Source organism: Hyphomonas oceanitis (assembly GCF_036964545.1).
GTDB lineage: Bacteria > Pseudomonadota > Alphaproteobacteria > Caulobacterales > Hyphomonadaceae > Hyphomonas > Hyphomonas oceanitis.
This window is the reverse complement of the sequence record NZ_JBALTL010000001.1, coordinates 502367-560037: the sequence shown is the minus strand read 5'-3', so window position 1 is coordinate 560037 and position 57671 is coordinate 502367. Positions and strand designations below refer to the sequence as shown.

Sequence of the window (57671 nt, the reverse complement as noted above, 5' to 3'; positions counted from 1 at the left end):
CGCGCGCGGCATTACCTGCCTGCTCGTACCGGCAGATGATCCGGGCATCGAGATCATCGAGTACATGTGGACGTTCAACATGCCGACCGATCACCCGCGCCTTACCATCAAGGATGTGTGGGTGCCCGAAAGCGCGGTGTTCGGCCCGCCGGAAGGCGGCCTCGCGCTGGCCCAGCACTTCGTGCACGAGAACCGTATTCGCCAGGCAGCCAGCTCGGTTGGTGCGGCGATGTTCTGTATCGACAGTTCAATCGATTACGCCAACACGCGCGCACCGTTCGGCAAGAAACTGTCGACCAATCAGGCGATCCAGTTTCCGATTGTGGAACTCATGTCGGAAGCCGAGATGCTGCGTCTGCTGATCTTCAAGACGGCGTGGGAAATGGACCAGATGTCCAAGCCCGAAGTCGCGATCAAGCTCTCGGACAAGGTGTCGATGTGCAACTACCGGGCAAACCGGCTCTGCTGCAACGCGGCCGACCGCGCGATGCAGATCCATGGCGGCATGGGTTATTCGCGCCACACACCGTTCGAGCATATCTATCGCCACCACCGCCGCTATCGCATCACCGAGGGCTCAGAAGAAATCCAGATGCGCAAGGTTGCCGGACACATCTTCGGCTTCATGGGCGCGCAAAAGCACGGCCAGCCCAAGGGCGAAAAAGATGCCAAGGGCAAGAGCACCGAACCGACGGATTTTGCCGTTCGGTAGCACCGTAGTATGATCCCGCGCAGGCTCCAGCTCGCGCGGGAACTTACACACCATGTTCAAACGGCTTAAGCAGACGGCGCTTGTGCTGGCAGTGTTTGTCGGTGCGATGTTAATCGTTGGGGTCCTGGTCGACGCGGTTCTTCCAAGGCACTGGCAGCCCGTGCAGGCCTCTGTCCAGTCGGCAAATATCGCATCCGTCCGGAAGGGTACGCCAGAATGGGCCATTCAGGCGGATGCGCGTTATGAATTCCATGGCCGTGTTTATGAAACGCGGCGTGACGTGTTTGTTTATGCTGACAGGGACGTTGCCCTTGATGCGCTGGACGACTGGCCGCCAGGTCGCGAATTCACGCTTTACGTCAATATGGACGCGCCGGAATCGGTATCGGTTTACCCGGATGGCGGGCGGAGCGGGGCGATCGCGGCTGCCGTCATTCTGACGCCTGCCTTGGTCGTCATGATCGGCTTCATTATCTTTCTTATCCGTTGCAGGCGCGATGCAGTAAGCACTTGAGAGGGTGCTTTCCTGCCCGGAGCACTCTGCGGTTAATCCGGCGGTAACCCTAAAAGGTAAATGGTTCAGTTGATTTTATTAACTGACTGGAGGCATGGCATGTCCCTGCTGGAACGGGTTATCCGGGCGCACCGTTGTACGTCGACACATCACCATATTGCGTTCAATGCGCTGGACCTGATCGAGGGCGACGAGGCCGAGCGCTGGAAGTCGCTGTTCCTTGTGCATCACGAGCACTTGCTGAAAGGTGCCAAGGCGCCGGACACGACCTTCAAGGATTTCCGCAATCACGTCCTGCACATTTCCGAGGGGGAATGGGGCGGGGCGCGTGACAAGGCGACAGAGTGGTATGCCAAAGCCGTCGACTTGCTGGCGCGCAAGAAGTGGAGCGAAGCCGCCTATGCGCTCGGCGTGCTGAGCCACTATTATGCTGACCCGCTGCAGCCCTTCCACACCGGCCAAACCGAGGAAGAAGGCGCCATCCATCGCGCTGTGGAGTGGAGTATTGCCAAGTCTCAGGTCGAGATCGCGTTTAGGATCGATACGCTTGGGTACCCCGAGATAGCGGTGCCGGAGGGCGTGGGCTTTGTGTCAGACATGGTGCGCGCCGGGGCCGAGCGCTCGCACCCGCACTACCACACATTTATCGACCATTATGACCTTGATGTCGGCGTGAAGGATCCGCCGGCTGGCCTCGACGAAACCATGCTGGAAATCGTGGCTGACCTTGTGGCCTATGCGACGGCGGGCATGGCCGTACTCATGTCGCGGGCGATCGCAGAGGCGGCTGTGGCGCCCCCGAAGGTGAACCTCACCATTCAAGGCTATATCGAGACGCTTGATATTCCGCTTCGCGTAATCTCGAAGAAGCTGGCCGATGCGGGTGACCGCCGCCAGGTTGAGCGCATGTATGCCGAATTCCAGAAGACCGGGAAGGTAGTGAAGACCCTGCCGGACGATGACAAGGCTATTCGCAAACTTCACGCGAAACAGGTGTTGCGCGTACCGCTGAAACAGCTCGATGCGCAGGAACTGGCGCCGCTGGGCAGCGCACTGAAGAAGGCGCCTGTCGAGGCACCGAAGGCGGAAGCTCCGACGCCGAAACCAGTTGCCAAGGCTGAGCCCAAGCCCGCCCCGGCGCCTATTGCGAAAGTAGAGCCGAAGCCAGCGCCCCAACCGGAAGCCGTGAAGGAAATACCCAAGCCAGCGCCAAAGCCCCAGCCCGCGCCGGAACCAGTCGCCGAGGCTGCACCTGAACCTGCAGATGTTACGGAGATTGGTGGACGTGGGCGCCTGACGCGTGAGTCGCCTGTCGTGGATGCCCCTTCGATCGGCCGGAAAACGGCCAAGCGGCTGGGCCGTGCCGGCATTACAACGGTCGGCGATCTGATGGACTGCGATCCAGAGGAAACCGCCAGCCTGCTCGCCGTGCAGCATATTGATGCCGATACGCTGATCGACTGGCAGGACCAGACCCGGCTAATGATGGATGTGCCAGGCCTGCGCGTGCATGATGCGCAAATCCTTGTCGGAGCGGGCATCCGGACGGCGGCTGAACTGGCAGCGGCCTCGGCGCGCGATGTATTCCTCGCGTCCATGGACTTCCTGACATCGCCTCAGGGCGAGCGGGTGCTGTGGGAAGATGCCAATTTCGAGGAAGACGAGGTTGAAGGCTGGATTAGCATGGCGCAGGCCAGCGCCGCCTGATCAGAAGCCGCGTGGATTCAGCCCGGCGGCGCGGTAGATTGCGTCGATGGCCGTCATGTTGCCAACGGCATCCTTGCCACCTGTCAGCGGCGCAGTGCGCCCGGCCATTACATCCATCACATGGGCTAGCTGGTGGTCATAGGTAGCCTCTCCGTCGACCGTGAAGGTCTCGGTGTTGCCCTTTATCGTGGTCGCGATGCTGTGGCCGCGATGGGGATGGATGGGGTTGGTGATCTCTAGGTGGCCGTCCGATCCTACGACCCTGATCCAGGCATTGAAGGGCGTGTCAGGCGCCATGCTGGTATGGATTGATGCCGTCTCCCCGCCGGGGAAGGTGACTTCAGCGACCGTTTTCAGGTCAACACCGGGGTGTTCGCACTGCGCTGTGGCGGAAACCACGGTCGGTTCCGCGCCGATCAGGGTGCGCACGGCGTGCAGGGGGTAGCAGCCAAGGTCCATCAACGCGCCGCCGCCCACGGTCAGTGTGTGGCGCAGTTCGCCGGGGCGGTATGGGATAGTGACGTCAAAGGCCGCCTCGATGCGGTGCACGACGCCGAGCTGGCCGCTGCGCACAATATCGAACACCCGCTGGAAGGCTGGGTGGAAGCGATAATGGAAGGCTTCGATGAGGGGCTTGCCGGTGCGGGTCGAGGCCTCGACCATCTGCGCGGCTTCGACTGCATTCATCGCAAAGGGCTTCTCGCACAGCACGGCCTTTCCGGCCTCAAGTGCAGCGATTGTCAGGTCAGCATGGCGATGCGGGGGTAGGGCATTGTAGATAAGGTCGATGTCGTCGCGGGCGAGCAGGTCTTCGTAGGAGTCGGGGACGTGCGGGATGCCATGTTCATCGGCATAGGCCCGCGCGCGATCGGCATCGCGTGCGGCCATGGCGATCACTTCGCAGTCGGTCCGCGCGCTGGCCGGAGCGATGACTGCTTTGGGTGCAATTTTCGCTGCGCCGAGAATGCCGATCCTGATCATGTGAGATGCCTTGTTTTCATGAGACCTTCGCTTGGCCTGTGGACAGGACGTAAACAAAAACGAGCCCGTTGTTTACCCCGTCCTAACAGCGCTTAACGGAGTGTGGCAAATGAGTTGGAATCTGCGGGGCCGTGTAAAGGAAGCGGAAAGCATGTGGGAGGTTAATGGGGGTTCCGGAGCCATTAATCCTAGGAGTGCCACGCTAATGCTGAATGTTCTCATTGCGCACATCGCTACAATCAATGGACTCTCGGAACCTACCGCTACTAAGGCGCTGGGGATTGTATTGAATTCAGCTGAGCGACAGGCTTCTCCCTTCGCACCGGCGATGTTCAAGGCCATCCCCGGCGCTCGTGCGCTCGCCGCTCGCACAGGGTCGGAGTTCGGCGCAGCCACCGGCATTATTGCTCGCCTGATCGAGCAGACGCCCGGCGGCAAGCGCGTTGTCGCGCAGACCATGATCGGATCGCTTCACAAGATCGGGCTGGACCACAAGGCCATTGGCCATCTTCTGCCGTCGATTTCGACATTCATGGAAGAGCATTGCGAGATGACAGGCTTCGGACATCTGGGCGACCTGATCGGCCATGATCTGGATGCCGAACTCAAGGCCGCAAAAGCCGCCTGATCTCTGCAGGATCAATCGATGCTTCCAAACAAGGCCGCCCCAAAAGGGCGGTTTTTTTGATTCCAGCTGATCCGCTTGGCGATCCATCACGTAACAAGAACAGGCTGCGATGACTGATACTTGGAGCCCTCCCGCTCGGTCTTGCGCCGGAAGAGCCAGCCCGCTGCCCCTTTCCAGGCGGGACTGGCTCTTTTCTTTCGCCAGATGTGTCGTTACAGCGTGACCAGCCCTGCTGATCGAGGAACAGACATGCGAACACTGAACGGACTGCGCGCGGACGAGCGGTTTGCGCTCGACCTGATGGCTGCCATCCGCGCCGATGCAGAGACTGTCTGTGCACCAGACGCCGTGGAACTCGTCTCGGTCACTATCGACGTGACCGGCGCCGACGTGACTGGCGAGCCAGTGTTCAAGGCCCGCGTTGACCGCAAGACACGCACCGTGCTGTTCACAGGCGGTGCGGCATCCTGCGGCGACACGGTCGTGATGACGGCGACAGCAGTTTACAGGATTGTGTCGGCCTAAGCCTACATCGGCGTATCGCGCAGTTTGAGAAGGTCCGGATAGTCCGGATCGCGCTTTTCTGCGCGGGCGGCAAAGGCTTCCTGCATATGCGACGGCGGCAGCATGGCGGCGTTCCAGACGCCGATATAGTCCAGCGTATCGGCCGTGTTGTGGTCGCGGGCGTAATTGATCAGGGTCTTGCAGCCTGTGACCGTCAGCGGGTCTTTCGACGCGATTTCCCTGGCTGTTGCGAGCGCGTGGGCAACGCAGGCTTCGTGCGTCTCGAAGACATCATTGACCAGGCCTATATCCTTGGCTGTGGCGGAATCGATGCGGCGGCCGGTATAGGCCATTTCCTTGACCCAGCCTTCCGGGATGTAGCGTTGCAGGCGCGGGAAGGTGCCAACATCTGCCGTCATGGCGATATTGGTTTCCATGATCGTGAAGAAAGCATCCTTTGTGCACCAGCGGATGTCGCCGGCGGAGATCATGTCGATGGCACCGCCGATGACGCCGCCATGGAGGGCGAAGAGAACGGGGACGCGCGCCTCTTCCAGCACGTTGAAGCTGGACTGGATCTGGCGGATATTGGAGCGGAACGCCTCAGCCGCGACATAGCGATCAACCTTGCCGCCGCCTTCGCCCGAGCCGAATACGGCGAGGTCCATTCCGGCGGAGAAATGCTTGCCTGTCGATGAGATCACGATGCAGCGCGCGCGCACGTTCATGTCGATATCACGAATGATGGCAGGCAATTCGTTCCAGAACGCCTTGTTCATCGTGTTCATCGCCTCGGGGCGGCTCATCTGGATATGCGCGACCTTGTCCTCGATCGTGACGGTGAAGGCTTCATAGGTTTTCTGCAACATGGGGCGTCTCCTCGATTTCGCGAGAGACTAGCACGGGTCAGCTAGCTGGCCAGATGTGACCTCGCGAGAGGCTCAGGCCAACACGCTTTCGGCCTTGTTGGGGCGCATGAGCAGGGTTGTGATGGCATCATCCACGCTGATCTCGCCTTCAATGACGGCGGCAACGGCGTCGCAGATGGGCATGTCGACGCCGTGTTCGCTGGCCAGACGGCGTAGCACGGGGGCGGTGGCGACCCCTTCCGTGACCGCGTTGCGGGCGCCCATGATGCTTTCAAGGCTTTCGCCGCGCCCGAGGGCGAGGCCGCAGCTCATGTTGCGGCTGGTTTCCGAACTGCAGGTCAGGACGAGATCGCCGAGGCCCGAGAGGCCCGACATGGTCTCGCGGTCTGCGCCCAGTGCGAGGGCAAGACGGGTCATTTCGGCGCTTCCCCGGGCAATGAGGGCGGCATGGGCAGACCGTCCAAGGCCCTTTCCGAGGGCAATGCCGCAGGCAAGGGCGAGCACGTTCTTGACCGCGCCGCCAATCTCGGCGCCGAGCAGGTCGGTGGCGAGGTAGGGCCTGAAGGTTGGCGTGGAGATAGCCTGGATGAGTTCGCTGCCGATGGATTCATCTTCCACAGCGAGCGTCACGGCAGTTGGCAAGCCCTTGGCGACGTCGATGGCAAAGCTGGGGCCGGACATGACGGCAGGGCTCGCTTCAGGCAAGGCGTCGGCGAGCACCTGTGTCATGAACTTTCCCGAGGAAAGCTCGATGCCTTTCGAACAGAGGACGACGGGCGTTCCGGGCGCGATATGGCCCTTCAGGGCGGCCAGTGTGCTTCGGGTATGCTGGGCGGGGGCGACTGCGAACAGGGCATCGAGATTGTAGAGATCGGCCAGATTGGTGGTGGCCCGCAGGGCGGGTTTCAGCGGCACGCCGGAGAGGAAAACCGTGTTCTCGTGAACAGTGTTGATGGCGTCCGCGACTTCAGCCTCAAGGCACCAGAGGGTCACGTCCTGCCCGTCGCGGCATAGCATCTGCGCAATGGCTGTGCCCCATGCGCCGCCGCCGATTACACCGAATGTCTTGAAAGCCTGGGTCATGGCCGGAGACTTATCGAAGTTGCGGGCGGGAGCAAGCTCAAGACTGCGGTTGCGCGCTGGTTGTTCGGGCCTCATAGGCGGCTTCCACGAGGCGCGCGAATATCCTGCGAAACTTGGCCCGATAGGTCATGAATTCTGGATGGAACTGAACGCCGAGATAGAAGGTCTTGCTGGGGTCTTCGATAGCCTGCACGACCCCATTGGCCTCTTGCGCGGTGATGACAAGGTTCTTGCCGATCTTTGCGATGGCCTGCTTGTGGATCGAGTTGACCCTTACTGTCGCCTTGCCAAGAATATCGCGGATGAGACTGCCGTCCGTGGTGTCGATTTCCTTTCGATACAGGATATGGCCCGGAAGGGTGGAGGGATAATCCACGTCCTCGAACACGCCTTCCAGTTCCTGATGCAATGTGCCGCCGCCAGCCACGTTCATGACCTGTGCGCCGCGGCATATGGCGAGGGTGGGCAGGTCCGTATTGCGTGCGGTGCGGGCCCAGTACATTTCCATTTCGTCGCGGCCGCGATCATAATGGGCGTCTTCGATGGCTTCCTGATCATAGTGCGGCGGGAACACATCCGAGCCGCCGCCAATGACCAGCGCATCAATCGGCGCCTCGCGCCATGACATGCCAGTGGTGAGTGTTTCGGGCGTTCCGCCCGCCAGCCGCACGGCCAGCGCGATGGCGGCATAGGCGAGATTATCGCCATGTTCGGGCTTCGTGATGCCGACGATGGGCCTGTCCGTCATACCGTCTAGTCCGTCACTTCCGGCGGGAGTTTGCCGTGGCGGGCGAGGGAGCTGAGGATGAAAAAGATGCCGAGGGAGGTCATGGGATCGTCATCGAACATCAGTTCTGATTTGGCGCTTTTTGCATTACGTGCCTGCTTGCGCAGGAGTGCGATGCCTTCCTCGAGATTGGTGGCCTTGCCGAACGCTGTCTTCAGGGCGCTGAACGCACTGCGAAGCTCGCCCTTTTCCACATGATCCATCATGTCGCGAACGGCCGCCTTGGCACCTTCGGTGTCTATATCCGCCGACAGCGCATCCTTGATGGCGCCCGCTGCCCATGCGACGGGGATGCGGGTTTTAGTGCCGATAACAGCGTCCCTGGATTCCTCCACGGTTCCGTTTGCGAACAGCTGATAGAGAAGCCAGGGGAAATCGACGCCGGATTCGACGCTCTGGAAGAGGCCCGCCCAAAAACGAGGGTTTACCTCGATTATGACCGGTTCGTCTTCCGGCTTCCCGCTCCACATGAAGTCGATCTCGGCGACACCGTTCCAGCCGACAGCTCTCATGAGCGTGTTGGCGGCGCGTATGAAGGGCGCGTCGTCGATGGTCTCGCGCATGGCGCCAGCGCCGCCTTCGGAGGGCATGTTCTGAAGGTTGTGATAGGCCATGTGGGCGCGCAGTTCGCCGTTCTCGTAGAGCACGCCGAGGCAATAGTCCTCTCCATCGGCAGCTTGCTGAATCAGGGGCGGCGGATTTTCCTTCGCAACGCGTTCGATGGCGCGCTTGAGGAGCTTGTCCTTGTCCTGAAAGAACTCGATGCCCCGCCCGCCAACTTCATCGACGGCCTTGATGAGGGCCGGCATGGAAAGCTCGGCCACCGCCGATTTAACCTCTTCCTCTGTGGTGGGCGTGAAGGTTTTCGGTGCGGCGATATCCAAGGGCTTCAGTGTTTCGACGAGATGCTGCTTTGGGTCGACCTGGTCGATGGATGCGAAATCGGCCGCGGCGAGCGTGATCAGGCCCTCAAATTTCTCGCGGTGCTCGGACAGGAATTTCCCATCCCTGAATGTCGGGATCAGGATATAGGGCCGGTTGTCCTTGGGCTTCAGTTCACGGACATGAGCGACCATGTCGGCAAGATAGCGGCGCGGATCATCTGCCTGATCGGCATGTACGAAATTGCCTTCGGTGAAGCGCGAGAATGAGGCCGCCGTCATGCCGACGCTGTCACAAGTAATGACTTCAATACCCTGTTTTGAAAGCGAATGTGCGATCACGACGGCCATCAGGCTGCGGCCATAGGTGACGATCGCGCGCCCTTTGAACTCTGTCATGGAATCTCCCGAATGCCCTGCTGCTACTGCACGAACGCATCTGTCAGGGCTTCGTTCCTGTCAGATGACTGAGGACCGATAGGCACTGTTGGAAACCATGTCAAAGCCATCGCGGTCCCATGCGAAACCCGATCAGACCTTGAAAAACCAAAGAGGAGTCCAGGCGGTCGTGTCGCCTAGGCGAAGTCGAATGTCCCGACTTCGTCTTCGACGGTGATCTTCACCTTGCGGCCGACGGGGCTGGCCTCTTCGCGCAGAACAGCGAGGGCGGCCGGGCTGGCCTTTGCAATCGTGCGGCGGCCGTCGGCGAGACGGGCAAAAATGATGCCGGTCTCTGGGCCTGCCTTGCCGTGGGTGACGGTGAAGGTTTCGAGCGTGCCTTCGCCGTCTGCCTGATGGATTTCCACTTCTGTCTTCGCCTTGGCAGCAGGGGCGACCGGACGGAACGCCTTCGGCTTCTCTGTCGAGTAGACGCCGGCTGCTTCCTTGGTCATCCAGCCACCATTGGCGAGGACAAGGCCGAGGTCACCGGGCGCCGCGCGGAGCGTGTGCGCCATCTCGGCAATGCCGTGGAGGGAGTAATTGTTTCCGGGGCCGCCGAAGAAGGGCAGGCCGCCCGTCAGTGTGAGGGGGCGGGGATCGGTTTTCCAATCCATGCCCATAGCGGCGGTTGATGAGAAGACCGCGCAGGGGAAGCAAGAATAAAGGTCGAAATGATCAATGTCGTCCGCGGTGACGCCTGCCTGTGTCAGCGCACGTGACGTCGCCTGTTCCATCGCCCATGAACCATCGAGCTTCGGCCGCACGGAGATATGGTTGTCGCCTGCCTCGCCACCGCCGTGGAGATAGACGCGCTTGTCCTTGGGAACGCCGAGTTCATCAGCCTTGCTCTCGCTCATCAGGATGGCCGCAGCGCCCTGGTTCACAGCGTCCTGTGCGATGAACCATTTCAGAAACGGGTCGGCATATTCGTAATTCTCGCGCGACGGCGTCGAGAGGAAGTCGACGCTGTGTTCGACCGGGAATTGTGAATATTCGTTCTTGGCGGCAACCGCAGAGAAGGGCTGGAAGAGCTCGGCCATGGCGCGGCGATGCTCGCTGCGCGTGCGGCCTTCGCGGGCGGCGATGGCGTTCTCGAACAGGCCGTAGAAATAGGCCGGGGCGATCAAGCCGTGCTTGATCTCTTCGCGGGTCAGCATCATCGGGCCCATGCCGCGATCTTCGTAGGCGGCGTCATCGCCATCGGCCCAGTTGATCTCGACATTGTGGCGCCGGGCGCCCTTGGAGGCGCGGTTGGCTTCCGAACCGGAAATGAGGGCGACTTCGGCTTCGCCAGCGAAAATGCGGGCGGCCATCTCGTTGACCAGCGCCTGCGCGCTCTGACCGCCGACGGTCTCATAGATGAGGTTGGCAGGCTTGGCGCCGATATCGCGGGCGAGCGTGCCGGGCAGGTTTGTGTTGTGGCCGTGAGGGTGCGGCGCGCGACCGACCGAGTCCTCGAAGATACGGACGACGGCGAGCGTATCTATCGCGCCGGCAATACCAGCCGCGCCGGCATCGGCAAGGGCGGCCTTCGAGGCATCAACCATGAGAGATAGGGGCGAAGGTGCGCCGTCAGGACCGTTTGTGCCGTCCCACTGGCTGAGGCTTTGTCCCACACCGACGAGGACGGGCATGTCTCCCTTGGCCATATTAGTCTCCCTGATATCTCAAAATATGCTCTGCGGACGGGCTTAGCGCGCCCGCAGAGCGATTTCGAGATGGGACGTTGGGGAAACCCGGTATTGCGCCTAGTGCGAGAGGAAACCCTTTTCCTTGAGGTAGTCCAGGATCGTTTCGGCGGCATCTTCAGGGGATTGTCCGACCGTGTTGATCCGCAGTTCCGGGGTGAGCGGAGCCTCGTAGGGGCTGTCGATGCCGGTGAAGTTCTTGATTTCGCCTGCACGGGCCTTCTTGTAGAGACCCTTTACGTCGCGCTGCTCTGCGACATTGAGCGGCGTATCGACGTGGATCTCCACGAACTCGCCATCGGCCATAAGATTACGGGCCATTTGGCGCTCGTCTCGGAATGGCGAGATGAACGAGACGAGCGTGATCAGGCCGGCATCACTCATAAGGCGTGCAACGTTCGAGACGCGGCGCACGTTCTCGACGCGGTCGACATCGGTGAAGCCGAGGTCACGGTTGAGGCCGTGGCGGACATTGTCACCATCAAGGATGAACGTGTGCTTGCCGAGCGCGAACAGGCGCTTCTGCAGGGCGTTGGCGATGGTCGACTTGCCCGAACCCGAGAGGCCCGTGAACCAGAGCACGGCCGGTTTCTGGCCTTTCTGCTCGGCCAGCGTGGCGCGGTCGATATCGATGGCCTGCCAGTGGATATTGGAGGCGCGGCGCAGGGCAAAGTCGATCATGCCGAGACCGACCGTGTCATTGGTCTGGCGGTCAATCAGGATGAAGCCACCCATTTCGCGATTTTCGTCATAGGGGTCGAACGCGATGGCCTGGTCGAGCGACAGGGTGGTGACGCCGATCTGGTTCAGTTCCAGCGTCTTGGCCGGCATGTCGTTCAGCGTGTTGATGTCGATGCCGTATTTCGGTGCATTGATCGTGGCCGTCACGGTCTTGGCGCCGATCTTCAAGAGGTAGCGCCGGCCGGGCAGGAGGGGCGTATCGCTCATCCAGAGAACGCGAACCTGGAACTGGTCGGACACTTCAGCCGGGCTGTCGGCTGAAACGATAACGTCGCCGCGCGAGCTGTCGACTTCATCGGCGAGCGTCAGCGTTATCGACTGGCCAGCGACGGCCTCGTCCAGATCGCCCGTGGCGGTGACGATGCGGGTGATGGTGGACTGGCGCCCCGAAGGCAGCGTCTTGATCCGGTCGCCAGGCTTGACGGTTCCGGCCGCGATCTGGCCTGAGAAGCCGCGAAAGTCGAGGTTCGGACGGTTGACCCACTGCACCGGCATGCGGAACGGGGCATTGAGGCGCTTGTCGCCGATCGGCACGGTTTCCAGATAGTCCATGAGGCTCGGGCCGTCATACCAGTCCGTTTCGCGCGAATTCTCGGTAATGTTGATCCCGGCGAGGGCTGACATCGGGATGGGCTGGATTTCGAGGTCGGTCGCCAGCTCGTCTGCAAAATCATAGAAGTCTTCGACAATGTCGTTGAAGACCTGCTCGCTGTAATCGACGAGGTCCATCTTGTTCACGGCGAGCACGAGGCGACGGATGCCGAGCAACGTTGTGATGAAGCTGTGGCGGCGGGTCTGGGTCAGGATGCCCTTGCGCGCGTCGATCATCAGGATGGCGACATCGGCGGTGGAGGCGCCGGTTGCCATGTTGCGGGTATATTGTTCGTGGCCGGGCGTGTCGGCGACGATGAACTTGCGCTTGTCAGTCGCAAAGAAGCGATAGGCGACATCGATCGTGATGCCTTGTTCGCGCTCGGCGGCGAGGCCGTCGACGAGCAGCGCGAAGTCGATATTCTCGCCCTGCGTACCAACGCGTTTGGAGTCTGCCTCCAGCGACGCCAGTTGGTCCTCGAAGATCATCTTGGAATCATAGAGCAGGCGGCCGATGAGGGTCGACTTGCCATCATCCACGCTGCCGCATGTGATGAAGCGCAAGAGAGACTTATGCTCGTGCTTTTGCAGGTAGGCGCCGATGTCTGAGGCGATTAGGTCGTCGGTGAGGCGCATCAGAAATAGCCTTCCTGTTTCTTCTTCTCCATGGACGCGGCCTGGTCGGCGTCGATGACGCGGCCCTGGCGCTCTGACGTCGTGGTCAGCAGCATTTCCTGGATGATATCTTCAAGCGTGGACGCGGTGCTTTCGACAGCGCCGGTCAGCGGGTAGCAGCCGAGCGTGCGGAAGCGGACGGACTTCATCACGGCGGTCTTGGCGAGTTCTTCCGGCATCCGGTCGTCATCGACCATGATATCGACGCCGTTCCATGTGACGACCGGGCGTTCAGCAGCAAAATAGAGCGGCACGATCTCGATCTGCTCGCGGCGGATATATTGCCAGATATCCAGCTCGGTCCAGTTGGAGAGCGGGAAGACGCGGATACTTTCGCCCGGATGAATGCGGGTATTGTAGAGGTTCCAGGGCTCGGGCCGCTGTTTCTTGGGATCCCAGCGATGCTCGGCCGAGCGGAACGAAAAGACGCGTTCCTTGGCGCGGGATTTCTCTTCGTCGCGCCGTGCGCCGCCAAAGGCTGCATCGAACTTGTACTTGTCGAGCGCCTGTTTCAGGGCCGCCGTCTTCATGATGTCGGTATGCATGGCCGAGCCATGCGTGAACGGGCCGACGCCATCGCGCACGCCGTCTTCATTGATGTGTACGAGCAGGTCCATGCCCATTTCGGCGGCCTTGCGGTCGCGGAAGGCGATCATCTCCTTGAACTTCCAGGTCGTATCGACATGCATCAGGGGGAAAGGCGGGCGCGATGGATAGAAAGCCTTCATCGCCAGGTGGAGCATCACGGCGGAATCCTTGCCCACCGAATAGAGCATGACAGGGTTTTCGCACTCCGAAGCCACTTCCCGCATGATATGCAGGCTCTCAGCTTCAAGCCGGTCGAGATGGGTCATCTTGGCCAAGGTTCGTAACATCCTTCAGTCTGTTTTGTGTCGTCCTAGTCGCCTTATAATGGGTAGGGAAGGGCGCCATTTACAGGAAACGCACTTGTAAGCAGTTCTATACAGTCAGGCTGACCGGCAGGATCGCCCGTTAACGCTGGGAATACCCCTAGATTGTCGCAATTTCCAACAATCTGTCATTATTCAGACTGAATGGTCGGGTCTATCTACGCTCTCTGATTCCCTGGAGGTAGATTATGTGTGGCATTGTAGCGATTACGGGCTCTGAACCTGTTGCGAACCGTCTGATCGACGGGCTGAAGCGGCTGGAATACCGTGGCTATGACAGTGCAGGCATTGCCATCTCATCGCGCGGCAAGGTCGAGCGACGCCGCGCCAAGGGCAAGATCGTCAACCTGCAGGCCCGCCTTGAAGAAGAGCCGATGGACGGCCTGACCGGCATTGCCCACACGCGCTGGGCGACCCACGGCAAGCCCAATGAAACGAATGCCCACCCCCACATGTCGGGCAATGTGGCTATCGTGCATAATGGCATCATCGAGAATTTCCGTGACCTGCGTAGCGAGCTGGAAGAGGCTGGCCGCGTTTTCGAGTCCGAGACTGACAGCGAAGTCATCGCCCAGCTGATCGCCCAGAAGATGGACGAGGGGCTGAGCGCCGTGGACGCGTTCGAGGCAACGCTTGGCCAGCTGACGGGCGCCTTTGCGCTGGCGGTGATCTTTGCTGGAGAGGAGAGCGTCCTGATGGGTGCCCGCCGGGGCAGCCCGCTTGTGCTTGGCTATGGCGAAGGCGAAATGTTCCTCGGTTCCGATGCCATCGCGCTGGCGCCGCTGACGCGTGACGTGACTTATCTGGAAGAAGGCGACTGGGCCGTGCTGCGGCCCGATGGCGCCGACATTCGCAATGCGCGCGGCGACCGGGTGAACCGTCCGCGTGTGACCTCTGCGGTCAATGACGCGCTGATCGAGCGCGGCGAATATGACCACTTCATGCTGAAGGAAATCCACGAGCAGCCGGAATCGCTGGCGCGCTCGATCCTGCCTTATATCGATCAGGCGACCCAGACGATTCAGGCGGGTGACACGGCGAGCGATATCTTCGCCGGTGCCGACCGCGCGGTCGCGATCGCATGCGGCACGGCCTATTATGCCGCCCATACGGCGAAATACTGGTTCGAGCAGATCGCAAAGCTGGCGGTGGAAACTGACATCGCGTCGGAATTCCGTTATCGCAAGCCTGTCCTGCCGGTGACCGGACCGGCCCTGTTCGTCAGCCAGTCGGGCGAGACGGCCGATACGCTGGCCGCGCTGCGATACTGCCGCGAAAACAAGTCGCCTGCGATTGCGGTTGTAAACGTACCGGAAAGCTCGATTGCGCGGGAGGCCAAGGCGATTGTGCCGACGCATGCCGGGCCGGAGATTGGCGTGGCCTCGACCAAGGCCTTTACGGCTCAGCTCGCCGTGCTGGCAGTGCTGGCTCTGTCAGCGGCCAAGGCGCGCGGACATCTCAAGGCCGGTGACGAGGCCAAATATGTGAAGAGCCTGCTGTCGCTGCCGCGCAAAGTGTCCGAAGCGCTGGAAGTGCAGCCCGAGATCAAGGCGATTGCGCAGACGCTGACCAAGGCGAAGGATGTGCTGTTCCTCGGCCGGGGACGCTATTTCCCGCTGGCGCTGGAAGGCGCGCTGAAGCTGAAGGAGGTCTCCTATATCCACGCCGAGGGCTATGCGGCCGGCGAGCTGAAGCACGGACCGATTGCGCTGATTGAGCAGGACCTGCCGATCGTTGTGGTTGCGCCCTATGACGACCTGTTCGAGAAGACGCTGTCGAACGTCGAGGAAGTCAGGGCGCGGGGCGGCCGGATCATCCTGATCTCCGATGACAAGGGCATCAAGCTGGCAGGAAACCGGGCCGATCACGTCATCCGCCTGCCGGATGCCGACGAGATCGCCATGCCGATTCTCACAGCCATACCCCTGCAATTGCTGGCTTATTTCGTCGCTGTGGCGAAGGGCACGGATGTGGATCAGCCGCGCAACCTCGCCAAGTCCGTTACGGTTGAGTGAGGTTCGCGCGTTGCGGGTGCTACGGTTCATGGTATAGCGCTCGCCCGAAGGCATACGCCTGCTGCAATTGCTGAAGAGCGCGCTTATGAAGCCTGAGTTCAGACCTGATCCTGTCCTGAAGGATGTGATCCTGATCAAGCCTGCCCGTATCGGGGATGCGCGGGGCTGGTTCTCGGAAACCTTCAATGCGCGGCACTATGCCGAGGCGGGGATTCCGGATGATTTCGTCCAAGATAATGAATCCCGCTCTGAAGCCATGGGCACATTGCGCGGGCTGCATTTCCAGTTGCCGCCGCATGCGCAGGCCAAGCTGGTTCGCTGTACGCGGGGGCGGATTCTCGATGTGATCGTGGACATACGGCAGGGCTCGCCGACGTTCGGCCACCACACCCGCGTGGAGCTTTCAGCTGAGAAAGGCGAGCAGGTTTACGTGCCGGTGGGCTTTGCGCACGGGTTCTGCACGCTGGAGCCCGATTGTGAGATTGCCTACAAGGTGACAGCCTATTACGCCCCAAAGGCTGACCGCGGGCTGGCCTTTGATGACCCTTCCCTGGGTATTCAATGGCCATTCCCGGACCAGTCGCTGGTCTTGTCGGACCGTGACCGGGGGCATCCGCGGTTGTCAGATCTTGGCGACGTGTTCCCGGCCGAGACGGCGGGAGCCGCCCGATGAAGTATCTGGTGACAGGCGGGGCCGGCTTCATAGGCTCGGCGCTCTGCCATCGGCTGATGGCGTCGCCGGACGCGCAGGTCACGGTTGTCGACAAGATGACCTATGCGGCCAACCCGGCCTCGCTGGCGCCATTCGAAGAAGAGGACCGGTTTCGCCTCGTGAAGGCCGATATCTGTGATCAGGCCCGAATGATGGACCTGATGCTGGCGGATGCGCCGGACGTGGTTTTCCACCTTGCCGCCGAGACGCATGTTGACCGCTCGATTGATGGGGCGGATGCGTTCGTGCAGACGAACCTGATCGGGACGTTCGCGATGCTTCAGGTTGCGCGGGCCCTGCATGAGCGCAAGGGTGGGGCGGGCGTTCGCTTTGTGCATGTGTCGACCGATGAAGTGTTCGGCTCGTTGGGGCCGGAAGGGCGTTTCGAAGAGACGACGGCCTATGACCCGTCTTCTCCCTATTCGGCGACCAAGGCAGGCGCAGACCATCTCGCGCGGGCATGGCACCGCACTTATGGGTTGCCGGTGATGGTTTCCAATTGCTCGAACAATTACGGGCCTCGCCAGTTTCCGGAAAAGCTGATCCCCTTGATGGTGCTCAATGCGCTGGAGGGGCTCAAGCTGCCGATCTATGGCGACGGATCGAATGTGCGCGACTGGCTGCATGTTGAAGACCATGCCGACGCACTGGTCCGCATCGCCGAGGCGGGTGTGCCGGGCGAGAGCTACACGGTGGGCGGCAATAGCGAAAAGACCAATCTCGAGATTGTCAGGCTTGTTTGCCAGTTGCTGGACGAGCGGCGCCCGGAGCGCGCACCCCATGGCGACCTGATGACATTTGTGGCTGACCGGCCCGGGCATGACCTCCGCTACGCCATTGATGCGAGCAAGATAGATCGTGAGTTGGGCTGGGCGCCGTCGCGCGATTTCGTGCAGGGGCTTGCCGATACGGTCGACTGGTACATTGCCAATGAAGCGTGGTGGGGCCCTTTGCGTGAGACGGTTTATGCCGGCGAGCGGCTCGGCAAGGTCGGAGCCTGAGACATGGCGGACGGCAAGATCCTTGTGATTGGCCGGACGGGCCAGGTCGCGCAGGCACTGGCGCATGTTGGCGGCGCGTCCGTGATATGCCTCGGCCGACCTGATGCAGATCTGAAGCGGCCCGAAACACTGGCGCGCGCAATCGACCAGCACAAGCCAGTCGCCGTCATCAACGCCGGTGGCTTCACGCTGGTCGATCAGGCTGAGGCCGAACCGGACGAAGCGCGGATACTGAACGTGGATGGACCGGCTGCGCTGGCCTTGGCATGCAAGGCCGGTGGTGTTCCGCTGATCCATCTTTCAACCGACTGTGTGTTCGATGGCGCGATGCCGCGCGCCTACCGGCCGGACGATGATCCGGCGCCGATCTGCACCTATGGCCAGACCAAGCTGGATGGCGAACTGGCTGTGGCCGACGCCTACCAGAAGCATCTGGTTGTACGGGTCTCATGGATATTCTCGCCCTTCGGGCACAATTTCGTGCGGACGATGCTGAAGCTCGCACAGACGCGGGAGCGTGTGTCGGTCGTGTCGGATCAGGTTGGCTGCCCGACCTATGCGCCTGCATTGGCGGCCGGTCTGCTGGAGATGAGCCGTCAGGCTGCCCAGCCTGGCTTTGCAAGCTGGGGCACATATCATCTGGCCGGGGCAGGCGAGACGGACCGGGCAAGCCTTGCGCGCAGCATCTTCGCCGAAAGCGCGCGGCATGACGGCCCGGTCGCCGAAGTCGATGATGTCCTGACATCAGCCTATCCGACGCCTGCGACCCGTCCGCTGAATGCGCGGCTCGACATGACACGCACGCGCGATGTATTCGGCGTCCAGCTGCCAGACTGGCAGGACGGCCTTGCCGCGACGGTCCCGGCACTGATCCAGGAGATGGCGACATCATGAAAGGTATCGTGCTGGCAGGCGGCCTCGGCTCGCGGCTTTATCCCGTCACCCGTGGCGTGTCGAAACACCTGCTTCCGGTGTATGACAAGCCGCTGATCTATTATCCGATTTCCACACTGATGCTGGCTGGCATCCGCGAGATGCTCATCATCACTACGAGTGAACATGCCGATGCCTACAAGGCGCTTCTCGGCAACGGGTCTCAATGGGGCGTCGCGTTCGAGTATGCGGTTCAGGACGAGCCACGCGGGCTGGCCGAGGCGTTCATATTGGGCGAGCGCTTCATCAATGGCGGCAGGTCGGCACTGGCGCTGGGCGATAATATTTTCTATGGCGCCGGGCTCTCGGGGCAATTGCTGGAGGCAGCCGCCTTGCAGAAGGGCGCGCGCGTTTTCGCGCACCAGGTTCAGGACCCGCACCGGTTCGGGATTGTCGAGCTGTCACCGGAAGGCAAGCCGATCTCGATCGAGGAAAAGCCGGCCGAGCCACGCAGCAATCAGGCGATCACGGGGCTTTACTTCTATGATGCCGACGTCGTGGAGATTGCCAAGGCGGTCAAGCCGTCGAGCCGGGGCGAGGTCGAGATCACGTGCGTGAACCGGGCTTACCTCGAGCGGGGCGATCTCGCCGTGACCAAGCTGCCGCGCGGATCGACCTGGCTGGATGCCGGCACGTTCGACAGTCTGCTGGAGGCCTCGCATTTCGTGCAGGCGCTCGAGAAGCGCCAAGGCCTGAAGATCGCGTGCCTTGAGGAAATCGCCTGGCGCAAGGGCTTCATCAATGCGGCCACGCTCGAAGCGCTGGCGATGGCGTACAATAATGATTACAAGGCCTACCTACTGGCCTTGCTGGACAAATCCGCCCAATAAGGAACGGTAATTTCCGGAAGGCCCGCCATGCCCGTTCCCAATATCGCCGAAGTCGAATCCCATGTCATCGCGCTGCTGAACATGCACGGCCCGCTGATCGGCAAGCAATTGTCCGAGAAGCTGCCGGACATTCCGAAGCTCGCCCTGTGGCAGGCCTGCTACCAGAGCCGGGCGCTGCAGGTTTCGCACTTTGCCAGCTATTACCTGCGGTTTGACATTACCCGTGAAGACCAGGTGCGACTGAGCCCCTCCATCTTGCGGGACTTCCTGTCCTTCTCGCTGTTCGGCCTGCCGGGCCAGCGCGACCAGATGATCGAGCGGCAGGGCACGTTGTCCAACATGCACCGCGAGATCAGCCGGGAGAAGATCGCGCTGGCACAGCAGGTGATGAAGTCGCTTTTCCTCGATCTGCCGCGGGAAATTCGCTCGTCCATGTGCGCCTTCATTGCCGGCGACCTTGCCTATTTCCTCGCCCACAATGAACCGCGCGAGCATCTTGTGTCAGGCGAGATGGTCAAGGGGTCCGATATCGATATCGTCATCATACTGAATGAAGACTTGCCTGATACGATCCAGCGTAAGATCGATGCGGACATGATTGCGCTGAAGAATTATTACCTGCGCCACCCGCAATACCGGCACGAGATCGACTTCATCGCCAAGCGCAAGTCGACGATGCTGCAACAGTTTCATTACACGGACATTCACGACAAGATCGCGAGCAAGATTGCCTATGAATCCATGTTTCTCGGTGGCTCGCTGACGCTTTACATGGAAGTGCGCGACGCGATGACATCGACTGGCGTTGACCGCCTGATCGAAGCGGATTTCGACCATGCGCTCAAGGACCGCAAGCACGCGATGCAGACACTGCTTCAGGCATCGAGCGATGATATCGACGACGAGACGCGGTCGCTATTCTACTTTTCGCAAGAGCGGGTCGAATTTACCTGAAGCGTCTCAGACCAGGTCTGTACGCCCGCGCGCCTTCAGCGCCGCGATGACAAGGCTGACATCCTGCGATCGCGATTTCGGCATCACGAGCACGGCGCCATCCTGTACGGCGATCACCATGTCCTCGATTCCAAGCGCCGCGACGAGCGTGCCTGGGTCCGCATGAATTGTGCAGTTCTTGCTGTCGATCATGACAGGGCCTGAGTCAGGCGTGGTTTCCTGCAAGTCGCCCCAGGCAGGCCATGTGCCGACATCACTCCAGGCGCAGGAGACGGGCCCGACGACAGCCGCCTTCTGCGTGTGCTCCATGACGGCATAGTCAATCGAGATGGAGCGGATTTTCGAGAACAGGGTCTCATCCAGCCGCATGATTGTGGTCGTCGTATCCGTGGCATCAAGCGCCGCCGCAGCGCCTTCCAGCACATCCGCTGCATGAGCGCCGAGTTCGGCCTTCATCAGGCTGGCGGGGAAGAGGAAGATGCCCGCATTCCACGAATATGTGTCGTCAGCGAGATAGGTCACGGCCGTCTCCATGTCCGGCTTTTCGCGGAAGGCGGCGACGGTGAAGCCTGACGCGCCGATGGGTTCACCGGCCTTGATGTAGCCGAAGCCGGTTTCAGGGCTGTTCGGAGAAATGCCGAAAGTGACGATACGGCGGTCTTTGGCAATCCCGGCAGCATCCGCGACAGCCTTTCGAAACGCGGCGGGCATTCCGATGAAGTGGTCGGCTGGCAGCAGCAGGACCAGGCCGTCAGGATCAATCCGGCTGATATATTCGGCGGCGATGGCGGCCACAGCAGCCGTGTTGCGGGCGCAAGGCTCCAGCAGGATGGCGAGCGGCGTAATGCCTGCATCGGCAAGCTGGCGCTCGACGAGATCAAGATAGCGCGCATTGCTGATGATGACCGGGTCAGCGAGGCTGAGGCCGTCATCGGCCTGTGCCACGCGTCGCGCGGTTTGCCGGAACAGGGATTCCCCGGAAACCAGGTTAACAAACTGTTTTGGGGTGCGCGATGTGGATACCGGCCAGAGGCGGGTTCCCGATCCGCCGCACATGATGACGGGGTATATGGTCATGCGCTGTGCTGCTCCTTTGGGTATTATTGGTGTGCCTGCGAGCCTGACTCGCGCAGTCGATGCTTATTTCAGACGCGAGGCTGCAAGGCTAGCCTTCAGCCGCGCATGGGGCCCCTGCGGCGCTCGCTTGACAGGGGAGTGGGCAAGGCGCCACGCTGCTATTAAAGCGCTTTCGGGACATCCAATGCAGACGCGTGCCCGTAGGAGATCTCAAAGTCAGGAGTATCCATTGTCCCGAAACAGCAAGGGCCGCCAGGCCTCGATCCCGTTTGTCATTACGGCTGCGCTGCTTGTGCCGTCATCCCTTGTGCTCGGCGCATGTGCTGGTGGCGGCGGTGGCGGTGGGTCGGCCGTTACGCCTTTGCCTCCGCCGCCCCCTCCACCTCCGCCGCCCCCTCCACCTCCGCCGCCACCGGCGCCCTTTCCATCGACGATAGCTCCGGCGAGCGCGTTCGAGACTTACGAGTATAATCGCACGGGCGGCCTGCCGGTTATCGGGGCCTCCTCGGCCTATGCGTTAGGCGCGACAGGCGATGGCATCACCGTTGCCATCATCGACACGGGTGTCCTGAGGGACCATCCGGACCTCGCAGCGGCGGATATCCGCACTTATGATGTTTGTGCGGCCAATGCCTGCTCGGGATACGATTCGAATGGCGATAGCGTCGTTCAGGTGCGTCAGCCGGGTGACATCGACACCGATGGCCACGGAACGCTGGTGACAGGCGTGGTGGCTGCCGTCCGGCAGGACAATTATGCGACGCCAGTTGATGAAGGAAACAACGGCGTCAATATACAGGGCATTGCCTATGAAGCGTCGGTGATCGACATCAGGGCGGATTCGCCTGGAAGCTGCGCCCGGACGGGCGAGGACGAAGGCTGTACATTTTCCGACAATACTTTGGTTCAGGCCATCGACTACGCCGTGGCCCAAGGGGCCAACGTGATAAACATGTCGCTGGGTGGCGACATTGATGCCGACCAGTCGCTTGAGAATGCCGTGCGCCGCGCAGCAGCTGCGGGCGTCCTTGTCGTCATATCGGCGGGCAATGAAGCCGAACCGGCAGGCACTGACGACATGGGAAATCCCGTGGAGGCGATGGGGCAGATCCCGTCTGAGCCAGCCTATATTGCGGGTGAGGCCGCTTCGCGCGGCCGGGTCGTCGCGGTGGGTTCAATCACGCTTGACCGTGTGATGTCTGATTTCTCGAACCGGGCTGGAACGGCCACGCAGGACTATTATCTCCTCGCTCCCGGTGAAGACATTGTAACGACGGGGCTTGATGACGATGTCGGGAATCCGGACGGCGTAACTTGCGTCGGCGTGCAGACAGCATCCTGTAATGATGCGGACTCCATCGGTGATTATTATCGTGTCAGCGGCACCTCTTTTTCGGCGCCATACGTCGCCGGCGCTCTGGCGCTGCTGCTGGATGCGTTCCCGAACCTGCAGGACAATCCCGAGCTGGCGCTTCAGATCCTGCTCGATACGGCAGATGATTATGTCGACAACACGCCAGATGCCATAACGGGCGAGATAGCCGGTGTCGGCACGGATTCGGTGTCGGGTGTCGGCATTATCAACCTGGTGGAAGCGTTCCGGCCACAGGGCCAGCAAAGCCTGTCGATTTCCGGGCAGGAGATGAGCGTGGCGCAGACGCTGGCGCCTTCAGGCGGTGCGTTCGGCGACTGGGCGACAGCGTCCGGCGCTTTCAACGGCATTGTCTTTACGGATAACTATGGACGCGGTTTCCGGCTTGATGCCGACAAGGCGGGCAAGTCCTTGCCGACACAATTGCAGCCGACTTCGCGCGTCGTAAACATGAACACACGGGCAGACTGGGCCGCGAGCGACTCGCGGGCTGTTGCTGTGGGCGATCTCTCCTTTGCATGGTCCACACCGCGCGTGCAGGAAGACCGTCTGGCACCTTACCAGGAAGAGCCGGTCACCAATTATCAGGCGTCCTATCGCTTCCAGGGGGGCGAGGTCGAATTCGGGCAGGGCGGCGGGTTGCAACGCCTTGCACCTGAAGTGACCCTGTTCAATGAGCCAGGCGTTGGCAATGCGTATGCGACGGGCGGCAACTGGGCCCAGCTCAGCCGCGATATGGGCATGGGTTTCACCATGGACCTTTTCACCGCCACTGATGACGCGCGCTCACTGAGCGGCGTCAGTGTTGGCCGCGATGCGCGCTACTGGTCGTTCCGGGCGGGACTATCGTCTGCCTCGGATGACCGGACGGCCTTGGGCGGCAGCCTTCAGGACCGTTTCGGTGAAACGGATCAGGCGAGCATGACGGCCTATTCGCTTGAAGGTGAATGGAGCCCATTCGGTCGGCTCACGCTGTCATCCGGATTCGAAATGGCCAGTGTCGATCTTCCCGGCGTTGACGCGCAGGGTATCTGGACCAGTCGCTGGTCTGTTGGGGCGAGCCATCCGGCCGGGCCGGGGCAGTTCAGTTTGGTGGTGGCCCAGCCGCGCCGCGCCGAGACTGGAACGATCCGCTTCCTTGCGCCGACCGCCATTGATGACCGCGGCGTGCTGCTGCGCAATGAAATCGAGGCAGGCCTGACGCCTAGCGGGCGGGAGATTGACTATGAAACCCGCTACCGGTTCCGCCTGTCCGACAATTGGACGGGTGACGTATCAGCGGCGCTTTCGACCTCACCCAACCATATCAGCGGTGCGGAGGCGGAAAACGTCGTGTGGCTGGCGCTCGGGACAAAGTGGTAAGGCGCGCGGGCCTTGGCGCGTTGCTGCTTGCGCCGCTAGGCGCATGCGCGGCGTGGCAAGGCATGATGACGCCCGATACAGCCGTCGCCGATTGTCCTGTCATCCTTCGCGCCTCGGCCTGGGTTGACCATATGCCAAAGGTCGGCACCGGCCCGCACAAGATGATTGTGGCGGTTAAGCTCGACGACGAGCGGTCCTGGCAGCTGACACCGGAGCCCTCGGCTGATCCGGCTGTGCGTTCACTGGCGCTGTCACCCGGAGGCCCTGCGGTGGTCGGAAATGCAGGTTATCGTGAACCTGTCAGCGATGACATGCCGACGGCCATAAGTCTGACCTGCGGCGGCAGGGAGGTCGCCCGAATCGACAGGATACAGGTCGTCATGTGAGGCGTAGCAAAGGTCGCGGAGCTGTAGCCTGTTCGGCCTTTTGAAAGCGCTATTCTAGCCGGCATAGGGCTGTCTGATGACCCCGCTGCGTTGGTTAACCGCTTCGGTAAACTGTTGGTTGACCTTGCGAGCCGCATATGGGACCCCGGTTGATGTCGGGAACGTGATCCTGAAGTCGGAACCGGAAATGCAAGTAGAGTTTCTTGATGCATCTGATCGGTTGCTGGCCTGGTGCCGCGATGCCGCACTGCCTTTCTGGGCAAGCAAGGGCGTCGATGCAAAGGGACGCTTCATCGAGTGCGCTTCGGCACAAGGCCTTGCCGAAATTGATGTCAGGCGCCGCGTTCGGGTGCAATTCCGTCAGGTCTACGCATTTGATCATGCCCATGTCCTGGGTCTCGGGAGCGGTCTGAAGAAAGTGGCGGACAGGGGCATGCAGCGCGCCCTCGCCGACAGTTTTTTCCAGGACGATACCAGCCGGGAGCATGGCTGTGCGCTATTGCTGGAGCCGGATGGCACGGTCGCGGACGAGACGCGCGACCTCTACACCCAGTCCTTCTACCTGCTGGCTCTCGCCTGGCGCTACCGAGTGACCGGCGATGCGGCCTGGCTTGAAGCTGCTGACCGCCACATTGGCTTTCTCGAGCGTGAGATGGCTTCGCCCCATGGTGGATATATCGAATCTCTTTCGGCGCATCTGCCGCGTCGCCAGAACCCGCATATGCATCTGTTCGAGGCCTTTCTGGCGCTGCATCAGATCTCGGGCCAGACCAAATACCTGAACCTTGCCCAGCGCATGTTCGATCTGTTCGAAGCGCATTTCTTCGACGCCAGGACATTCTGCGTCACCGAATATTTCACGCAGGACTGGCGACCCGATCCTCAATTGAAAGAGCTGATCGAACCGGGGCACATGATGGAGTGGGCCTGGCTCATCCACAATTTCGGAAAGCGGTGCGGGCGTGACTATGGCGCCTATGTCCGCGGTCTCTATGACAAGGCGCGCGAGATCGGCACGGATGCGGCGAGCGGTCTGTTGATCGACGAAGTGCGCTCGGACGGCACGTTCGGGTGTGGCGCGCGCCGGTCCTGGCCGCAGACGGAATACCTCAAGGCCGCCCTCGTGCTCGCGGAAGAGGGGCATGAGACCGCGCTGGGCCAGGCGGCCTTCATCATAAACGCCCTGCTGGATACGTATCTCAATACGCCCGTCCCCGGCATATGGCGCGATGCCTATGATGCTGATGGCGCCGCGACGCCGGCGCCCGCGCAGGCGAGTACATTCTATCATTACATGGCGGCGATTGGCGAAGTCGTGCGCGTGTCCGAGGCATTACGGGCGCAGCCCGGAGCCTTTCCTGCGCCGAGATCGCGAGACAATGCGGGCCGCCTCAGAGCCGGTTCATAGCATAATTCAGTCTGGTCAAAGACACTCTATCTGCGAGCGGAGACAAGGCCTGCCAAGTCACGGGTGACGGCGCAGGCCTTGCTCGGATCGGGTGTGGAGGGCTCTCACCCTGCGGCCTAGTTGATCAGGCGCTTCAGCTCGTCGATCAGGTCCGTCTTTTCCCATGTGAACGTGCCATCGGCGCCGGGTGTGCGGCCGAAATGGCCGTAAGCGGCCGTGCCGGCATAGATCGGGTTGTTCAGCTTCAGGTGGGTGCGGATGCCTTTTGGCGACAGGTCAAACAGTTCGCGCAGCGTCTTGGCGATGCGGGCTTCGTCGGCGAGGCCCGTGCCGTGCGTGTCGACATAGACGGACAGAGGCTGCGACACGCCGATGGCGTAGGAGACCTGGATCGTGCAGCGCTTGGCGAGGCCCGAGGCAACGACGTTCTTGGCGAGGTAGCGCGTGGCATAAGCGGCTGAGCGGTCCACCTTGGACGGGTCCTTGCCGGAGAAGGCGCCGCCGCCATGGGGCGCTGCGCCGCCATAGGTGTCCACGATGATCTTGCGGCCGGTAAGGCCGGCATCGCCGTCAGGGCCGCCGATGACGAACTTGCCGGTCGGGTTGACGTAGAACTTGTCTTCCGGCGGGAACCAGCCCTCGGGGAGCACGTCCTGCACGATCGGGCGGACGAGTTCGCGCAGCTCTTCGAGCGTCGCGCTCTCCTTGTGCTGGGTCGAGACGACGATGGCGTTCACGCCGACAGGCTTTTCGTCAACATAGCGCAGCGTCACCTGGCTCTTGGCGTCGGGCTCGAATTCCGGGCGTTCGCCGGAATGGCGCAGGGCGGCCATCTTCTGCAGGATCTGGTGGGAGTAGACGAGCGTGGCAGGCATCAGCTCGGGCGTCTCGTCTGCGGCATAGCCGAACATGATGCCTTGGTCGCCGGCGCCTTCTTCGGCGTAGAGGCCCTGGCCCTCTTCAACACCTTGCGCGATCTCGGCAGATTGTCCGTGGACGTAGCAGCTGACATCCATCTTTTCCCAATGGAAGCCGTCCTGTTCGTAGCCGATCTTTTTCACGACATCACGCGCGGCCTGGATCATCTCGTCATGGGTGACGACCGCGCCATTATTGGTGCGCACTTCGCCGGCGAGGACGACACGGTTGGTTGTCGTCAGGGTTTCGACGGCAACTTTCGAGGACGGGTCCTTGGTCAGGAACAGATCGACTATGGCGTCGGAGATCTGGTCGGCAACCTTGTCCGGGTGGCCTTCGGCAACGCTTTCGCTGGTGAATTCAAAGTCGTTCATTTTCATTTTCTGTTTCCTCGCAAGCGTCGCGTTTGAGACTATCGGGCAAAGACAACCGTCTTGCCAGCGTTGATGAATATTCTGTGTTCGGCATGGGCCTTGACGGCGCGAAGCAGGGCCGTGCCTTCAAGGTGGCGGCCAAGCTCTATCATGTCGGCCGGGCTATATGTGTGATCTATGCCCTCTGTGGCCTGAGTGATGATCGGGCCCTCGTCGAGATCAGGCGTCACATAATGGGCCGAGGCGCCAATCACCTTCACGCCGCGTGCATGGGCCTGATGATAAGGCTTCGCGCCCTTGAAGCTCGGCAGGAAGGAGTGGTGGATATTGATGCACCGTCCGGCAAGCCGGGTGCAGGCCTCATTGCTGAGCACCTGCATGTAGCGCGCGAGCACGATGAGTTCGGCGCCCGTCTCTTCGATCAGCTCGAACATGCGGGCCTCGGCATCGGCCTTGGTTTCCGCCATGACGGGCACGTGGAAGAAAGGCAGGCCCCAGTGCGAGAAACCCTCTTCCAGCGTGCGATGGTTCGACAGGATGCCAACCGGTTCGATTGGCAGCTCGCCGCGCCGGGCGCCGTAGAGCAGTGTGTTGGCGCAATGGTCGGATTTGGAGACCAGCAGCAGCGTCTTGACCGGCTGGCCGACCGTGTGGATGCCCCAGGTGGCGGAAAGCTCCCCGGCGGCATTCTCAAGGTCGGCCTTCAGGCCAGTGGGCACGTCATCCCCGCCTTCCGACTGGAAGACGAGGCGGGCAAAGAATCGGCCAGTATCGGGATCACCAAACGTGCGTGACGAGGCGATGAAACAGCCATGCCGTTCCATCAGCCGCGCGAGTGTGGCGACCAGACCCACCCTGTCAGGGCAGGAAAGCGTGAGGATATGCTCCTGGCTCAATGCCTTGCGCCGCTCCGGCCTAGTAGCGGTAGTGTTCTGGCTTGAACGGGCCTTCGGTCGTCACGCCGATATAGTCGGCCTGACCTTCCGAGAGCTTGGTCAGCTGTGCACCGAGCTTGTCGAGGTGCAGCATGGCCACTTTCTCGTCGAGGTGCTTGGGCAGCGTGTAGACCTTGTTCTCGTATTCGTCGGCGCGCAGGTGAAGTTCGATCTGGGCCAGCGTCTGGTTGGTGAACGAGGCGGACATCACGAAGCTGGGGTGACCCGTGGCGTTACCAAGGTTCACGAGGCGGCCTTCGGAAAGCAGCAGGATGCGCTTGCCATCAGGGAACGTGATCATGTCGACTTGCGGCTTGATGTTCGTCCATTCGAAATTGCGCAGGCCTTCGACCTGGATCTCGTTGTCGAAGTGGCCAATGTTGCAGACGATGGCCATGTCCTTCATCGCGCGCATGTGGTCGACGGTGAGGATGTCCTTGTTGCCGGTCGCGGTGACGAAGATGTCGAATTTCGAGGCAGCTTCTTCCATCGTGAGGACGTCATAGCCGTCCATGGCGGCTTGCAGGGCGCAGATCGGGTCGACTTCGGAGACGGACACGCGCGCGCCAGAACCGGAGAGCGAGGCAGCCGAGCCTTTGCCGACATCGCCATAGCCGGCGACGAAGGCTTTCTTGCCAGCCATCATCACGTCTGTGCCGCGGCGGATCGCGTCGACGAGCGATTCCTTGCAGCCATACTTGTTGTCGAACTTGGACTTGGTGACCGAGTCGTTGACGTTGATGGCAGGGAAAGGCAGTTCGCCCTTCTTCTCGAGTTGGTAGAGACGGTTCACGCCAGTCGTCGTTTCTTCGGAGACGCCACGGATGCCGGCCTTGGTTTTTGCGAACCAGCCTGGCGAGGCTTTCATACGCTTCTTGATCTGGGCGAAGAGGAATTTCTCTTCTTCCGAGCCTGGCTTCTCGAGGAAGGCCGGATCGTTTTCGGCGCGTTCACCGAGGATAAGGTACATCGTGGCGTCGCCGCCATCATCGAGGATCAGGTTCGGGCCTTCGCCGTTTGGCCACTGGAACATGCGGTCTGTGTAGTCCCAGTATTCTTCCAGCGTTTCGCCCTTGTAGGCGAAGACCGGCGTACCATTGGCAGCGATCGCGGCCGCAGCGTGGTCCTGCGTCGAATAGATGTTGCACGAAACCCAGCGCACCTGGGCGCCAAGGGCTTCGAGGGTCTGGATCAGAACGGCGGTCTGGATTGTCATGTGGAGCGAACCACAGATACGCGCGCCTTTAAGTGGCTGCGTCGGGCCGAACTCTTCGCGCGCGGCCATCAGCCCCGGCATTTCCGTTTCGGCAATCGCGATTTCCTTGTTGCCATATTCAGCCAGTTTGATGTCGGCGACATGATAGTCGTTGGCCATATCAATGTTCCTTTATATGTTTATGCGTGAGCTAGCATGACGCGCAGCCGAAGGCAACGCGCATGCCTGCACGAGGTATGGGAAAACGGGAAAAATATGACATGGAGCGCCGCATAAACAGCACATAAGGACTGTATAAATGGGACGGTGTGCCAAGGCGTGCCCCTGACAGATCGTCTTCGATGGAGGATAGCGTGTGGTTTGGGCCTTGGCCGCTGGTCGAAGCCGAACTGGCAAACGGTGGGTTTGCAGACGTTCCTACATTCGCAGCGTCGGATTATCGTCGGTCCCGCTGATCCCGCCCAGCCCTTTTTGAGGCTTCCCTGGGAGAAATGGCCGTCTCAAGCTCGGATATCCTGCAATGCTCCTATACGCGCTTTGCGACGGCGGAGGATATGGGAAGCGGCGAATGGTCGGGCTTGAGGAAACGGATTGAAGTCGCAAGAGCGATCGTTTCACACATTAAATTCGTGAATGTGACAGTGGCTCGCCAGCCTATTATCGACTGCATTTTCTTGAAGGGGAAAACGTCACGACGATGGTCGCGCAGAAAATTCCTTTGACGCTGGAATTCTGGCACAAGGTTCCATTTCTTGTAGAAGTATCGCTCCGCTTTCATGCAGCGTGCAGTGTTCCAGCGCAGGCAAAAATAGGGAATTTCCCGCCAGGTGAATTTCTTGGCAACGTCATAGACAATGACGGAGGTTGGCTCATACCATATTGACCATCCGTGCTCATGGGCGTTGAAGGCCACGTCGATCTCATCAGTAAATCCTACCAATTTGGGATCGAGCGGACCAATCTGCTTCAGCATTTCGGTCCGGGCGAGCACGACATGAAATTCTGTAGAATCTGTTTCCTTTCGGACTAGCTCGCTTTTGCATTCCAGATACCGCTCATGCTCAAAGCCGTGGCGACGGTACATTTTTCGACCATGACCTGTGTCAGTCAGCTGAAGAATGCCGCCTGCATGATGAACCTTCAGATCGGGCATACGAGACCCCGGTCCGACAAGAATTGTTGGAGTGACCAAGCCGGCACCGGTTTCCTCGGCGCATTTTACCAGGGCGGACAACCACCCCGGTGCGAAGCTGACGTCGTTGTCGATGAAGACAACATGCTTGGTATCCACCAGGGGAAGGGCGGTGTTGCGGGCATCGTTCGGAGTGATGTAACCCGGACGGCGGATATAGATGTGGTTACGCTTCTCAACTTCATCCTTCAGTTCGTCAGCTATCGCTTTTGGTGAGCCTCCATCGACATAGATCATGCGGAAAGGCAGGTCAGCGGTGTCAAAGCAGGCTTGCAGCGACATCGTGGCTTGCTCGAACCGCTCGCGCGGCGCCACGATGATGGTGACATCGGTTGGTTGACGATCAAAGGATTCGTGGGTCATTCTACTTGCGTCCTCCAGAAACTGAACGGCTTTCTGGTTTGCCTCGCAAGTTTTATGCCTGTCAATATTTGCTCACTCGGCATTGTTCTTGCTTGGAGAGACGATAGAAAGTGCACAGGAAAGACTAACCGTTGACCAATTCTGCAAGCAAAAGCTCACCAAGCGTCTCGGTGATCTTGCCGACATACAATCGGTCCGGCCTGATTACAGCCAGTATTGAAACATTACTGAATCAGTCTTATCCGATTGCGGAAATTGTCGTGGTCGATGACGGATCCAGCGACAATACTGCAGAAGTCGTCGCCAAATTCGGCACCAGTGTCCGCTATATTCGTCGGGAAAATGGCGGCAAGAACGCCGCGATAAATACAGGTCTTCGTCAGGTGAGAGGTGATCTTGTCTGGATCATGGATGATGATGATCTTGCCCCGGTAGATGCGCTTGAAAGGCTCGTGTCTCCGTTCATTACGGAGCCATCAACGGCAATTAGCTATGGGGCGCTGCAGAAGTTCCGGGAAGATCCGGAGACTGGCGCGATGCGTTTTGAGCATACGCATCCCTATCCTCCCGAGGATGAAAGGTCCTTTTTCATTCACGTCATGGAAGATTGTTTCATCACGGGCCAACCTTGCATGTTGGTACGCCGCTCGTGCTATGAGGCCATCTTTCCTCTGCCGGAAGATAAAGTCATTTCCGAAGACTATGCTGTGTTGCTTCTTCTGTCCCGTCGGTGGAATGCGGCCCGAGTCGAAGGCGTTACGCTCTTTCAACGCCAACATGATGGGCCGCGCGGACCCGCCGATATCCGTTATGCGGCCGATACTCGCAATGCGCGTTGGAGCGTCGCTGACACCGAACTGCTCCGCGAGCTTCTGCCTGATGTCACGCTTGGCGAGCTTGTTAGCAGATCGGCATCCTCGGAGCCGGAGGATGCTGTGGAACGGCGGCAAGCATATTTTCAGAAAGCAACGGTCGCTGCGCGCAAGAAGCTCTGGCCGGAGGCGCTCAGTGCGGTGCGGTATGGCGCGCGCGAGGCTCCCGGTGCCCCGCTCGGTGCGATGGATCGGATCATTCTCAGCCGCATGCTGGGCTGCCGCTACGGACTTGATGAATTAATTGCTGCGCCTGAAATACTGGATGAGCTAAGCTCGGCTTTGGAGGGACTGGATGCGCGGCGCGCGGCCATAGCCTGTATCGCTGACCCGTTGCCATATCTTATCCGAAACAAGCTCGTCGAAAGGGATTTTCGTCGTGTGGTGAGATTGCTGGGACTCTACTGGCGTCTAACAGGCTGGCGCCAAGGCTCCAGGTTGTTGCTTTGGAAAGCATCAAAAAAAACCGCGTGACATGATTATCGCGATACTGGCCTAGCCGTTGAATCCCACCACGGCGTCGATCACGCGGTCCTGGTCGGATGGCTCAAGATACGGATGCATCGGCAGGGCCAGAACGTGCTGGCTGGCTGTTTCCGTCACTTTGAGGTGGCCTTCTGCTGGCGCAAAGCGGAGCGCGAAGTCCTGTTGGTGGATCGGCACCGGATAGTAGACCATGCTCGGGATGCCCTGCGCCGTCAGGTGGGCCTGCAGGCCGTCGCGCTGGTCATGCTCGATGACATACTGGGCCCAGACCGAGCGGCCCCCCTCGATGACCCCGGGAACGGTCCTGATGGCCCCACGAAGGGCCTTGGAATACCTGTCGGCGACCTCTTGGCGCCGCTCGATCTCGTCCGCGAAGATCTTCAGTTTTTCGAGCAGAATGGCCGCCTGGATGGTGTCGAGGCGTGAGTTCATGCCAACCCGGAGGCTCAGATATTTCGGGTCGTGATGGAAGTTGCGCGTGGCCGCGTCAGTCGGCGTCACCTTTCCATAAACCCGAAGGGATTCAATGCGTTCGGCCAGCGCGCCGTCGTTCGTGACAATCGCGCCGCCATCGCCATAACAGCCGAGCGGCTTGGCCGGAAAGAAGCTGGTCGTGGCTATATCGGCCCAGTCAGACGGGTGCTTGCCGTTCAGCGTGCAGCCATAGCCCTGCGCCGTATCGGCAATGAGCTTCAGGCCGAACTCGTCACAAATTGCTTTGATTTCAGGGTAGTTCGCCGGTTGCCCGAACAGATCGACCGCGATGACCACTTTCGGGTTCAGTTTGCCGGCTGCTTTGACGGAAGCGATCTCTGCGCGCAGGCTGGCCGGGTCCATGTTGTAGCTCGCCGCGTCGATATCGACGAAGACGGGCGTAGCGCCGAGCCAGGGAACGACCTGCGCCGTCGCAACAAAGGTGAAGCTGGGGCAGAACACGGCGTCGCCGGGCTTCAGCTCCCACGCCATCAGCGCGAGGGCGAGGGCATCCGTCCCATTGGCACAGCTGACGGCGTGCTTGGCGCCGCACCAGGCCGCGAGCTGTTTTTCCAGTTCGGTGACTTCCGGGCCGAGCACATAGCGGCCGCTTTCAACAACACCCTGGATGGCCGCGTTGATCTCGGTCTCGATCCGCTTGCGCTGTGCCTGAAGGTCGATGAAGGGAAGGCTCATTGGGGAAAATCCTCACAATACTGGGGTCATGTCTCTGGCGCCAAGCGGATAGGGCGTTGTCCCGGATGGGGCAAATCACAGTCCGTTACGCAATCCGACGTGGGCTTGCGCCATGGGTGTTTGACAATCAAGGTGGCGTCAACCAGAACACATTCGCATGGTCGCCGTCTCTGTCATCATTGTAAATTATAATGGCGAGGCGTTCCTGCAGCAGGCGCTGGATTCGCTGCGCGCGCAGAGCTTCCGCAATTTCGAAGTTCTACTGGTGGATAATGCTTCCTCCGATGGTTCAGCTGACAATCTGAATTCCGAGGGCTTGCCGGGCTATCGTTTCCTGCCCCAGACCGAGAATCTCGGCTTCGCTGGTGGCAATAATCTGGCTGCCAAAGTGGCCACAGGCACCTGGCTTGCGCTGTTCAATCCCGACGCAGTGGCCAATCCCGATTGGCTGGAGCGCGTCATGGCGGCCACCGAGCGCCACCCGGACACGACCATGTTTGCCTGCGCGCAATATGCGCTGGAGGACCCGTCCATCATGGATGGCGCCGGCGACTGCTATCTCGGGTTCGGCATCCCATGGCGCGGTGGTTTCGGCTTGCCGGCAGAGCCGCTGACAGAGGGGGAGTGCTTCTCGCCGTGCGGGGCTTCGGCTGTATTCAAGCGATCCGTTTTCGAGGCGCATGGAGGCTTTGACGAGCGCTTCTTCTGCTATTGCGAGGATGTCGACCTTGGCTACCGAATGCGGCTGGCGGGAGAGCGCTGCGTCTTCCTGCCGGATGCGATTATCCGCCATGCAGGCAGTGGCATTTCCGGGCGCGCGAGCGAGTTTGCGATCTTCCACGGTACGCGCAACCGGATGTGGACCTATGCCAAGAATACTCCGGGACTGCTGCTATGGCTGACGCTGCCGGGCCATGTGGCGCTAACGCTGGCAATCTTTCTGCGTGGGTTCATGACAGGGCGGGCAGGCCCAACATGGCGCGGCATCAAGGCCGGGCTTGCGGGACTGGGCGCCCTAAAGAAAGACAAACGCTACGGCCCGCCTGAGCGGTCGGTGGGCCTCGCGGATCTTTGCTACGCAATGGCATGGAACCCCAAGCGCCTTTTCGACAGGCGACCGGTCATTCGTCCGCTGCGGGCACCGAAGGCTGTGACGCCGGATGCGCCGGTATCGGCAGGCGATCGTGCGCATGGCTGAATTTGCTTTCAGTGTTCCCATCGGTAGCTGGCACCCTTTTCTGCCGGCCAGCCTTGCCAGCCTGAAGGCGCAGGGCGCCGGTGTAAACGTGGCGCTGCTGGATGCTTCGGACGATCCCCGTGTACGGGCGCTGGCGGATGCACATGATGACTGGCTATCCTATCGGCGTCACGGTCCCGATAAAGGCCAATCGGATGCGATTATCGAGGGCTGGAAAAACGTGCCGGGTGACTGGCTCGGCTGGCTGAATGCCGACGATATTCTCATGCCAGGCGCGCTGGACCGCGTGCGTGCGCGGCTTTCCGAAGCTCCCGATCTTGACGTCATCTATGGTCACAGCAGCATCATCGACGAGACCGGCGCGATGACCGGCTATCATTTCAACGTCGAGCCGCCCGGCCCGCGCCTGCTACAGGCAGGCATCATTTCGCAGCCCTCGTGCTTCTTCCGCCGATCTGCGTGTGAAGGCGTGGGCGGAGTCAACGTCGACCTCCACTACACGATGGACTGGGATCTCTGGATCCGGATGTACGAGGCGGGCGCCAAGTTCGATTTCCTTGATGCCGCCCTATCGATGGTGCTTTGGGGCGAAGACACGAAGACCGCGTCACTTAACAAGCGTCGTCGGGATGAGTTGCAGGACATCATCCAGCGCCATGCCCCGGAAGACGCGCGTTCGGGCACATTCCGGGCTTTTATCGTGCATGCTGTCGCCGATCGCCTATGGCCTGCAAGCCTGCGGGAGCGCGTGCGGCGGCGGCTGCGACGCGGCGGTCCCAGCGTGTTTGGCATCCGCGCCGATGGACTGGTCCAGCCGAATGCGACGCTTCATCTTGCCCATTATGATCCGCAGTCAAAGACAGGCGTGACGCTTACATTTGACCGCGAGGCAACGGGCCTGAGCGTGGCGGGATCAGCCAAACTGGACGCTGTCGGCCAAAGAGGTTCCGTGATCGACATTCGGCTGGCCCGGCCACTTCCGGCAGGCGAAACGCTGGCTTTGAGCCTCTCGCCATCACCGGAGCAAACCGTGCGCTTCCTGCGCGCGGCATGGCGCTGACGCTTCAGCGCAGGAATGTATAAAGCGTGTAGCCGATAGAGATCCCACGGCGGTTTTCGACAATGAAGCGACCGTCATCGGTGGCCGAGAAATTGATCTTGCCGTCTTCGCCCGTCGTGCCGGACAAGACGCCTGTCTGGGTGGTGAATGCAGCGCCGTCGGAGAACAGGGTCGTCAGGATAGGGCTGGTCGCCATGCGGGCAAAGAAAAGGGCGACAGGCGCTGAGCTCAGCGAATTTGGCACGGCCATGATAACAGACCCGTTGATAACCTTTCCGAAGTCCACCGTCGCGACCGTGTCGTCGGCAATCGAGCCGAGGGCAGCGCGCAGTTCCAGCGACGAGAGCACTGTGCCGGGTGAGGCGAAGCCCGCAGGAAAGCTGACGGTGCCATCCGCCGCGGAGACCTGCATGCCGGTTGCAAACGTCTCTCCGTCAGGGCTGACCCGAATCTCGAAATCATCCGAGCCGATCAGGCCGAGTTCGGCGCCAGACTCGTAGCCGGTTTCAAACAGGATGGATGCAGTGTCGGCGGAAGCCGCCCGGTTGACGGCCTGTCGCACGTCGCCGCTGCCGGGCGTCACATCGTCATGCGAGAAAAGGATGGCGTCAGATTTCACGGCCAGACGGTTCGCGAGGTCTGGGCCCGTATTTATGCCGATGCGCGCGAGACTGTCGAAGACCAGCGGCGTCCATGCATCGTCAATATAGACGAGCAGCCGGTCTTCGTCCCTTGCCCATGCGCGGCAGCCTTCAGGCGGCGCAAGGGTGATCCAGCTGCCATCGACATAAGCGGCGACGTGGGCTGGCTGGAAGGTGGACCAGGCGACACCCGACGCCTCTGCAGGGAGGATGTAGCAATCGCCGTCTGCCGGGCTCGCCGGCTGTTCAGCCAATACCCGCGACAGCACAGCGAGGCTTGTCATGACATCGAGTGCCTGCAGCGACTCGTTCAGGGTGACGTGTTTCTGTGCCTGATTGGGCAGGATATAGGGCAGGGCAAGGCGAGAGGTCGAATCCATGTGGCACTCCGTGGGACTGTTTCCCGCAGTGTGCCATGCCCGTGATTGGGTCGGACAAGTTTGCGGCCTCCTGGCCGGAAATGTCAGGCCGTACCGAGGAATCCGGCCATCTTGCCGATGGCAATACGGCTGACACGTCGCACCGCATCCGCCGAATTAGACCCATTGTGCGATCCAAAAATGCACTGGTCGAAGGCCCGGAAGGGTGAGTCGGCCGGCAGGGGCTCGACTTCAAACACGTCGAGCGCGGCCGAGTGGACGACGCCGGACTTTAGGCCTTCGAGCAATGCAGTCTCCTGGATCACCGGGCCGCGGGCGACATTGACCACGCGAACGCCGGGGCGCAGCTTGCCCAGAAGGTCTGCATTGAACATCCCGCGCGTCTCAGGCGTCAGCGGGCAGGTGAATATCAGGAAGTCGGCTTCATCAAGGCGGTCGGGCCATTGGGCCGTTTCCACGTCGAGACCTTCGGCGGGCTTGAAGAAGGGATCGTAGACGACGACTTTGCTGCCGCAGGCCAGGATGCGCTTGGCCGTCTGGCGGCCGATGTCGCCGAAACCGACGAGCGCCACGGTGCGGCCCGTCATGCTGATGCCGCTGGGCTTTGGCCAGGCGTTCTTCTCACGGATCTCGCGGTCGATGCGATAGGTCTCGCGGGCAAGGCCGAGTGTATAGGTGAGGGCGACATCAGCGACTTCGCCACCGAAAACGCCGGGCGTGTTTTCGACTGGCAGCCCGAGATCCTTGAAGGCCGCAAAGTCGACATTGTCGACGCCGACGCCCCATTTGACGGCCGCCTTGAGACCAGCTTCCTTCGCCGATGTCACAACGCGGCGGCTCGCCGGGTCATCTCCGATGATCCAGCCGTCGAAACCGGGCAGCAGGGCAATAAGCTCGTCTTCGCTGAGGACTTGCGACGTCTTCGCGGGCACGCCTTCCAGGCCATGGGCGGCGAAATCATCTGCAAACTCGGCGAACAGGCCGAGCATGGGCGGGCAGGTAACAAGAATACGGGGCTTGGACATCAGGCTTCCTCAGGGAGTTTTTCGCCCGCAGCGACGCGCATCAGCAGGGATTCAGCGATGAACCAGTCGGAAATCTCGTCGATATCGACCGATTGAAGCTTGGGCGTGGGATAGAGCAGGGGGGTTTTGCCGATCCGGGCATTCGTGGCCGCGAAGCTCTGAGGCGTGAACAGGTAGCAGACCGAATTCTCCTCCATATAGGCAGGCAGGTCCTGTGTCCGGATCAGGTTGTCGGGATCGTGGTTTATGGGGGCGCCCTCGACGGTGTAGAACCGCGTGTGCATTTCGTTGACCGTGAACAGGGAGTCGGCTTTGCCTGCCTTGAGCGCGCCGAGATAGGTGCCAATCAGGCCTTCGATCATGTCTGGCTGCAGCAGCGGATTGGTCGTGTGGGTCATCAGGTAATGGTCCGACGGCACGTTGGCGATATCGTCGCCAAGGACAAGATTCATGGATACGAAGTCGCCGCAGAGTTCCGGCTTGCGATCACGAATCATGACGCGATCTGATTCGATCAGGCCTTCATCGGCGAGGATCTGGCGCGCATCCGTATTGATGACGACTTTGTCGATTGCAGGCACAGCGAGCAGCGCATCAAGTATCCACTGGAAGAGCGGCTTGCCCGCAATCAGTCGGAAATTCTTGGATTTCACACGGGCGCTATGAGCCTTCATCGGCAGGAGGGCGGTGATCTTGGTATTGTCGGTCATCTGGTCATTCCTGTCAGGGCGGGTGCATGGGCACGAAGCGCCACGCCCAATACGGCATACGTTGGCGCCCTGCAATCGGGGTTACAGGGCTCAATCCATAAAGCGGCGAAGGGGAGGCAGACGGCGCGCAAGGCCCTGCCGGACGCGGGCCACGGTCCAGGCATGCTGGCCCCTGCGCCGGTGCTGGGACGCGGGCGTCCGCGGCGGCAGGCCGTCGGCAGCCTCGCGCAGGAGCGCAAGCAACTCAATGATTGAGGGTTTCGATCCGCTGTCGCGTAAAGGGGCAATCAGGGCGGCGAGGCGGCGTGCATGAACGATGCAGGACTCGGGTGAAGCGCCGATCAGTTCCTGAAGCTGGTCAGCCAGCATGTGTAGTGACGCGGTGTCGCCGGTGAGATTTGGAATGAGGGCCGAATAGCGGAATTTGTGGCTGATGGCGCGCATCAGACGCCAATCGGCATCATCGTCACCTTGGCGACCGTCGGCCTTTTCATAGAGGGCCTCAATTACGCAGTCGAACGGCATCTCGGGATGTTCGACGACCAGTGCTGCCAATCTGGGCCGCCAGACCGTGTCGATGAATTGCTGGAAGGCCGGATCGCTCGTCGCGTAGATGGCGTTGCCATTGATATGGCGCTTCTCGCGCGGACCGAGGGCGTCGGAGCCACGATAGATGCTGCCGGTAACCCAGGCGGGTTCTGCACCTTGCAGGTGGCGGTTGATCTGTCCCAGCCAGTCGGGACGGATCGGGACACAATCGGTCTCGATATATAGTGCGTGGCCCCAGTGACCGCGCACGGCGTCCATGGCCGCGAAGAAGAGGTTGTTGGGTCCGGCACGAAAGCCCTGGTTGGTGCGAGGACCGTGATTTTCGCGGCGGTAGATGTCCGCATCTCCGCTCAGGTCGAGCGTCACGAACCTGACCTGGTCGAAGCAGTCGCGCAGGACTGGCTCATTGGTGAGGAAAGCCCGAACCCTCTTTTCACAAGCCGCAGCAGCGGCATTGTTGCAGACGAATACAAGATCCGGCCGGCGTTTAGGGGCCGCGCCGAGGAAGGGCGAAAAGGCCGGCTGGGCCCACAGCCAGAGGTTATCGAGGGCCTGGTCCTGTTCACCTGCTGTGAGAGGGACGATGATGGCACCGAGGCTTGCCTCGTTGAGTAGACTGCCCAGTTCGGCGAAGGGCAGGATCGCTTCAGCATTCAACCGCGATAAGCGGTTCGCGTTTATCAGGGACACAGGTACCTGCTCGCGCAGGAAATCGTCGCGAACTGCTTCGAAGGCGGCGATATGCAGTTCCTGGTCATGGCTCTCCGGATTGGGAACCTGAAACGCATCCCCCTGGCGCTGGTAGTCATCGAAAAAATAATTGGGATTGTGCTTGGGCGTTTCGGTCATGACCAAGCGGAGATCGTCAATAGCTTCCGACTCCGGGAGGCCGTGATAGGTCAAATCTATACCCAGAAGAACGATCTGATCATAGCCGAGCCAGGCGGCGTAGCGGACCGAATACGCACCTGTGGTGACGAAGGCGTCCTGCCCGGTCCGGAATGCATCGCTGTCGATGAAGGTCAGACCGTGATTTTGTCCGCGTCGTTTCAGCCAATGAGGGACGAATTCATCCAGAAAACGCACTTTTGGATGATCTGCGAGCCCGGGCTCAAGTTCAAGCATCCGGCCGGAAAGGAAAAATGAGCTTATCTTGTCTTCTGCGATCAGGCGTAGAATTTCGCTCTTGTGCGTTTCGATGAGCGCATCGTCGAGGCAGGCGTAATGGGTCGGGCGCCAGTCAATGCGATCCCAGTGCCTGTACGCCGCGTTCATGCCCAGAGTAGCCACACCTGACAGGCGTTCAAAGTCGAAGCCGCGCAGACTTGGACCATTTCCCAGAACGACAAGCGTGCCAGCGGGCTTGATATCCAAAAGAGTCCGATCGGATGCGGGAGCCATGGGTTGCCTTGGACAATTGGAGTCGCCCTGCTTTTGCGCGGCTACGCTTGTGGCGTCAATGTGCGCAAGCTGTTTGCGGGTGGCGATGCCTGGCCGAGTGCTGACGGCATCTGTTGACACGATCAACCCGGTCGGGCACGTCCGAAGTACGATATTGACTGCCTCTTGAATCGTTAGCGAACGGTCTGAAAACATGAAAATAGATCGTTCAGAGCGGATTGATGAGCGTCATTCGGCTGTGCGCACCTATGTTCCAGACGCCCGTTTTTCTGCCACGTCATACGAGGCGATCCGCGCGCTTTTCAAGGAAGTTTGGGGCTATCGCTCGCATGTCGCAAACATGTTCAGCAGCGATTTCCGCAGTAGTTATCGTGGCACGATGTTTGGCATTTTCTGGAACTTTGCCCTGCCGCTGGTGCCGCTGACCGTCTATATCTTCCTCGTCAACCTACGCGTGTTTCCGCGGCATGACGGGCTGGCACCGGCCATCTTCATTGGCTTCAACGTTACGATATGGTCCCTGATGACGGGCATGATTACTCGCCCGATCCAGGTGCTTAAGAGCCGCAACAAGGAGTCGATGAAGACTTCCCTGCCCATTTCCGTGTCGATCGCGGCGTCCTTCGGACAGCTCTGTTTCGATACGCTGGTTCGGCTCGGCCTGCTGGTCCTCATGATGATCTATTTCGCGCAGTGGCCGCACCTCAATATATTCGGTTTCGCCGGAGCCTTGCTCGTCGGGATGGTGTTTTCCCTGTCGCTTGGACTCATCCTGGCGGTTTTCAATGTAATCATTCCGGATACGTCTCGTGTGGTGACGATCCTGCTGCAGTACGGTATCTTCATGAGCGGCGTGATCTTTCCGCTAACGTCGCTTGGCGGACTGGTTGTTCTTGAAAAGATCAACCCGTTTGCTGCGGTCATCAAATCATCGCGAGACTTCTTGTTCACAGGCAGGCATTCGGATTCGATTGTCCTGCTGATATGGGGCGGTATTGCATTCATATTATTCATGATTGCGATGCGCTTCTTCTACGTGATGGAGCGCCGCATTAGAGGCATCGATTGAATATGACAGAACCCTTCGATTCCGAACTGCCGTTGATGCAGGTAAAGAGCCTAGGAAAGCTTTATGCCCGCAAGACAAGCGATACCCGGCGACGTATGTCCCGGATGGCGCGAAACGCCTTCTGGAATATTGGGAAGCCTGGCACAGCCCAGATATCGGGCAGTGAATTCTGGGCTGTACAGGATGTTTCGTTCGATCTGAAGCGCGGCGAAGCAATCGGGATTATCGGGCTCAATGGGTCGGGCAAAACCACGCTCTTGCGTATCCTGGCGGGGCAGCTGCTTCCTGATCAGGGAGAGGTCATGATCCGCGGAACGTCAGCCGCCATGATCGATCTGCAAGCCGGATTTCAGCCGAAGGCCAGTGGTCGTGAGAACATATATCTTCGCGCTGCCGCCCTTGGCTTCCGGCGGTCCGAAACGGCCGCTCGGGTCCAGGAAATCATTGATTTTTCCGAACTCGAACATGCGATTGACGCGCCGCTTGCCAGCTATTCTTCCGGGATGAAGATGCGGCTTGCTTTCTCGGTCATGGCCATGGTGGCGCCGGAAGTTTTGATCATTGACGAGGTTCTTGCCGTCGGCGACTTCCGGTTCCGACAGAAGAGTCTCGCCAAGGTTCGCGAGATGCGCGCCAAGAGCGCATTTGTCTTCGTTTCGCACTCCATGGGCGACGTAGGGCGCTTCTGTGATAGAGTCATGGTTATGCACAAGGGAAAGGTCGTTTTTTCCGGCGAGCCCGATGCCGCCATCGCTTATTTCCAGACCCTTGAACAGAATACGACAGTCGCCCCTGAAAAGTCTAAATCGCTTATTCCTGCGCCGGTTTCCCGACCGGACATGATCTCGGATTTCGAGTTTGAATGGCTTGATGCGGCCGGATCTGAGCCGGCCGCTTTCATGGAGGGTGATGCCTTTGGGTTGCGTGTCTCGTTCGTTCTAAAGTACACGCCGCGCAACCTGATCGTCGGCGTACCGATCTACGATGCCGACGGAAATGTTTTGGCGGGCCTGGCGACAGACGCCGACGGCAGGAAGCTGGAGGCTGAAGCGGGCCAGCGCGTTGTTCTTGAAATGAAGGCGTCCGATGTCGTGCTTGTGCCTGGACAGTACCGCGCGGCGATTGGCATCACCGACGGGACCGAATTCATGTTCATGGCTGAACTTTCCGATTTCCTTGTTCGCCATGTCGGACGCAAGAGCTGGGGCGTTGTCTCAATTCCCTTCAAATGGAGCTACTCAGTTGACGGCGTCGCGAAAAACAAACCATTGCAGCGCACCGTGAATTCTCTGTTTTCCAAGCGGGCAGATCACTGATGGGCGATGAAGTAAAAATCAATGCCCGAATGCGCGACCGGTTTACGGACATGTCCCGTACGGAGCTTGCGGAGCTCATGCAGAAGGAATCCTTCTTTCATGACATGTTGCTTGATGACGGGATTCGCACGGGATCATGGGTTTACGAAGACAACTACCCCGCCAACTATCACTTGTGGCCACTGTTTGATGCGCTGAACCATATCGATCTTGAGGGCCTGACATGCCTGGATGTCGGTACGTTCGACGGAATGATTGCATTCATCATGGCGGCAAAGGGCGCTGCACGTGTCGATGCGACTTGCCAGTACGATCTTGATCGCTTCAGGCAGGTGCGAGCTTATCAAGGGTATAAAAACCTCGCTTACCATCCTGCGACCGACCTCAAAAAGATATCGCAGACTTTCAAACCTGCTAGCCACGATATCGTGGTCATGTCCGCGATGCTTCATCACCTGACTTCGCCCTTCGATGCGTTTCTCGAGGCGCGCCGCCTGTTGCGCCGTGACGGGTATTTCCTGGTCGAGAGCATCGTGATGGAAGGGGAGCAGGCGTCGCTCCTGTTGAATACGGAACTGGAACAACCGGTATATGGTGCGCCAACCCTGTTTATTCCGACGGCTGATGCCGTACGGGGAATGCTTCGACTTGCCAGTTTCGATATTGTCTCGGAAACGCACCTTCTTGGCGGCCGTATTGCCAGGGAACCCAATTACGACCGAATGACATTCCTTGCGCGCGCCAGCCGCCCGTCGGATGTGTCGGATCGAAATGCGAAAACCGAAGAAATTCAGACCAAATCGCCTAAGATGGGCGACCTGGATTTTTCGTCATTGGAGGCAGATAAGACCAAGGGCTCGACGATTGTTTTCAAAGGCTCGAAGAAACGAAAGATCAATATTTGGACGGATCCTATATCCTGTCTGTTGCAACCCGACAGCAGGACGCCAGCGGGTGCTCCGTTCGATACTCGATTTGCCGTAGCACGCGAGAAGGACTTCCTCAGACTGGCCAGCATCCATTCCAGCGATGCGTTTACCTGGGACGACGTTTATCTGCTCGGCGCCATGCACCCGGGAGAGACGATGCCAGAGGGCATGGAGTGGAGTCTCAAGCAGCTGGGCAATCTCTATGTGCTCGATTACATAAGGAATCTGGGGCTCTCGAAGGTTTTGGAAGTTGGTCAGGGATTCAATTTGTACTTTCCGCGCCATCTGCCGGATTGGTGTGATTATGCAGGGATCGACACGGCCGGCTTTTACAATGCGAACGTTCTGGCGCTGGCAGACCGAGGCCGAGACCCTTCAGCAATCGTGGATGGACTTCTGGGCCAGAGTGAAGGCCTCCTGCCAAGCGGCGCTTTTGATGCCTGCATCTCGGTTTCAGTTCTGGAACATGTTCCTGGTCCGGATGTGAAAAAAGTCTGTGAAGACATGCTGCGTGTCCTCAAGCCTGGTGGCTGGGCCGTGCATTCAATCGACACAAATATTGAGCGCATCGAGAAAATCAGCAAATTGTGGTTGGGCTCCTTGCAAGCTGCGGGTTTCGAAGTTGATCCCACGGGTGTCGATGAGCGGATCGGTGGCCAATTGCCTCACCCGACTGAGGACACCATGTTCCTTGAGCCCTTGTCCATTCGCGCGCGTTACACCAAGGGCTTCAGGAAAACCGTATGGGGCGATCCAGAGGGTGTGGACCGGTCGCTCAAACACATGACAACCATGCTTGTGGCCGCTCGCAAACCCCAATCCTAGAGCCCGTTTTCCCTTCGCTGAGCTAACGAGAGACCTTCCGCATGAACCCACCCGTCTATCATCGAATGTTTGGCTACGATGTTGCACGTTTGCCTAATGCACACTTGGCAAGTCTTGAGCGCGGCGTGTCGTGTATTGAGGATGCGCGGCCGCGCACTGGCGCGACCATCGGTTATCCCGGGTGGGGTTTCATCTATCATCTGCTGCTGTCACATCTGGATCGGAACAGGAAAGAGGTCCTGATTGAAACCGGGACGAATGAGGGCTGTACGACGATCATTCTTGCCCAAGCACTCGTGGATGCCGGCGTGAAGGGGCACGTCCATACGTTCGAGCTCGAAGAGACCAATATCGCCAAGGCGCGCCAAAATCTTGAACTGGGTGGTGTGGCCGACCGCGTCACGCTGCATCAGGGCAGTGTGCATGACACGTTTGGACCTGCACTGAAGGACCTTGGCAAGGTCAGATTCGCCTTTCTTGATGCATCACACCTCGTGAAGGATGTGATGTTCGAGTTTGAAACCCTGCTGCCATATCTGACACCTGACGCCATTGTTCTTTTCGACAATACATACAGGATTGCCGAGCCTCACGAGGATCAGCGCGTCAACGGCGCCCTGGGCGTGATCCTTGAAAAGCATGGTGGAAACCTGATCAATCTCGAGCATGTTTCGTGGTTCACGCCGGGCCTTGCCATGTGGCAACGAAAGCCGAAACTCTAGCGGCAAGTCTGCGATCATCAGGATAGCCATGACGATAAAGCGACCCATCAGGATTGGAATCGTCGGCTTTGGAAAGATCGCGCGTGACCAGCATGTTTCGGCCATCCGGAACAATCCGTCATTTGAGCTAACCGCACTCATCAGCCGGAGCCCCCCTGGCGGCGACGTGCCTGCATTTACCAGCCTTGAGGAAGCCTTTGCCGCAGGCCTCGATCTGGACGCGGTTGCCATCTGTACGCCGCCCGACGTTCGATTGGCGCAGTGCCGCGTAGCCAGTGAGCACGGTTGCGCGATCCTGCTGGAGAAACCGCCAGCTGTGACTGCTGGCGATGCCCTGGCACTAAAACGGATGGCAGATGAGGCCGGTGTGCCGATCTTTGCGAGCTGGCACTCCAGGTTTGCGCCGATGATCGCTCAGGCAATGGCTTGGAGCGAGAAACATTCCCTCCGCCGAGGACAGATAAATTGGCATGAAGATGCGCGCAAATGGCATCCGGGACAGGAGTGGCTCTGGCGGCAGGGCGGGTTTGGTGTGTTTGACCCTGGTATCAACGCGCTGTCGATTTTGACCGCTCTGTATCCTTTACCATGGAGCGTTTCAGGCTCCCATTTCGACGTGCCGGAAAATGTCGAGATGCCACTTAGTGCGTGCTTTACGCTTCATGCAGGCGAAGCGCGTATGGAGGCAGCGTTGGACTTCCGTGTGACAGCGGAAGAGGTCTGGTCCATTCACCTTGAGGCGGAGGGCGGAGAAACCCTGGACCTCTCCGAAGGTGGCGCGGCCCTTTGCATAAACAACGGGCCTATCTCGCGCGCTGAAAGCAGAGAGTATGCAGGCCTGTATCAGCAGTTCGCCGAACTTATACGCACCGGCGAGAGTGATTTTGATACATCACCCCTCGAAATCGCCGAGGCAGCATTTGCCTCGGCGAAGATCACAAAAGTTTCTCCAATCGAGATCTGAGGATCTAGTCAGCAGCTGTCGGATCGGTTTCGACTTTTGTCACAGGCTTGCGCGTGCGCGGCTTGGATGTCGCGGCGGGTTTGCGCGCTTCAGCCGCTGCCTTCACAACCCGGAACACGCACGTGCGCCAGCTTGCACCCACGCGCGTGATGTATTCCACGTCAGCCAGCTCTGAATCGACATATTCCTGCACATCCGGCCAGTCCGGCGAACCATAATCATCAAAAATGATATAGCCGCCAAGCTTCACAAACTGGGCGTAATTCTCGAAGTCCGTCTTGACCCCTGCATAGGAATGGTCGGCGTCGATCACCAGGACATCATACTGACGCTTGCCGGCATCTAGGATGGCTTCGGTTTCCGTGCTGAGGCGCTTGACCAGCGTGAATTGGTCTTCCGTCATGCCGACGCGGGCCAGGTTGCGGCGCAGCGTGTTCTCGTCAATCGGCTGGCCTGTCAGGATGTCGGCCTGGCTGGCATTGTAATAGCCTTCGAGAGGATCCAGCAGCGTGAAGTGGATTTGCTCATAATGATTGGCGAGCGAATCGAACATGATCGCCGCGCCAGTTCCGAACAAGGTCCCGATTTCGAGCACATCAATACGCTCGCCCTTGACGGCACGGGCCACAAGGGAGCGCAGGATGACATCCTCGATCGACGTCGCGAGGCGACCGTCAAGCTGGCGCTCGATCTCGCATGCGCGGTTCGCCATGTAACCGACGACAGCATTGCTGATCGGCACGGACAGGCGCTTGCGCCACTCTGATTCGAGCAGTTTGATATGGTCCGCCGAGAGACGGCGATTGAAGCGTTGGTACCAAGTGGCGTTGTTGAATTGCGACCACTTTCCAAGTTCGGAAACATTATTCTCAAGCGAGACTATCCGAGTGGTCAGCCTTTCGGTCAGGGCGTCATTAACGGCGGCAAGCGCAGCGCGACCGATAGCACGATTATCGAGCGCCTCGAGATTGGCTGTCAGCGTCTCGACTGACGCCTCGCCATTTGTGACGCGCTCATCGATTGCGGCCACAAGCTGGTTCATCTGCTTGCGCAGGGAATTGAGGCGTTCGATTTCTTCGAGCGCACCATCAACTTTCGCCGAAGCGCTGTCAGCCGCTTTTTTCAGGTTATCGACCCTTCGGCGCTCGGCGACGCCTGCTGCCCTCACGGCCTCGATACGCGGCATGATCGTGTCACGCATTGCGCTGTCCACGAACTCCTGCGTGGCGGTGAGGGCGCTCTTTGCCATCAGCGTTTGTGCGGTCGAAAGACGCTCGCGAAGCTGGTTCGATTCGCGGCGCAGTGCATTGACTTCCAGATGTAGCGATTCGGCATGGGCATGAGACCGGAAGGCGACATAAACCAGTACCACCGACAGAAGCCCTCCGGCGGTCGCTGTTACGATCCAGGGGCGATAGGCCGACAGTGACGGCAAGATCAGCGCAGTCACAAACAATGCCGCCAGAATCAAAAGCGGCAACATAAGGACGCGGCGCGAGACTATATGAGCTGAGGCACGGCGCGCAAAACGCAGAAGGCTATAGAGGCGGGGAGACATCTCATGAATTCGCTGCGCGAAATTGCGATACCAGAGCGGCTTTGCGGTCGTTTCCTCCGCAACCGGCAATGTGTTTGAAGTAGGCTTCTTCAACATTTGTTGGCGACTTTCCGTTTTTTTGTTTTTGTCGGGTCTTGATGCTGATTTTTCTTTTGGATGCGGCGCAGGTGGATTCCGAAATGCGACAAGTTCATCAAAGGCGTTTGCGACAGCCTCGTAGCCAGGGTCTTCGCGGAAGGCCAGAAAATTGCCCCACGCATTAGGTGACATGCTGTGGTCATTATAAGGAACAACTCGCCGCCAATCGTGGCCGATTCCATATCGCACAATCGGGTGCCATTCACTTACGTAAACAGCATATCCCCGTTCACGGAGAAATTCAGCCACGTCTCTCCAGGTATGACCAAGCTTTAAGGTCTTGGCATCTTCGAACTCGCACTCGATGACATCGGGTAATACCGTGTCCCATGGCGCCCCTTTGAGGACGTTCAGGTCATAACCTTCGACGTCGATTTTCAGGAAGTCGACCTGGCTAATCGATCGGGATTTGATGACTTCCGTCAGCGTGGTGACATCCACACGGTCAGATTCCGCATGGGTGTCGCGGAACGCGAGTAGGCCGGAAATGCCGGTGCTCTCCGGTGAGCTGAAGAAGCTGATTCCTTCGGCTGTCTCGTTGCTGACAGCCCGCTTATCAATCGTGACATTGTCGACCCCGTCGAACCGCTCCATCAATTTTGAGCGGTTCTTTGTGTCAGGTTCGAAACAATGGATCGACCAGCCGAGCTTGTGGAAATAGGCAGCCGATGTGCCGACATGGGCGCCGACGTCCAGCATGGTATGCGTCGGTCCCTTTCGATCCCGATACATATGGGCCACCACAGCGGTCTCATCGACATGTGCGCTCGCGCTGCGGGGCTTGCCTATCATCCGGCTGTCGCGTGCGACAGCCATACGAAGCGCGCCTTCAAACTTATCGCGCAGATGCTCGACGTTGAATTTATCAAAGGCAATTTCCTGGGCCTCAGTACCGAGCCGGAAGCGTTCTTCGGGGGAGACAGCAAGCGCGCGGATGGCGCGGACGACCGCGTCGGCGTCGTTGTTCGTGACTCGGATGCCGCAATCAAGTTCGTTCAGAATCGATATAGTCGCGACATCCGCTGGCCCCACGGCGAGCAGCACAGCGCCGCTGGCGAGGCACTCGGGTAGCTTGTTTGCAACGGAATGCTGTATGTAGGATTTTGACTCAGTGTCGAAATTGTATCCAATAACAACGATGTCAGCGGCCGATAGCCACGCACGGTAGGCCTTCGATTCCAGGTCGGCCACAATGAATTTGGTATGCTTGAGGCCCTTGAAATGCGGCGCCGCAACTCGTTTCCAGAGATCGCGCGTCTTGATCTCAAACGTAATGTCCATGCCTTCCTGCGCGAGCCGCTCAACGGCTTCGGCGACAAGCCGGACTGAGGACAATGTCATGTTTTCCGCGAGGGAGCCTGCATAACGGACGCTGAGGGGCACGTCAGACTTTTGCATTACAGGTTTTGGCCATTCGCTTACGTCGACACCATTTGCCACCGAGATGAAGCGGAATCCGTACCGCTCGGCGAAGGCTTCAGACATGGCATCGCTGATTGAGAAGCGCACCGACGAAAGGTCGAGCAGGCTCCGCCATTGGGCATCAAGCTGTTTGAACGCATCGGGGTCATCAAGCTCAAGCGCGGCGGGCCAGTCGTCCATGATCCACGTCACAAGCGGCAGGTCGAACTTGGCAATCAGGCGCATCGCCTTCTTGTGCAGGATATCCGTCCGGGGCGTTGGTCGGTAAATGATGAGATCGGGCGCGAAGGCCTCGACAGCCTCGTCGATCGCGCGGCCGTCGGAGCGTAGCGGATCGCTAAATTCCGTCGTCCGCCCATTGTAAGTTAGACCGACACTGGTGCCCCCACTCATATGCAATTGCATCAGCCGGTTTGCCGGCCAGTCGGCGAAAAGTGTTGCCTTGAGTTCCCCGGTCGCCGAACCATCAGCGATCCGTGTCATGTCGATTAACAGGACGCGTGGCAGATCGGCCTTATCGGAAAAGACGTCGGCATAGTTGGCGCGCGGAAACACTTCAAGCTTGCCGCCTACAGTCGCGTTGATGATCTTGATACCACGCGCATCACAGGCCTGCCGGGCCTCTTCGTAAGCCTCCAGCATGATATCGACATTCGGTTCGTGCCAGCGCTTTCCCTTACCAAAATAATCCGGGTGGAAATGGTTTGGGTCATCGGACGCCATATCCAATTCCTTCACCCGGCTTTCGCCTGCGAGTTTGGCATCCTTTGGAATGTGGTAGCTTGCATCCACGCCAATCAAATAAATCTCGTCAAACCCGAGATAGGCAGCCAACTGCATGCAAGTGAAGGTGACTGTACCGCCCGCGTAGGTATGCGCGTCGGCCTTGAAAGAAAAATCAAAACCGAGCGGGAAGCTGACGCGTTTGCGGTGGTCGAAGAAGACAGTCTTGTCATCGGGTTCGAGGACATAACGCAGGTGGGCCGGGAACAGTTTTGTCGGCCCGTGCATGGCATTGATCTCGTCGGCGCGGTCCTCGGCGACAAGATGGTCTTCAACCACATAATAGGTTGGCTCCCAGTCGAGATCCGGCATCTTCAGGAAGAAGCCGTTCATGGCGAAGGTCACCTCGTCTCGCAGGAGCGAAAGGTCGGTATGCTTCAGGCTCGGGCCGTTTCCGATGATGAAGCAGCGCCGCGCCTTGCGCTTAGCTTTGAGGGCTTGAAGTCGTGGCCGGTAAATCTTGTCGAGTTCGCCATTGAAGAGGGCTTTGACCTTGGTGAGGCCTTCAAGCTGTGCAGCAGGAGGGATTTGCGCGGTTGGTAGAAAGATTGGATCACGGAGGTCTTGCGGTAGTTTGGCTATGAGCCGGTCGAGTTTCTTCTGCGTCTTGATCTCGTTTGCGTCGAGCGCTTTGGTATCAGGAGCCGTTTGCGCCATCGCGGCTATTTCCGTTGCGAGATCGCCGCGGCGGAAGACCTCCAGGCGTCCGCCGACCGTGCAGTTGACCATCTCGCGGCCAGCGGCGTCGAACGATTTGCGTGCCAGCTCGTACATGGCCTCCATGTTGTCGGTATCTGCTGCCTGCCAGACCTTGTCCTTGAAATAGCGGGGGTCGAAGTGGTTCTCGTCGTCCTCGTCCTGCTTGATCAGATCGCCTTCCTTCACGCTCTGCGGCTGCACATACGAGTGATCAAAGCCGACGAGCAGGACCTTCTTGTACCCGAGCGCGAAAGCGAGCTGCATGTTGAAGAAGCTGACGGTCGAGCGCCAGGAGAACACGCCGTCGAGTGATTCATTGAACATCGGACGGACGACGGCCTCAACGAATGCGGTCTCGTCCGTTTCGTTCAGGTCGTTCGAGAGCCAGATCGGAAAGACCTTGGGTTTGCGTGCATTGTTGAAATCGACACGGCCTTGCTGGGCGACAAGGTTGTTCGTGATTGTCAGGATCGTCGCCAGCTCGAACAGCTGAGGGTTCAGCGTCGCGAAATTCGAGATGATGACATCGGCGTCTTTCAGGAGCGACAGGTCCGTCTGGTTCAGGCTTGGGCCATTTCCGACGATGACGCATACATCGCGGCGCCATTTCGATAATGAGGCCAGTTTGCGAACGCCGCGCTCCTTTGCATCGTGGTACCAGTTGGCATCGAAGCAGCGGTGGAAATTGTCAGTGACGTTATAGGACCGGTAGGGATAACCCTTCGAGTCTGTTGCATCCATTACGTGCCAGGCTGGCCGCTTGTGCGCGTCGGGCTCGGGACTGGTTGTTTCCAAGCCGTCGAGCTCGTCGGCGTTCCAGGCGTATCGGACGAGATCGGGTGCGTGCTTGTGCACGTAGTTCAGGGTCGCGCGCTCTTCCGGTTTGTCGGAAGCTTCCAGCAGGCGCAGCATTTCCTGGGTGACGAAGCGCCGGATGGTGCGATGCGCGTTATCTGATTTCGCGAGCGGGTCAGGCTTGTAATTGTGATTCACGACGCCATCGAGACTGGACGTCAGGTACTCGGCATAACGGTCCAGCCACTTCCAGTGTACGTATCCAAAATAGTTCGCGCACACGCGCATGTGCTCGACGAGGCTTTGATCGCGCCCTTTGCTCGTCTTCATGCCGCCCCACCAGCGATGGTGAGCGAGTGTCTCGTCGAGATAGACCCATTTCAATCCGCTTGTGGCCATGCGGACCCAGTATTCGTAATCCATGCAGTATTCGTACTGCTCGGATGGACCGCCGATTTTCTCGAATACGGATCGGCGCATGAATACACCAGGTTGGACGATGCCGACCTGATAGGCAAAGCTGTCGAGCAACGCGTCCTGGTTGGGATTCACGTAGCCGTTCCGAAGGAACTTGCCTTCTTCATCCACGAAGTCGACCTTACCGTAGATGATATCAGCATCAGGGTTCTGTTCGAAGGCGGCAGCAACTTTCTCGAGAATCTGCGGATCGGGATAGAAATCGTCCGAGTTCAACCATGTCATATAGTCGCCCGTGGCTCGGGCGAAGCCTTTGGTGATGCCGTCAGACTGGCCGCGGTCGGGTTCTGCAATCAGGATGATGCCATCGGCAGCTTCGGCTGTTTCGCGGCTCCCATCGGTTGAGCCTGGATCGACAACAATGTGTTCGATATCCGGATGTGTCTGCTCCCGAACCGAAACGAGATTGAAAGGCAGGAATTGCCCTTGATTATACGATGGCGTGACGATGGAAAATTTCTGAGACACTGTTCTAGCTTATCCGGTTCGATTTAAGGCCTTGTGGCAACCAATTTCGGAGCGACGCGCTCGGCGAGCATGCGCCCGGAACTTTCAAGCCTTTTTGGCCGCGTGAAGCTACTGTCATTAGCACCGGCACGGCGAAAAATACCTGTAACGCCTTTTCCAATATTACATCCAGTCGATACTATTTTGGGCAAATGAAAGGCAGACACGTATTGCCTGGACGCAAAACTGTTTCTCCAGGCGGTGTGGGGGCGTTCAGAGCGGTTTGTCGGCGATCAGTTTCAGCGTCACGATCTGGTAGATCGGGCTTGCATGGCGTGATGCTTCCGAAATGCGGGCCCACATCCACATGGTCAGGTCTGAATTGCTCGCCATGTCGCATTTGAACGTACAATCCGGCTCAACGGCAGGTGGCTCGCGCCATTTCAGGCCTGCGTCCTCAATGGCAGAGATCAGGAGACGAATACGCTTCTGCGCTACCGGAAGGGGCTCGTCGCCGAGGGGCAAGTCCACAGCATGGTACATCGTGCCACCGGGCGCCAGGCAGCGCGCCATGTCGGCGAACGCATCCTTGTATTTTTCGAACGGAATATGCTCGACCACAGAGATCGAGAAGACGACATCGACTTCCGGGACATCGGGATGGAACTCTCCCATGAATGTCGGGATGACGGTAACGCCGTCCAGTTCCTTGGGCGCCGTTGGGCCATTGCCCACGCCTTCGAATTTCTCTGCGTTCCAGAGCTTGTTGTCCTTCAGATTCGGCAGGACGCGTGAATTGCCACCGCCGACTTCCAGCAGGCGCTTTCCTTTGGTTCCTGCGAGTTGGGCCATGACCCAGCCGTCCTGAATTCCTTTAAGCGTGTGGTCCTTGCGGACGGCGTGACCTTCAGTGAGGTGCTCAAAATATTCAGTCTTTCGCAGAACATCTAACATTTACAAACCTTTACAGTGGGGCCTTGCCAATCGCACTCAGGGGCGACCCCGTTTGCGAAACCCAAATCAACGTTCTGGCGAGTCCATGGCAAAGCATAATTTCTGGCTTTAGCGCACGCCATACCAACCGCCAATCGTTCTGTGACGCCTTAAATCGTATTCCTGCAAACCTGAACTTGCGCAATGCAAACACTATAGGCCATAAGCCGTCCGACCCTCAGACAAAGCAGAGACGGAATTGGCATGTCAACAAAAACAGCCCTTATTACAGGTATAACAGGGCAGGACGGTGCGTACCTGGCAAGACTGCTGCTCGACAAGGGCTATATTGTGCATGGCGTAAAGCGACGGTCATCATCGTTCAATACAGCCCGCGTCGACGATCTCTATGTCGACCCGCATGAGCGCGATACCCGATTCCACCTTCACTATGGTGACATGACTGATTCGACGAACCTGATTCGTCTGGTGCAGGAGAGCAAACCGGACGAGATTTACAACCTGGCCGCGCAGAGCCACGTGCAGGTCAGCTTCGAAACACCTGAATATACGGGCAATGCGGATGCGCTTGGCACACTCCGCCTACTTGAGGCGATCCGCATTCTCGGTCTCGACAACGCGGTGCGCTTCTATCAGGCATCGACGTCGGAACTGTATGGCAAGGTGCAGGAAGTTCCACAGTCTGAAACAACACCATTTTACCCCCGCAGTCCCTACGCCGCTGCCAAGCTTTATGCCTATTGGATCACAGTGAATTACCGCGAAGCCTACGGTATTCACGCCTCCAACGGCATCCTGTTCAATCACGAAGGCCCAACGCGCGGCGAGACGTTCGTGACGCGCAAGATCACGCGTGCCGTGGCGGCCATCGACAAAGGCCTCCAGCAAACACTGTTCCTGGGCAACCTGGACGCCAAGCGCGACTGGGGCCACGCCCGCGATTACGTCGAAGGCATGTGGCGTATCGTTCAGCATGATGTAGCCGACGATTGGGTGCTGGCGACCGGCGAAACGCATCCGGTGCGAGAGTTTGTGGAGCTGGCCTTTGCCGAATTGGGTCGTACGATCGAATGGCAGGGTACAGGCGTCGACGAGATCGGCCGCGATGCCAAGACCGGCGACGTGCTGGTCAAGATCGATCCGCGCTATTTCCGCCCAACGGAAGTTGATCTCCTGATCGGCGACCCGACCAAGGCAAAGGAGAAGCTCGGCTGGACGCATACAACTAAGTTTGCAGATCTCGTCAGCGAAATGGTTCGTGCCGATGTCGCCCTTGTCGAGCGGGAGTCCTGGCGCAAGGACCGCTCTGCTTAAGGCTACCCCACTCGCTGCAGCAGCAAACAGGACATAACGCCAACATGGATGATCCGGACTTCCTCAAGAAGACCTACATGCAAACCACGTTTGCGCCGCTGATTTTGTACACGATGGGCAAGGTGGCGTCCTCGTCGGTTTCAAATGCGATTCTTGATGCGGGCATTGGATGCTACGACGTGCATTTTTTGGCGCAGGATCGAATTACCAGCCTATTGCAGTCTTTCTTTGCGAATGACGATTTCCCGATTGTCCCGCCGCACATGATCCGGTCGCTGCAGGCATACAATTCGCTGCGGCTGAACAAAGAAGTGAAAGTCATCTCTCTTCTTCGCGAGCCTGTAAGTCGCAATGTGTCGTCGGTATTCCAGAACCTGCCCAAGCGGCTGGCAGGAGACCAGGAAGCGATCCTTGAGAGACTGCGCAGCAACCCCCCGCATTGGCCTGATGTGTGGTTCGAGACAGACTTCATTCCGTCCATGGGCATTGACGTCTTCAATGCAGATATCGACCCGACCAAGGATGTCTTCCGTTTCCGAAACGGCAAGATCGACCTGTTGATCGTCAAGTCGCAGACAGCAGACCGTCGCAAGGAAGCGCTCATAGGCAATTTTCTGGGGACGAAGATTTCCATTACACGTGAAAACGATTCGTCGGACAAATGGTATGGCGAAACCTATTCCGAGGTCATGGCCAATCTGGGCGTGATCGGGTCGGAATATGTTGAGAAGTGCCTCAACTGCCGATACTTCAAAAAGTTCTACTCGCTTGAAGAGCGGCGCCAGACGGCGGCGCTTTATGGTCACACACTTTCGGCCTGATCGGGACTGCACACATAACGGACGGAGCGAATAGCCTGATGGCGAAGGATCTGAACCCTAACATTATCGTATTCACGATGGGCAAAGTCGCTTCAACTGCAGTGGCCCAGTCTCTGCGCGCGGCTGACTTCCAGATTTATGACGTACATGCCCTCGCGCCCCGCAGAATCATGGTGAGGCTGGAAAAGGAGTTTGCCAGCACCGATCGCCAGACTATTCCCATCCATCTGATAAATTCTATCAAGGTCCACAACGACCTTGCACGCTATGGAAAAAGCCGGATTATCAGCCTGATCCGGGAACCGGTCATGAGGAATATCTCTGCAGTATTCCAGAATCTGCCGGAGCGTCTTGCTGATAACTTCGACGAAATTGTTGCCCGGCTGCAACGCTACCAGCCGACGATTCCAGACTTCTGGTTCGAGAATGACTTCATTCCGACGACAGGCATTGATGTGTTTAATGCCACGGTGAATCCCGCAGCCGATCATTTCAGGTTTTCAAATGATAGTTTTGAAGTGCTGATTATGAAGATGGACGCATCTGATAATCGAAAGTCCGAGATCGTTAGCGAGTTCGTCAACAAGGAAGTCGCTGTCATTCGCCAGAATGAAGCGCATGAAAAATGGTATTCGGATGCCTATAGGCAGATAGGGGCGTCACTTGACCTGATGGGGTCAGACTATCTCGAGAAGTGCTTTGCGCTGAAATATTTCAGGACATTCTTTTCTGAGGAAGAACGGACCGCAGTTGCGCGCAAGTTCAACTATCAAGGCGCCATCTGATTACGTCCTTGCCGCCGCAACCTCCACGGCGTCGCCCTATACACCCAGACTAGCCACATCGTTCAAATCGCAGGATCGTATCGCATCATGTTTCAACTCAATAACAAGAGGGTATTTGTCGCCGGCCATCGCGGGATGGTTGGGAGTGCCCTGGTCCGGCGTCTCGAGCGCGAGGATTGCGAAATTCTCACGGCCGGTCGCGATGAACTGAATCTGCTGGATCAGGCGGGTGTGCGGGCATGGATGGCAGACCGGAAGCCGGACGCCGTGATCCTTGCGGCGGCAAAAGTCGGCGGGATCGTGGCAAACGACACCTATCCGGCAGATTTTCTCTACGAGAACCTCGTCATCGAAACCAATGTGATAGAGGCGGCATTCCGGGAGGAGGTGGGAAAGCTGCTCTTTCTCGGATCCTCCTGCATATACCCAAAGTTTGCGCCCCAGCCGATCATGGAAGATTCGCTTTTGAGCGGTCCCCTGGAGCCAACAAATGAGTGGTATGCGATCGCCAAGATTGCCGGTTTGAAGCTTTGCGAAGCCTACCGGCGCCAATATGGTGTGGACTATATCTCTGCCATGCCGACCAATCTCTATGGCCCCGGCGATAACTACCATCCTCAGAACTCCCATGTCATTCCGGCCCTGATCAGGAAGGCACATGAAGCCAAGTTGGCAGGTGCTGCGGCAATGACGATTTGGGGTACCGGAACCCCGCGGCGCGAGTTTCTACATGCCGATGACTGTGCCGACGCCCTCGTACATCTTCTCAAGGTCTATTCGGGAAATGAACACGTCAATGTGGGATCGGGCGAGGATCTTACGATCGCTGAACTCGCTGAAATCGTAATGGATGTGGTCGGTTTCGAAGGTGGGCTGGAGCGGGACCTGACCAAGCCGGATGGAACGCCGCGAAAACTGATGAGCGGGGCCAAGATACGTGACCTTGGCTGGGCGCCACACATTGGCATGCGTGAAGGACTGGCGGACGCATATGGCTGGTTTTCTACACAAAACCAGACCAGATAGCCGAATGGAGCATCCGCAGTGCTTGCTAGTTTTGCGGCGGAACCTGAATGTGTGTGGCCGCGTATTTTAATCTGTGCGCACAATGCCTTAAAACCGTCGCACATGGTGCATATTCATTTGACGGGCGACTCTCCGGGGCGGTAGTTTTCCCCAAGGACAAGAATATAATATTTCGCATTCGGTGAGCAAATTGCTTGGAATGCCGAAAACAGCCAGAAAAGGCTGAAGGGACCGACTGATGGTTGACGTGAGTATAGTGTTCCGGGCGCTCAATGAGGAGCGTTGGTTTGAAGACGCGATCAAGGCTTGCAAGTCCCAGAAGCTGGATGCGTTAACGTCGGAAATTATACTGGTCGATAGTGGCTCGACCGATG

Annotated in this window: 47 protein-coding genes (2 of these 47 running past the window's edge); 27 read left to right on the top strand and 20 right to left on the bottom strand. The window is 59.1% G+C overall.

Annotation, left to right across the window (positions count from 1 at the left end; all coding sequences use genetic code 11):
• The 3 genes from V7651_RS02840 to V7651_RS02830 all read left to right on the top strand — a co-directional run.
• A protein-coding gene (locus V7651_RS02840; RefSeq protein ID WP_034738687.1) for an acyl-CoA dehydrogenase family protein crosses the window boundary here: on the top strand, positions 1 to 712 show its 3' portion. The gene continues 629 nt to the left of window position 1, outside the view; the window shows 712 of its 1341 coding nt (coding positions 630-1341); the start codon falls outside the window, past its left edge; its stop codon occupies positions 710 to 712.
• 52 nt (positions 713 to 764) lie between these two features.
• Entirely contained in the window at positions 765 to 1226 is a 462-nt protein-coding gene (locus tag V7651_RS02835; RefSeq protein WP_034738690.1) for a DUF3592 domain-containing protein, read from the top strand.
• 99 nt (positions 1227 to 1325) lie between these two features.
• Positions 1326 to 2933: a DUF4332 domain-containing protein gene (locus V7651_RS02830; protein ID WP_034738692.1), complete on the top strand. Its 1608-nt coding sequence runs from the start codon at positions 1326 to 1328 to the stop codon at positions 2931 to 2933.
• Here V7651_RS02830 and V7651_RS02825 read toward each other — a convergent pair whose 3' ends face one another.
• Positions 2934 to 3914 carry a Gfo/Idh/MocA family protein gene (locus tag V7651_RS02825; RefSeq protein WP_034738694.1) on the bottom strand — a complete coding sequence of 327 codons (981 nt, stop codon included), beginning with the start codon at positions 3912 to 3914 and terminating at the stop codon, positions 2934 to 2936.
• A gap of 205 nt (positions 3915 to 4119) precedes the next feature.
• Here V7651_RS02825 and V7651_RS02820 point away from each other — a divergent pair, with 205 nt between their 5' ends.
• The gene (locus V7651_RS02820; protein ID WP_162176908.1) at positions 4120 to 4542 is read left to right on the top strand and encodes a hypothetical protein; all 423 of its coding nucleotides are present in this window, start codon (positions 4120 to 4122) and stop codon (positions 4540 to 4542) included.
• A gap of 249 nt (positions 4543 to 4791) precedes the next feature.
• A complete protein-coding gene (locus V7651_RS02815; RefSeq protein WP_034738696.1) occupies positions 4792 to 5067 on the top strand; it encodes a hypothetical protein in 276 nt (91 codons plus the stop codon).
• 2 nt (positions 5068 to 5069) lie between these two features.
• Here V7651_RS02815 and V7651_RS02810 read toward each other — a convergent pair whose 3' ends face one another.
• From V7651_RS02810 to cysD, 7 genes are all read right to left on the bottom strand, one after another.
• Positions 5070 to 5915 (bottom strand): crotonase/enoyl-CoA hydratase family protein, encoded by an 846-nt coding sequence (locus V7651_RS02810; RefSeq protein WP_034738698.1) that lies wholly within the window; start codon positions 5913 to 5915, stop codon positions 5070 to 5072.
• A gap of 72 nt (positions 5916 to 5987) precedes the next feature.
• A complete protein-coding gene (locus tag V7651_RS02805) occupies positions 5988 to 6998 on the bottom strand; it encodes an NAD(P)H-dependent glycerol-3-phosphate dehydrogenase (protein ID WP_034739086.1) in 1011 nt (336 codons plus the stop codon).
• A 37-nt stretch (positions 6999 to 7035) separates the two neighbouring features.
• On the bottom strand, positions 7036 to 7746 hold the full coding sequence (locus tag V7651_RS02800; RefSeq protein ID WP_051615072.1) for a gamma-glutamyl-gamma-aminobutyrate hydrolase family protein: 711 nt from the start codon (positions 7744 to 7746) through the stop codon (positions 7036 to 7038).
• A gap of 5 nt (positions 7747 to 7751) precedes the next feature.
• A complete protein-coding gene (locus tag V7651_RS02795; RefSeq protein ID WP_034738700.1) occupies positions 7752 to 9065 on the bottom strand; it encodes a carboxylate--amine ligase in 1314 nt (437 codons plus the stop codon).
• A 176-nt stretch (positions 9066 to 9241) separates the two neighbouring features.
• The gene (locus V7651_RS02790) at positions 9242 to 10756 is read right to left on the bottom strand and encodes an acetyl-CoA acetyltransferase (protein WP_034738702.1); all 1515 of its coding nucleotides are present in this window, start codon (positions 10754 to 10756) and stop codon (positions 9242 to 9244) included.
• A gap of 99 nt (positions 10757 to 10855) precedes the next feature.
• Entirely contained in the window at positions 10856 to 12763 is a 1908-nt protein-coding gene (gene cysN, locus V7651_RS02785; RefSeq protein WP_034738704.1) for a sulfate adenylyltransferase subunit CysN, read from the bottom strand.
• Complete coding sequence (cysD, locus tag V7651_RS02780; RefSeq protein ID WP_034739090.1) at positions 12763 to 13656, bottom strand: sulfate adenylyltransferase subunit CysD; 894 nt, start codon at positions 13654 to 13656, stop codon at positions 12763 to 12765. Before cysD ends, cysN begins: the two co-directional genes overlap by 1 nt.
• 245 nt (positions 13657 to 13901) lie before the next feature.
• Here cysD and glmS point away from each other — a divergent pair, with 245 nt between their 5' ends.
• From glmS to V7651_RS02750, 6 genes are all read left to right on the top strand, one after another.
• On the top strand, positions 13902 to 15728 hold the full coding sequence (glmS, locus tag V7651_RS02775; protein WP_034738706.1) for a glutamine--fructose-6-phosphate transaminase (isomerizing): 1827 nt from the start codon (positions 13902 to 13904) through the stop codon (positions 15726 to 15728).
• A gap of 85 nt (positions 15729 to 15813) precedes the next feature.
• Positions 15814 to 16401 carry a dTDP-4-dehydrorhamnose 3,5-epimerase gene (rfbC, locus tag V7651_RS02770; protein WP_034738708.1) on the top strand — a complete coding sequence of 196 codons (588 nt, stop codon included), beginning with the start codon at positions 15814 to 15816 and terminating at the stop codon, positions 16399 to 16401.
• The gene (rfbB, locus tag V7651_RS02765) at positions 16398 to 17441 is read left to right on the top strand and encodes a dTDP-glucose 4,6-dehydratase (RefSeq protein WP_034738710.1); all 1044 of its coding nucleotides are present in this window, start codon (positions 16398 to 16400) and stop codon (positions 17439 to 17441) included. Before rfbC ends, rfbB begins: the two co-directional genes overlap by 4 nt.
• 3 nt (positions 17442 to 17444) lie before the next feature.
• A complete protein-coding gene (gene rfbD / locus V7651_RS02760; RefSeq protein WP_034738711.1) occupies positions 17445 to 18335 on the top strand; it encodes a dTDP-4-dehydrorhamnose reductase in 891 nt (296 codons plus the stop codon).
• Positions 18332 to 19204, top strand: a complete 873-nt coding sequence (rfbA, locus tag V7651_RS02755) for a glucose-1-phosphate thymidylyltransferase RfbA (RefSeq protein WP_034738714.1) — start codon at positions 18332 to 18334, stop codon at positions 19202 to 19204. The genes rfbD and rfbA overlap by 4 nt, the downstream gene beginning before the upstream one ends.
• 27 nt (positions 19205 to 19231) lie before the next feature.
• Positions 19232 to 20158 (top strand): hypothetical protein, encoded by a 927-nt coding sequence (locus tag V7651_RS02750; protein ID WP_034738716.1) that lies wholly within the window; start codon positions 19232 to 19234, stop codon positions 20156 to 20158.
• A gap of 6 nt (positions 20159 to 20164) precedes the next feature.
• Here the strand turns inward: V7651_RS02750 and V7651_RS02745 are convergent, their stop codons facing one another.
• Positions 20165 to 21235, bottom strand: coding sequence for a mannose-1-phosphate guanylyltransferase (locus V7651_RS02745; protein ID WP_051615074.1), 1071 nt, complete (start codon positions 21233 to 21235; stop codon positions 20165 to 20167).
• Positions 21236 to 21464: 229 nt separating this feature from the next.
• Between V7651_RS02745 and V7651_RS02740 the strand changes: the two genes are divergently transcribed.
• From V7651_RS02740 to V7651_RS02730, 3 genes are all read left to right on the top strand, one after another.
• Complete coding sequence (locus tag V7651_RS02740) at positions 21465 to 23969, top strand: S8 family peptidase (protein WP_335612087.1); 2505 nt, start codon at positions 21465 to 21467, stop codon at positions 23967 to 23969.
• Positions 23970 to 24031: 62 nt separating this feature from the next.
• Positions 24032 to 24355 carry a hypothetical protein gene (locus V7651_RS02735; RefSeq protein ID WP_034738720.1) on the top strand — a complete coding sequence of 108 codons (324 nt, stop codon included), beginning with the start codon at positions 24032 to 24034 and terminating at the stop codon, positions 24353 to 24355.
• A gap of 187 nt (positions 24356 to 24542) precedes the next feature.
• The gene (locus tag V7651_RS02730) at positions 24543 to 25763 is read left to right on the top strand and encodes an AGE family epimerase/isomerase (protein WP_162176909.1); all 1221 of its coding nucleotides are present in this window, start codon (positions 24543 to 24545) and stop codon (positions 25761 to 25763) included.
• Positions 25764 to 25879: 116 nt separating this feature from the next.
• Here V7651_RS02730 and metK read toward each other — a convergent pair whose 3' ends face one another.
• The 4 genes from metK to V7651_RS02710 all read right to left on the bottom strand — a co-directional run bounded on the left by metK (position 25880) and on the right by V7651_RS02710 (position 30761).
• Positions 25880 to 27061: a methionine adenosyltransferase gene (gene metK / locus V7651_RS02725; RefSeq protein ID WP_034738722.1), complete on the bottom strand. Its 1182-nt coding sequence runs from the start codon at positions 27059 to 27061 to the stop codon at positions 25880 to 25882.
• Between the two features lie 32 nt (positions 27062 to 27093).
• On the bottom strand, positions 27094 to 27951 hold the full coding sequence (locus tag V7651_RS02720; RefSeq protein ID WP_034738724.1) for a formyltetrahydrofolate deformylase: 858 nt from the start codon (positions 27949 to 27951) through the stop codon (positions 27094 to 27096).
• Between the two features lie 19 nt (positions 27952 to 27970).
• Complete coding sequence (gene ahcY / locus V7651_RS02715) at positions 27971 to 29365, bottom strand: adenosylhomocysteinase (RefSeq protein ID WP_034738727.1); 1395 nt, start codon at positions 29363 to 29365, stop codon at positions 27971 to 27973.
• A gap of 367 nt (positions 29366 to 29732) precedes the next feature.
• Positions 29733 to 30761, bottom strand: a complete 1029-nt coding sequence (locus V7651_RS02710) for a glycosyltransferase family 2 protein (protein WP_034738728.1) — start codon at positions 30759 to 30761, stop codon at positions 29733 to 29735.
• Between the two features lie 131 nt (positions 30762 to 30892).
• On the opposite strand from V7651_RS02710, the gene V7651_RS02705 reads away from it, so the two are divergent.
• Positions 30893 to 32107 carry a glycosyltransferase family 2 protein gene (locus V7651_RS02705; RefSeq protein ID WP_051615080.1) on the top strand — a complete coding sequence of 405 codons (1215 nt, stop codon included), beginning with the start codon at positions 30893 to 30895 and terminating at the stop codon, positions 32105 to 32107.
• Positions 32108 to 32128: 21 nt separating this feature from the next.
• On the opposite strand, the gene V7651_RS02700 is transcribed toward V7651_RS02705, so the two are convergent.
• Positions 32129 to 33289, bottom strand: a complete 1161-nt coding sequence (locus tag V7651_RS02700; protein WP_034738732.1) for a DegT/DnrJ/EryC1/StrS family aminotransferase — start codon at positions 33287 to 33289, stop codon at positions 32129 to 32131.
• 157 nt (positions 33290 to 33446) lie between these two features.
• Between V7651_RS02700 and V7651_RS02695 the strand changes: the two genes are divergently transcribed.
• Positions 33447 to 34487 carry a glycosyltransferase family 2 protein gene (locus tag V7651_RS02695; RefSeq protein ID WP_051615082.1) on the top strand — a complete coding sequence of 347 codons (1041 nt, stop codon included), beginning with the start codon at positions 33447 to 33449 and terminating at the stop codon, positions 34485 to 34487.
• Positions 34480 to 35547 carry a glycosyltransferase gene (locus V7651_RS02690; RefSeq protein ID WP_051615084.1) on the top strand — a complete coding sequence of 356 codons (1068 nt, stop codon included), beginning with the start codon at positions 34480 to 34482 and terminating at the stop codon, positions 35545 to 35547. Before V7651_RS02695 ends, V7651_RS02690 begins: the two co-directional genes overlap by 8 nt.
• A gap of 4 nt (positions 35548 to 35551) precedes the next feature.
• Here the strand turns inward: V7651_RS02690 and V7651_RS02685 are convergent, their stop codons facing one another.
• The 4 genes from V7651_RS02685 to V7651_RS02670 form a co-directional block, all read right to left on the bottom strand.
• A complete protein-coding gene (locus V7651_RS02685; protein WP_051615086.1) occupies positions 35552 to 36568 on the bottom strand; it encodes a DUF2793 domain-containing protein in 1017 nt (338 codons plus the stop codon).
• Positions 36569 to 36651: 83 nt separating this feature from the next.
• The gene (locus V7651_RS02680; RefSeq protein WP_034738734.1) at positions 36652 to 37593 is read right to left on the bottom strand and encodes a phosphoglycerate dehydrogenase; all 942 of its coding nucleotides are present in this window, start codon (positions 37591 to 37593) and stop codon (positions 36652 to 36654) included.
• Positions 37593 to 38303: an acylneuraminate cytidylyltransferase family protein gene (locus tag V7651_RS02675; protein WP_206741435.1), complete on the bottom strand. Its 711-nt coding sequence runs from the start codon at positions 38301 to 38303 to the stop codon at positions 37593 to 37595. The genes V7651_RS02680 and V7651_RS02675 overlap by 1 nt, the downstream gene beginning before the upstream one ends.
• Positions 38304 to 38393: 90 nt before the next feature.
• Positions 38394 to 40253, bottom strand: a complete 1860-nt coding sequence (locus V7651_RS02670) for a hypothetical protein (RefSeq protein WP_335612086.1) — start codon at positions 40251 to 40253, stop codon at positions 38394 to 38396.
• Positions 40254 to 40446: 193 nt separating this feature from the next.
• On the opposite strand from V7651_RS02670, the gene V7651_RS02665 reads away from it, so the two are divergent.
• Genes V7651_RS02665 through V7651_RS02645 form a run of 5 tightly spaced genes read left to right on the top strand, consistent with a single transcriptional unit; the run spans position 40447 to position 46078 of the window.
• Entirely contained in the window at positions 40447 to 41322 is an 876-nt protein-coding gene (locus V7651_RS02665) for an ABC transporter permease (RefSeq protein ID WP_034738738.1), read from the top strand.
• Positions 41323 to 41324: 2 nt separating this feature from the next.
• The gene (locus V7651_RS02660; protein WP_051615090.1) at positions 41325 to 42638 is read left to right on the top strand and encodes an ABC transporter ATP-binding protein; all 1314 of its coding nucleotides are present in this window, start codon (positions 41325 to 41327) and stop codon (positions 42636 to 42638) included.
• Entirely contained in the window at positions 42638 to 44392 is a 1755-nt protein-coding gene (locus V7651_RS02655; RefSeq protein WP_034738741.1) for a methyltransferase domain-containing protein, read from the top strand. Before V7651_RS02660 ends, V7651_RS02655 begins: the two co-directional genes overlap by 1 nt.
• 41 nt (positions 44393 to 44433) lie before the next feature.
• Positions 44434 to 45114 carry an O-methyltransferase gene (locus V7651_RS02650; protein WP_081812116.1) on the top strand — a complete coding sequence of 227 codons (681 nt, stop codon included), beginning with the start codon at positions 44434 to 44436 and terminating at the stop codon, positions 45112 to 45114.
• Positions 45059 to 46078, top strand: a complete 1020-nt coding sequence (locus tag V7651_RS02645; protein WP_081812117.1) for a Gfo/Idh/MocA family protein — start codon at positions 45059 to 45061, stop codon at positions 46076 to 46078. The genes V7651_RS02650 and V7651_RS02645 overlap by 56 nt, the downstream gene beginning before the upstream one ends.
• A 4-nt stretch (positions 46079 to 46082) precedes the next feature.
• On the opposite strand, the gene V7651_RS02640 is transcribed toward V7651_RS02645, so the two are convergent.
• Together V7651_RS02640 and V7651_RS02635 are read right to left on the bottom strand one after the other, a co-directional pair.
• Positions 46083 to 52418 carry an FkbM family methyltransferase gene (locus V7651_RS02640; protein WP_051615096.1) on the bottom strand — a complete coding sequence of 2112 codons (6336 nt, stop codon included), beginning with the start codon at positions 52416 to 52418 and terminating at the stop codon, positions 46083 to 46085.
• A gap of 252 nt (positions 52419 to 52670) precedes the next feature.
• Positions 52671 to 53249: a class I SAM-dependent methyltransferase gene (locus tag V7651_RS02635; RefSeq protein WP_162176910.1), complete on the bottom strand. Its 579-nt coding sequence runs from the start codon at positions 53247 to 53249 to the stop codon at positions 52671 to 52673.
• Between the two features lie 345 nt (positions 53250 to 53594).
• On the opposite strand from V7651_RS02635, the gene gmd reads away from it, so the two are divergent.
• The 5 genes from gmd to V7651_RS02610 form a co-directional block, all read left to right on the top strand.
• Positions 53595 to 54665, top strand: a complete 1071-nt coding sequence (gene gmd / locus V7651_RS02630; protein WP_034738745.1) for a GDP-mannose 4,6-dehydratase — start codon at positions 53595 to 53597, stop codon at positions 54663 to 54665.
• Positions 54666 to 54709: 44 nt separating this feature from the next.
• Positions 54710 to 55486, top strand: coding sequence for a putative capsular polysaccharide synthesis family protein (locus V7651_RS02625; RefSeq protein WP_034738746.1), 777 nt, complete (start codon positions 54710 to 54712; stop codon positions 55484 to 55486).
• A 38-nt stretch (positions 55487 to 55524) separates the two neighbouring features.
• A complete protein-coding gene (locus tag V7651_RS02620) occupies positions 55525 to 56271 on the top strand; it encodes a putative capsular polysaccharide synthesis family protein (RefSeq protein ID WP_034738748.1) in 747 nt (248 codons plus the stop codon).
• An 87-nt stretch (positions 56272 to 56358) separates the two neighbouring features.
• Positions 56359 to 57297: a GDP-L-fucose synthase gene (gene fcl, locus V7651_RS02615; protein ID WP_034738750.1), complete on the top strand. Its 939-nt coding sequence runs from the start codon at positions 56359 to 56361 to the stop codon at positions 57295 to 57297.
• A 238-nt stretch (positions 57298 to 57535) separates the two neighbouring features.
• Positions 57536 to 57671, top strand: partial view of a glycosyltransferase family 2 protein gene (locus tag V7651_RS02610; RefSeq protein WP_034738752.1) — the 5' end (the start) only. 827 nt of this gene lie beyond the right edge of the window; only the first 136 of its 963 coding nucleotides appear in the window; the start codon lies at positions 57536 to 57538; its stop codon lies off the right edge, out of view.

Bases quoted from the DNA above. Each gene is read 5' to 3' on its own strand.
- V7651_RS02835 (WP_034738690.1), top strand. From the start codon at position 765: ATGTTCAAACGGCTTAAGCAGACGGCGCTTGTGCTGGCAGTGTTTGTC.
- V7651_RS02830 (WP_034738692.1), top strand. From the start codon at position 1,326: ATGTCCCTGCTGGAACGGGTTATCCGGGCGCACCGTTGTACGTCGACA.
- V7651_RS02825 (WP_034738694.1), bottom strand. From the start codon at position 3,914: ATGATCAGGATCGGCATTCTCGGCGCAGCGAAAATTGCACCCAAAGCA.
- V7651_RS02820 (WP_162176908.1), top strand. From the start codon at position 4,120: ATGCTGAATGTTCTCATTGCGCACATCGCTACAATCAATGGACTCTCG.
- V7651_RS02815 (WP_034738696.1), top strand. From the start codon at position 4,792: ATGCGAACACTGAACGGACTGCGCGCGGACGAGCGGTTTGCGCTCGAC.
- V7651_RS02810 (WP_034738698.1), bottom strand. From the start codon at position 5,915: ATGTTGCAGAAAACCTATGAAGCCTTCACCGTCACGATCGAGGACAAG.
- V7651_RS02805 (WP_034739086.1), bottom strand. From the start codon at position 6,998: ATGACCCAGGCTTTCAAGACATTCGGTGTAATCGGCGGCGGCGCATGG.
- V7651_RS02800 (WP_051615072.1), bottom strand. From the start codon at position 7,746: ATGACGGACAGGCCCATCGTCGGCATCACGAAGCCCGAACATGGCGAT.
- V7651_RS02795 (WP_034738700.1), bottom strand. From the start codon at position 9,065: ATGACAGAGTTCAAAGGGCGCGCGATCGTCACCTATGGCCGCAGCCTG.
- V7651_RS02790 (WP_034738702.1), bottom strand. From the start codon at position 10,756: ATGGCCAAGGGAGACATGCCCGTCCTCGTCGGTGTGGGACAAAGCCTC.
- cysN (WP_034738704.1), bottom strand. From the start codon at position 12,763: ATGCGCCTCACCGACGACCTAATCGCCTCAGACATCGGCGCCTACCTG.
- cysD (WP_034739090.1), bottom strand. From the start codon at position 13,656: ATGACCCATCTCGACCGGCTTGAAGCTGAGAGCCTGCATATCATGCGG.
- glmS (WP_034738706.1), top strand. From the start codon at position 13,902: ATGTGTGGCATTGTAGCGATTACGGGCTCTGAACCTGTTGCGAACCGT.
- rfbC (WP_034738708.1), top strand. From the start codon at position 15,814: ATGAAGCCTGAGTTCAGACCTGATCCTGTCCTGAAGGATGTGATCCTG.
- rfbB (WP_034738710.1), top strand. From the start codon at position 16,398: ATGAAGTATCTGGTGACAGGCGGGGCCGGCTTCATAGGCTCGGCGCTC.
- rfbD (WP_034738711.1), top strand. From the start codon at position 17,445: ATGGCGGACGGCAAGATCCTTGTGATTGGCCGGACGGGCCAGGTCGCG.
- rfbA (WP_034738714.1), top strand. From the start codon at position 18,332: ATGAAAGGTATCGTGCTGGCAGGCGGCCTCGGCTCGCGGCTTTATCCC.
- V7651_RS02750 (WP_034738716.1), top strand. From the start codon at position 19,232: ATGCCCGTTCCCAATATCGCCGAAGTCGAATCCCATGTCATCGCGCTG.
- V7651_RS02745 (WP_051615074.1), bottom strand. From the start codon at position 21,235: ATGACCATATACCCCGTCATCATGTGCGGCGGATCGGGAACCCGCCTC.
- V7651_RS02735 (WP_034738720.1), top strand. From the start codon at position 24,032: ATGATGACGCCCGATACAGCCGTCGCCGATTGTCCTGTCATCCTTCGC.
- V7651_RS02730 (WP_162176909.1), top strand. From the start codon at position 24,543: ATGCAAGTAGAGTTTCTTGATGCATCTGATCGGTTGCTGGCCTGGTGC.
- metK (WP_034738722.1), bottom strand. From the start codon at position 27,061: ATGAAAATGAACGACTTTGAATTCACCAGCGAAAGCGTTGCCGAAGGC.
- ahcY (WP_034738727.1), bottom strand. From the start codon at position 29,365: ATGGCCAACGACTATCATGTCGCCGACATCAAACTGGCTGAATATGGC.
- V7651_RS02710 (WP_034738728.1), bottom strand. From the start codon at position 30,761: ATGACCCACGAATCCTTTGATCGTCAACCAACCGATGTCACCATCATC.
- V7651_RS02700 (WP_034738732.1), bottom strand. From the start codon at position 33,289: ATGAGCCTTCCCTTCATCGACCTTCAGGCACAGCGCAAGCGGATCGAG.
- V7651_RS02695 (WP_051615082.1), top strand. From the start codon at position 33,447: ATGGTCGCCGTCTCTGTCATCATTGTAAATTATAATGGCGAGGCGTTC.
- V7651_RS02690 (WP_051615084.1), top strand. From the start codon at position 34,480: ATGGCTGAATTTGCTTTCAGTGTTCCCATCGGTAGCTGGCACCCTTTT.
- V7651_RS02685 (WP_051615086.1), bottom strand. From the start codon at position 36,568: ATGGATTCGACCTCTCGCCTTGCCCTGCCCTATATCCTGCCCAATCAG.
- V7651_RS02680 (WP_034738734.1), bottom strand. From the start codon at position 37,593: ATGTCCAAGCCCCGTATTCTTGTTACCTGCCCGCCCATGCTCGGCCTG.
- V7651_RS02675 (WP_206741435.1), bottom strand. From the start codon at position 38,303: ATGACCGACAATACCAAGATCACCGCCCTCCTGCCGATGAAGGCTCAT.
- V7651_RS02670 (WP_335612086.1), bottom strand. From the start codon at position 40,253: ATGGCTCCCGCATCCGATCGGACTCTTTTGGATATCAAGCCCGCTGGC.
- V7651_RS02665 (WP_034738738.1), top strand. From the start codon at position 40,447: ATGAAAATAGATCGTTCAGAGCGGATTGATGAGCGTCATTCGGCTGTG.
- V7651_RS02660 (WP_051615090.1), top strand. From the start codon at position 41,325: ATGACAGAACCCTTCGATTCCGAACTGCCGTTGATGCAGGTAAAGAGC.
- V7651_RS02655 (WP_034738741.1), top strand. From the start codon at position 42,638: ATGGGCGATGAAGTAAAAATCAATGCCCGAATGCGCGACCGGTTTACG.
- V7651_RS02650 (WP_081812116.1), top strand. From the start codon at position 44,434: ATGAACCCACCCGTCTATCATCGAATGTTTGGCTACGATGTTGCACGT.
- V7651_RS02645 (WP_081812117.1), top strand. From the start codon at position 45,059: ATGTTTCGTGGTTCACGCCGGGCCTTGCCATGTGGCAACGAAAGCCGA.
- V7651_RS02635 (WP_162176910.1), bottom strand. From the start codon at position 53,249: ATGGCCCAACTCGCAGGAACCAAAGGAAAGCGCCTGCTGGAAGTCGGC.
- gmd (WP_034738745.1), top strand. From the start codon at position 53,595: ATGTCAACAAAAACAGCCCTTATTACAGGTATAACAGGGCAGGACGGT.
- V7651_RS02625 (WP_034738746.1), top strand. From the start codon at position 54,710: ATGGATGATCCGGACTTCCTCAAGAAGACCTACATGCAAACCACGTTT.
- V7651_RS02620 (WP_034738748.1), top strand. From the start codon at position 55,525: ATGGCGAAGGATCTGAACCCTAACATTATCGTATTCACGATGGGCAAA.
- fcl (WP_034738750.1), top strand. From the start codon at position 56,359: ATGTTTCAACTCAATAACAAGAGGGTATTTGTCGCCGGCCATCGCGGG.